Annotated in this window: 48 protein-coding genes; 27 read left to right on the forward strand and 21 right to left on the reverse strand. The window is 43.2% G+C overall.

The window, feature by feature from the left end:
* From WC615_RS05215 to WC615_RS05250, 8 genes are all read left to right on the forward strand, one after another.
* A partial coding sequence (locus WC615_RS05215; protein ID WP_372977076.1) for a phosphatase PAP2 family protein occupies nt 1–1,101 on the forward strand: 1,101 nt, incomplete at its 5' end.
* 9 nt (nt 1,102–1,110) lie between these two features.
* On the forward strand, nt 1,111–1,905 hold the full coding sequence (locus WC615_RS05220) for a hypothetical protein (protein ID WP_372977077.1): 795 nt from the start codon (nt 1,111–1,113) through the stop codon (nt 1,903–1,905).
* 97 nt (nt 1,906–2,002) lie between these two features.
* Entirely contained in the window at nt 2,003–3,103 is a 1,101-nt protein-coding gene (locus WC615_RS05225; protein WP_372977078.1) for a hypothetical protein, read from the forward strand.
* A 232-nt stretch (nt 3,104–3,335) separates the two neighbouring features.
* Nucleotides 3,336–3,800: a RidA family protein gene (locus tag WC615_RS05230; RefSeq protein WP_372977079.1), complete on the forward strand. Its 465-nt coding sequence runs from the start codon at nt 3,336–3,338 to the stop codon at nt 3,798–3,800.
* Between the two features lie 5 nt (nt 3,801–3,805).
* Complete coding sequence (locus WC615_RS05235) at nt 3,806–4,921, forward strand: D-TA family PLP-dependent enzyme (RefSeq protein WP_372977080.1); 1,116 nt, start codon at nt 3,806–3,808, stop codon at nt 4,919–4,921.
* Between the two features lie 19 nt (nt 4,922–4,940).
* The gene (locus WC615_RS05240; protein WP_372977081.1) at nt 4,941–6,011 is read left to right on the forward strand and encodes a dipeptidase; all 1,071 of its coding nucleotides are present in this window, start codon (nt 4,941–4,943) and stop codon (nt 6,009–6,011) included.
* 9 nt (nt 6,012–6,020) lie between these two features.
* Nucleotides 6,021–8,618 (forward strand): glucosidase, encoded by a 2,598-nt coding sequence (locus WC615_RS05245; RefSeq protein ID WP_372977082.1) that lies wholly within the window; start codon nt 6,021–6,023, stop codon nt 8,616–8,618.
* Between the two features lie 86 nt (nt 8,619–8,704).
* On the forward strand, nt 8,705–9,628 hold the full coding sequence (locus tag WC615_RS05250) for a sugar phosphate isomerase/epimerase family protein (RefSeq protein WP_372977083.1): 924 nt from the start codon (nt 8,705–8,707) through the stop codon (nt 9,626–9,628).
* A gap of 22 nt (nt 9,629–9,650) precedes the next feature.
* On the opposite strand, the gene WC615_RS05255 is transcribed toward WC615_RS05250, so the two are convergent.
* The 4 genes from WC615_RS05255 to prmC form a co-directional block, all read right to left on the reverse strand.
* Nucleotides 9,651–9,917: a hypothetical protein gene (locus tag WC615_RS05255; RefSeq protein ID WP_372977084.1), complete on the reverse strand. Its 267-nt coding sequence runs from the start codon at nt 9,915–9,917 to the stop codon at nt 9,651–9,653.
* A 30-nt stretch (nt 9,918–9,947) separates the two neighbouring features.
* On the reverse strand, nt 9,948–10,463 hold the full coding sequence (locus WC615_RS05260) for a DUF4251 domain-containing protein (protein WP_372977085.1): 516 nt from the start codon (nt 10,461–10,463) through the stop codon (nt 9,948–9,950).
* 388 nt (nt 10,464–10,851) lie between these two features.
* Nucleotides 10,852–12,735, reverse strand: a complete 1,884-nt coding sequence (gene htpG, locus WC615_RS05265) for a molecular chaperone HtpG (protein WP_372977086.1) — start codon at nt 12,733–12,735, stop codon at nt 10,852–10,854.
* A 118-nt stretch (nt 12,736–12,853) separates the two neighbouring features.
* Nucleotides 12,854–13,720: a peptide chain release factor N(5)-glutamine methyltransferase gene (prmC, locus tag WC615_RS05270; protein ID WP_372977087.1), complete on the reverse strand. Its 867-nt coding sequence runs from the start codon at nt 13,718–13,720 to the stop codon at nt 12,854–12,856.
* A 33-nt stretch (nt 13,721–13,753) separates the two neighbouring features.
* On the opposite strand from prmC, the gene ribD reads away from it, so the two are divergent.
* From ribD to WC615_RS05310, 8 genes are all read left to right on the forward strand, one after another.
* Nucleotides 13,754–14,806: a bifunctional diaminohydroxyphosphoribosylaminopyrimidine deaminase/5-amino-6-(5-phosphoribosylamino)uracil reductase RibD gene (gene ribD / locus WC615_RS05275; protein ID WP_372977088.1), complete on the forward strand. Its 1,053-nt coding sequence runs from the start codon at nt 13,754–13,756 to the stop codon at nt 14,804–14,806.
* A gap of 11 nt (nt 14,807–14,817) precedes the next feature.
* Nucleotides 14,818–15,687 carry an EamA family transporter gene (locus WC615_RS05280; protein ID WP_372977089.1) on the forward strand — a complete coding sequence of 290 codons (870 nt, stop codon included), beginning with the start codon at nt 14,818–14,820 and terminating at the stop codon, nt 15,685–15,687.
* A 3-nt stretch (nt 15,688–15,690) separates the two neighbouring features.
* Nucleotides 15,691–16,305, forward strand: coding sequence for a YigZ family protein (locus tag WC615_RS05285; RefSeq protein WP_372977090.1), 615 nt, complete (start codon nt 15,691–15,693; stop codon nt 16,303–16,305).
* 258 nt (nt 16,306–16,563) lie between these two features.
* On the forward strand, nt 16,564–17,913 hold the full coding sequence (gene mgtE / locus WC615_RS05290; RefSeq protein WP_372977091.1) for a magnesium transporter: 1,350 nt from the start codon (nt 16,564–16,566) through the stop codon (nt 17,911–17,913).
* Between the two features lie 116 nt (nt 17,914–18,029).
* Nucleotides 18,030–19,046 carry a biotin synthase BioB gene (gene bioB, locus WC615_RS05295; protein ID WP_191174637.1) on the forward strand — a complete coding sequence of 339 codons (1,017 nt, stop codon included), beginning with the start codon at nt 18,030–18,032 and terminating at the stop codon, nt 19,044–19,046.
* Nucleotides 19,047–19,066: 20 nt separating this feature from the next.
* Nucleotides 19,067–19,753, forward strand: a complete 687-nt coding sequence (locus WC615_RS05300; protein ID WP_372977092.1) for a DUF6624 domain-containing protein — start codon at nt 19,067–19,069, stop codon at nt 19,751–19,753.
* A 62-nt stretch (nt 19,754–19,815) separates the two neighbouring features.
* Entirely contained in the window at nt 19,816–20,130 is a 315-nt protein-coding gene (locus WC615_RS05305) for a hypothetical protein (protein WP_372977093.1), read from the forward strand.
* A gap of 51 nt (nt 20,131–20,181) precedes the next feature.
* A complete protein-coding gene (locus WC615_RS05310) occupies nt 20,182–21,084 on the forward strand; it encodes an S-adenosyl-l-methionine hydroxide adenosyltransferase family protein (protein ID WP_372977094.1) in 903 nt (300 codons plus the stop codon).
* Here the strand turns inward: WC615_RS05310 and WC615_RS05315 are convergent, their stop codons facing one another.
* A complete protein-coding gene (locus WC615_RS05315; RefSeq protein ID WP_372977095.1) occupies nt 21,085–21,363 on the reverse strand; it encodes a UBP-type zinc finger domain-containing protein in 279 nt (92 codons plus the stop codon).
* A 59-nt stretch (nt 21,364–21,422) separates the two neighbouring features.
* Nucleotides 21,423–22,043, reverse strand: a complete 621-nt coding sequence (locus WC615_RS05320) for a class I SAM-dependent methyltransferase (RefSeq protein ID WP_372977096.1) — start codon at nt 22,041–22,043, stop codon at nt 21,423–21,425.
* A 188-nt stretch (nt 22,044–22,231) separates the two neighbouring features.
* Here WC615_RS05320 and WC615_RS05325 point away from each other — a divergent pair, with 188 nt between their 5' ends.
* Nucleotides 22,232–23,488 carry a putative DNA modification/repair radical SAM protein gene (locus WC615_RS05325; protein WP_372977097.1) on the forward strand — a complete coding sequence of 419 codons (1,257 nt, stop codon included), beginning with the start codon at nt 22,232–22,234 and terminating at the stop codon, nt 23,486–23,488.
* The gene (locus WC615_RS05330; protein ID WP_372977098.1) at nt 23,488–24,249 is read left to right on the forward strand and encodes a TIGR03915 family putative DNA repair protein; all 762 of its coding nucleotides are present in this window, start codon (nt 23,488–23,490) and stop codon (nt 24,247–24,249) included. The genes WC615_RS05325 and WC615_RS05330 overlap by 1 nt, the downstream gene beginning before the upstream one ends.
* Before the next feature lie 876 nt (nt 24,250–25,125).
* On the opposite strand, the gene WC615_RS05335 is transcribed toward WC615_RS05330, so the two are convergent.
* Nucleotides 25,126–25,518, reverse strand: a complete 393-nt coding sequence (locus WC615_RS05335) for a DUF1801 domain-containing protein (protein ID WP_372977099.1) — start codon at nt 25,516–25,518, stop codon at nt 25,126–25,128.
* 153 nt (nt 25,519–25,671) lie between these two features.
* On the opposite strand from WC615_RS05335, the gene WC615_RS05340 reads away from it, so the two are divergent.
* Both WC615_RS05340 and arr read left to right on the forward strand, forming a co-directional pair.
* Nucleotides 25,672–27,306, forward strand: coding sequence for an ABC-F family ATP-binding cassette domain-containing protein (locus tag WC615_RS05340; RefSeq protein WP_372977100.1), 1,635 nt, complete (start codon nt 25,672–25,674; stop codon nt 27,304–27,306).
* Between the two features lie 178 nt (nt 27,307–27,484).
* Nucleotides 27,485–27,910: an NAD(+)--rifampin ADP-ribosyltransferase gene (gene arr, locus WC615_RS05345; protein ID WP_372977101.1), complete on the forward strand. Its 426-nt coding sequence runs from the start codon at nt 27,485–27,487 to the stop codon at nt 27,908–27,910.
* Between the two features lie 47 nt (nt 27,911–27,957).
* Here arr and WC615_RS05350 read toward each other — a convergent pair whose 3' ends face one another.
* Both WC615_RS05350 and WC615_RS05355 read right to left on the reverse strand, forming a co-directional pair.
* On the reverse strand, nt 27,958–29,076 hold the full coding sequence (locus WC615_RS05350; RefSeq protein ID WP_372977102.1) for an FAD-dependent monooxygenase: 1,119 nt from the start codon (nt 29,074–29,076) through the stop codon (nt 27,958–27,960).
* Between the two features lie 80 nt (nt 29,077–29,156).
* Entirely contained in the window at nt 29,157–29,993 is an 837-nt protein-coding gene (locus tag WC615_RS05355; RefSeq protein ID WP_372977103.1) for a helix-turn-helix domain-containing protein, read from the reverse strand.
* A 153-nt stretch (nt 29,994–30,146) separates the two neighbouring features.
* Between WC615_RS05355 and WC615_RS05360 the strand changes: the two genes are divergently transcribed.
* Nucleotides 30,147–31,496, forward strand: coding sequence for a PhoH family protein (locus WC615_RS05360; RefSeq protein WP_372977104.1), 1,350 nt, complete (start codon nt 30,147–30,149; stop codon nt 31,494–31,496).
* An 87-nt stretch (nt 31,497–31,583) separates the two neighbouring features.
* Here WC615_RS05360 and WC615_RS05365 read toward each other — a convergent pair whose 3' ends face one another.
* Complete coding sequence (locus WC615_RS05365) at nt 31,584–31,907, reverse strand: hypothetical protein (RefSeq protein ID WP_067053776.1); 324 nt, start codon at nt 31,905–31,907, stop codon at nt 31,584–31,586.
* 6 nt (nt 31,908–31,913) lie between these two features.
* The gene (locus WC615_RS05370) at nt 31,914–32,042 is read right to left on the reverse strand and encodes a hypothetical protein (RefSeq protein WP_372977105.1); all 129 of its coding nucleotides are present in this window, start codon (nt 32,040–32,042) and stop codon (nt 31,914–31,916) included.
* 323 nt (nt 32,043–32,365) lie between these two features.
* Between WC615_RS05370 and WC615_RS05375 the strand changes: the two genes are divergently transcribed.
* Both WC615_RS05375 and WC615_RS05380 read left to right on the forward strand, forming a co-directional pair.
* A complete protein-coding gene (locus tag WC615_RS05375) occupies nt 32,366–32,560 on the forward strand; it encodes a cold-shock protein (protein WP_372977106.1) in 195 nt (64 codons plus the stop codon).
* A 96-nt stretch (nt 32,561–32,656) separates the two neighbouring features.
* Complete coding sequence (locus WC615_RS05380) at nt 32,657–32,857, forward strand: hypothetical protein (protein WP_299465216.1); 201 nt, start codon at nt 32,657–32,659, stop codon at nt 32,855–32,857.
* A gap of 8 nt (nt 32,858–32,865) precedes the next feature.
* Here the strand turns inward: WC615_RS05380 and WC615_RS05385 are convergent, their stop codons facing one another.
* From WC615_RS05385 to argB, 3 genes are read right to left on the reverse strand one after another with little or no spacing between them, the layout of a single operon-like run.
* Nucleotides 32,866–33,063 carry a hypothetical protein gene (locus tag WC615_RS05385; protein ID WP_372977107.1) on the reverse strand — a complete coding sequence of 66 codons (198 nt, stop codon included), beginning with the start codon at nt 33,061–33,063 and terminating at the stop codon, nt 32,866–32,868.
* 20 nt (nt 33,064–33,083) lie between these two features.
* Nucleotides 33,084–33,899, reverse strand: a complete 816-nt coding sequence (proC, locus tag WC615_RS05390; protein ID WP_372977108.1) for a pyrroline-5-carboxylate reductase — start codon at nt 33,897–33,899, stop codon at nt 33,084–33,086.
* Nucleotides 33,900–33,902: 3 nt separating this feature from the next.
* Nucleotides 33,903–34,694 carry an acetylglutamate kinase gene (gene argB / locus WC615_RS05395; RefSeq protein ID WP_372977109.1) on the reverse strand — a complete coding sequence of 264 codons (792 nt, stop codon included), beginning with the start codon at nt 34,692–34,694 and terminating at the stop codon, nt 33,903–33,905.
* 268 nt (nt 34,695–34,962) lie between these two features.
* Here argB and WC615_RS05400 point away from each other — a divergent pair, with 268 nt between their 5' ends.
* From WC615_RS05400 to WC615_RS05410, 3 genes are all read left to right on the forward strand, one after another.
* A complete protein-coding gene (locus WC615_RS05400) occupies nt 34,963–35,331 on the forward strand; it encodes a BlaI/MecI/CopY family transcriptional regulator (protein ID WP_372977110.1) in 369 nt (122 codons plus the stop codon).
* Nucleotides 35,328–37,592 (forward strand): M56 family metallopeptidase, encoded by a 2,265-nt coding sequence (locus tag WC615_RS05405; RefSeq protein WP_372977111.1) that lies wholly within the window; start codon nt 35,328–35,330, stop codon nt 37,590–37,592. Before WC615_RS05400 ends, WC615_RS05405 begins: the two co-directional genes overlap by 4 nt.
* Nucleotides 37,593–37,802: 210 nt before the next feature.
* Entirely contained in the window at nt 37,803–39,047 is a 1,245-nt protein-coding gene (locus WC615_RS05410) for a cation:proton antiporter (RefSeq protein ID WP_372977112.1), read from the forward strand.
* 76 nt (nt 39,048–39,123) lie between these two features.
* Here WC615_RS05410 and WC615_RS05415 read toward each other — a convergent pair whose 3' ends face one another.
* The 7 genes from WC615_RS05415 to WC615_RS05445 form a co-directional block, all read right to left on the reverse strand.
* Nucleotides 39,124–39,741, reverse strand: coding sequence for an FMN-binding negative transcriptional regulator (locus WC615_RS05415; protein WP_372977113.1), 618 nt, complete (start codon nt 39,739–39,741; stop codon nt 39,124–39,126).
* A gap of 56 nt (nt 39,742–39,797) precedes the next feature.
* Nucleotides 39,798–40,748: an acetylornithine carbamoyltransferase gene (locus WC615_RS05420; protein ID WP_372977114.1), complete on the reverse strand. Its 951-nt coding sequence runs from the start codon at nt 40,746–40,748 to the stop codon at nt 39,798–39,800.
* 56 nt (nt 40,749–40,804) lie between these two features.
* Nucleotides 40,805–41,935: an aspartate aminotransferase family protein gene (locus WC615_RS05425; RefSeq protein ID WP_372977115.1), complete on the reverse strand. Its 1,131-nt coding sequence runs from the start codon at nt 41,933–41,935 to the stop codon at nt 40,805–40,807.
* A 57-nt stretch (nt 41,936–41,992) separates the two neighbouring features.
* Nucleotides 41,993–42,988, reverse strand: coding sequence for an N-acetyl-gamma-glutamyl-phosphate reductase (gene argC / locus WC615_RS05430; RefSeq protein WP_372977116.1), 996 nt, complete (start codon nt 42,986–42,988; stop codon nt 41,993–41,995).
* Nucleotides 42,969–43,319: a cupin domain-containing protein gene (locus tag WC615_RS05435; RefSeq protein WP_191174657.1), complete on the reverse strand. Its 351-nt coding sequence runs from the start codon at nt 43,317–43,319 to the stop codon at nt 42,969–42,971. Before WC615_RS05435 ends, argC begins: the two co-directional genes overlap by 20 nt.
* A gap of 5 nt (nt 43,320–43,324) precedes the next feature.
* Nucleotides 43,325–44,521 (reverse strand): argininosuccinate synthase, encoded by a 1,197-nt coding sequence (gene argG, locus WC615_RS05440; protein ID WP_372977117.1) that lies wholly within the window; start codon nt 44,519–44,521, stop codon nt 43,325–43,327.
* A gap of 90 nt (nt 44,522–44,611) precedes the next feature.
* Nucleotides 44,612–45,265, reverse strand: a complete 654-nt coding sequence (locus WC615_RS05445; RefSeq protein ID WP_372977118.1) for a GNAT family N-acetyltransferase — start codon at nt 45,263–45,265, stop codon at nt 44,612–44,614.
* An 837-nt stretch (nt 45,266–46,102) separates the two neighbouring features.
* Between WC615_RS05445 and WC615_RS05450 the strand changes: the two genes are divergently transcribed.
* Complete coding sequence (locus WC615_RS05450; RefSeq protein ID WP_372977119.1) at nt 46,103–46,972, forward strand: inositol oxygenase family protein; 870 nt, start codon at nt 46,103–46,105, stop codon at nt 46,970–46,972.
* The last annotated feature ends 635 nt before the right edge of the window (nt 46,973–47,607 follow it).

Raw genomic sequence — 47,607 nt, forward strand, 5'->3', positions numbered from 1 at the left:
CGTGCTTATGCTTATGTGAGTGCGGCGCAGTACGATGCATTGGTACAGGCCTGGAAATTTAAAAAACAGTTTAACCGCCCGGCACCATACAAAACAGATGCGGCAATACAGGCGCTTGTACCTAAATCAGAGTTGCCCGCATATCCGAGTGAAGATGCTGTTGTAGCAGGCGTTACCGCTAAAATGATGGAACTACTATTCCCCGGCGACCTGGATTACATCCGTCAAAAAGCTGCTGAAGAAAAACTGTACCGTATTATGGCAGGTGCCAATACCCGATCGGATATGGATGCAGGCGAATCATTAGGCAGGCAGGTAGCTGACGTGTTTTTAGCACGCGCCCGTGCCGATAAGGCAGGCGCAGCTATTGGCAAACCAGAAGACTGGAAAGCTTTAGAGGATAACACAGCAGCAGCAGGCAACACACCATGGATAAGCCTTGAATTACCAAAACGCCCGCCAATGTTGCCATTATTTACAAAGGTTAACCCATTTCTGTTCCCAACGGCAACCGTAGTGGCTTTACGCCCGGCACCGCCATACGGAACTAACACACCTGAATTTAAAAAAGAATCTGACGAGGTATTGGCAATGAGCAATGATCATAGCCGTGAGCATGAGCGTATTGTTGCGTTTTGGGCTGATGGCGTAGGTACAGTAACCCCTCCGGGACACTGGAATAATATTGCTGCCGACGAATTTGTTAAACACAACTACAGCGAAGTGCGCTGGGCACGTAACCTTGCGTTACTAAACATGGCCGAAATGGATGCCGCTATTGTATGCTGGGATGCCAAATATTTTTACTTTAACCCGCGCCCAACACAAATGGTAATGAATATAAAAACATTAACAGGCATACCTAATTTCCCGTCGTATACATCGGGCCACTCAAACTTTAGTGGTGCTGCGGCAACTGTTTTAGGGTACATAGTGCCCGAAAAAGCAAAAGCTTTTATGGACATGGCAAATGAAGCGGCTATGTCGCGCTTATATGGTGCTATCCACTACCGCAGCGATTGTGAAGTTGGTTTGCAAACAGGTATAAAAGTTGGCGAATATGCAGTTAATAGAGGCAAAGCAGACGGAGCCGGAAATTAGGGAGAGATAATGCTTAAGACTGAACAAAAAATACATTACGTATTGCGTATCGCAATAGCTATGTGCTTTATAGGGCATGGTACTTTTGGCATCATCACAAAACAAATATGGTGCAATTACTTCGCCGTGTTTGGAATTGATACCGATACGGCCTATAGTTTAATGCCATGGGTTGGTGTGGCTGATATTTTGCTGGGCATTATAATGCTTGCTTACCCTATGCGCGCCATTGCTTTATGGCTGGTTATGTGGGGTGCCGTTACAGCATTTTTGCGCCCGGCATCGGGCGAGCCCTTTGCTGAGTTTATTGAGCGTGCGGGTAACTTTGGTGCCCCGCTGGCCATGCTTATCCTTTCAGGCGGTATTAAAAACTTCTGGCAGTTGTTTGCGCGGATTGATCCTAATGCAGCAGTCGACTCCAAAACCATGAAAAATCTATTTACTTGTTTAAAGGTTGTAGGCTTTTTGCTACTGATGGGCCATGGCTGGTTAAACCTTATCCAGAAGAAAGGTTTGCTTGGTCAGTATACATCTATCGGGTTTTCAAACCCTGGCAGGGTTGCCCAATTTGTTGGTGTTTTTGAAATTGCATCAGCTTTGGTTGTATTGATCAAACCTATCCGTAGCGTACTGCTCATATTCATCATCTGGAAAATTGCAAGCGAGTTACTGTATCCGCATTATGAGGTGTTTGAATTTATAGAGCGTGGTGGTAGCTACGGCACCCTTATAGCGTTATGGTTCGCAATTAAGCAAGTATCCTCAAATCTCACTATAAACTCGTTACAAAAAACACATAATTAGAAGAGGCTTTCAACCAATTATAAACCCTGTTTTACAGGTTACAGATAACCGAAAGGTTAGCTGTATTAAATACTTACTTATAATATATTACACAAACATGAAATTTACTTACAAATTCCTTATCAGTATTGCTATATACCTGCTTTTTAATAATACAACAGTTAACGCACAAGGCTGCGTGGCTATTCGCAGTACCGGTGGCCTATGCGCTATGGACGAACACCCTGATAGCACTACATCAGGCGGTGCATGGCTTTTTAATGCCAATAGCAGATATTACCGTTCATATAAACACTTTGTTGGCAAGCAGGAGCAAAAACAACGTATTGCATTAGGTACCAATGTTATTAACCACTCCTTCGCGCAGGATTTTACCCTTACCCGTATATTCAATAACCGCTGGTCGTTTGCGGTAGATGTGCCTGTACTAAACAACACCCGTTCATCATTATACGAGCATGGTGGTAAAGAAAGGCACGAAACAAAATCTTTTGGCATTGGCGATGTGAGCGTTAAAGTATATGCATGGTTATTAAACCCCGAAAAAGCACGTAAAGGAAATATACAGGCGGGCTTAGGTTTAAAATTACCTACAGGCAGCTACAACTACCAGGATTATTTCCAGAATACCGGCCCGGGCGGTACAAAGCTATTAGGCCCTGTAGATCAGTCTATCCAATTGGGTGATGGCGGTACAGGTATTATTACCGAGTTGAATGGGTACTACAACTTTTCGCACAATTTTGGTCTTTATGGTACATTCTACTACATGATAAGCCCGCGCGAGCAAAACGGCGTATCATCTGCCCGTGGTGGTGTGGCAAGTGCTAAAGCTATTGCAAACGGCAGCGATATTATGAGCGTGCCCGATCAGTTTATGATAAGGGTTGGCGCTAATTATGGCGTGGGTAAATTTAACTTCTCGGCAGGTGTGCGCGAAGAGTGCCTGCCCGCGAAAGACCTTGTAGGCGGCAGCAATGGTTTCCGCAGGCCGGGTTATATCATCTCGGCCGAGCCGGGTGTAACTTACAGGTTAAAAAGGTTCTCGGTTTATACCTATGTGCCTATTGCCATGGTGCGCGACCGAATACAAAGTGTTCCTGATAAGATCAGCACACAGTTAACGGGCGTTTATACCCAAGGCGATGCTGCATTTGCAGATTATGCCGTAAACGTAGGTGTATCGTTTAAGCTTTAATATATAATGGTTATGTAAGTGAAGGTCGGGGTGGGTCCCGGCCTTTTTTGTTTTTATCATTTAATAACCACAGAGGCAGCGGAGTTTTTCACAGAGAGCCGCAGAGACTTTTTAGTCATTAAATTTAAATTAAGAATCATAATTTTACTTTGTGTTCTCTGTGCATTTTTTCTCTGTGTCCTCTGTGGTTAAAAAAATACTACTTTTTATTTTTAAATAATAGATTTACAAAATGAACTCAGCCGAACAAAACTTTAAAGACCTGGGCTTAAACCTGCCCCCGGCACCAAAACCGCTTGGTGTTTACAAACCCTGTTTAATTGATGGTAAATACCTTTACCTATCCGGCCACGGTACCGTGCAGGATGACGGCAGCCTTATCATCGGTCGCATTGGCGATACCATTAATATGGAAGATGGCAAACTTGCCGCAAGGCAGGTTGGTTTAGCTATGCTGGCCACCATAAAAGCCAATTTAGGTAGCCTGGACAGGGTTAAGCGTGTTATAAAAGTATTGGGCATGGTAAACTGCACGCCCGATTTTGAAAGGCACCCGTACGTCATTAACGGCGCCAGCGAACTGTTTGCCAAAGTTTGGGGCGAAGAGAACGGCATTGGCGTACGCAGTGCGGTAGGGATGGGCTCATTGCCCGATAATATCCCGGTAGAGATAGAAGCTTTATTTGAACTGGTATAAGCAATATGGGAACACCTGAGTGGTACACCATCAATAACGTTGATGAACTGGATACGCCTGCGTTGGTTGTATATCCCGACAGGGTAAAATACAACATTGGCTTGGTTAAAACCATGATTGATGATGTATTTCGCCTGCGCCCGCATGTAAAAACGCATAAAAGCCTTGATGTTTCCTTGCTGATGATACAGGCAGGCATCCAAAAATTCAAATGTGCCACTATTGCCGAAGCCGAAATGCTGGGCATGGCTGCAGCGCCCGATGTGCTTTTGGCGTATCAACCTGCAGGGCCAAAACTTAAACGTTTTGTACAAGTGATAAAAACGTATCCGCAAACAACATATTCTTGTTTGGTAGATAATGAAGATACCGCCAACGCAATATCTGCCGAAGCTGTTAAAAGCAATATCAAAATAACCGTTTACATCGATCTGAATGTGGGCATGAACCGTACCGGTATAGCACCGGGAGCAGATGCGTTGGATCTATACACCACCTGTTTGTCATTACCCGGATTGGTTTTAATGGGCTTACACGCTTATGACGGTCATATTCATGATAGCGATTATGCCGTACGCCAAAAACGTTCGGATGAAAGTATGGGGCCGGTTTTTAAGCTGATTGATGACATTGCAGCAAAGGGATATCCACAATCTGTACTTATTGCAGGTGGTTCGCCAACTTTCTCTATCGTATCAAAAATAAATGGCATTGAATGCAGCCCCGGCACATTTGTTTACTGGGATAAGGGTTATGAAACCGCATATCCTGAACAACCATTTCAAACAGCGGCGCTTATTGTTGCCAGGGTAATTTCCTTACCCGAAGAGGGCAGGATCTGCATCGATCTGGGCCATAAATCGGTATCGGCAGAGAATGAGCTTGCTAAAAGGGTGTACTTTTTAAACGCCCCCGAATTGAAGTTTATAGGTCACAGCGAAGAACATTTAGTGGCCGGTGCAGGTAAAGATCATCAATATAAAGTAGGTGATATTTTATACGGCTTACCATATCATGTTTGCCCATCAGTTGCTTTATATGAGCGTGCTATAACCATTGAAAATAAGATGGTTACCAGCGAATGGAAAACCACCGCAAGAGATAGAAAAATAACAATATAGCAATTTAACAACATAAAGGATGTTCATTATAGACGCCCATTTAGACCTCAGCATGAACGCGCTGGAATGGAACCGCGACCTAACCCGCCCTGTTGCCGAAATTAACCAGCGCGAAGAAGGTTTAACTGATAAACCCGACCGTGCAAAGGCCGTGGTATCCCTGCCCGAATTGCGCAAGGGAAATATCGGACTGGTGGTAGCAACGCAAATTGGCAGGTATGTAGCGCCCGGTAATTCGTTGCCCGGCTGGCATTCGCCGCAACAGGCATGGGCGCAAACGCAGGGGCAACTTGCCTGGTACAAAGCCATGGAAAATGCCGGTGAAATGGTACAGGTAAATAACCTGCAAGGTTTAGAAAAACATCTTGCCTTATGGAGCGATGGCGCGGATAACGCAGATAAGCCTGTTGGATATATCCTAAGCCTTGAAGGCGCTGATTCCATTATAGATGTAGGGTATTTAGAAAGTGCGTATCAAAACGGTCTGCGCGCTGTTGGCCCTGCGCATTACGGCCCGGGCAGGTATGCCAACGGTACTGATGCTACCGGTAAGATGGGACAGAATGGCTTAGAGCTACTGAAAGAAATGGAGCGCCTCAACATCATCCTTGATGCCACACATCTTTGTGATGATGCTTTTTGGCAGGCGCTCGATAACTTTAACGGGCATGTTTGGGCAAGTCATAACAACTGCCGTGCCCTAGTGAACCACAATCGCCAGTATAGCGATGAGATGATAAAAGCCCTTATTGACCGTGGCGCGGTAATAGGCGCAGCCCTTGATGCCTGGATGATGGTACCAAATTGGGTGAGGGGACAGTCAACCCCGCGTCAAATGAATTGCAACCTTGAGGTAATGGTAGATCATATTGACCATATTTGCCAGATAGCGGGCAACGCCCTGCATGTAGGAATGGGTACCGACCTTGATGGTGCGTTTGGGCGCGAACAATGCCCGTACGATCTGGAAACCATTGCCGATATGCAGAAAGTGCCTGCTTTATTACAAAAGCGCGGTTATACCGATGCCGACATTGATAATATGATGCACGGCAACTGGCTGCGTTTTTTACGGAACGCGTGGAAATAAAACATAAACATGGGTGCAGAGCAGGAAAGGTTAAAGAATACAGGTTGGAAAAAATGGGGGCCTTACGTAAGTGACCGCCAATGGGGTACGGTACGCGAGGATTATAGCGCCGATGGCGATGCCTGGAATTATATAACCCATGATATTGCCCGCAGCAAAGCCTACCGTTGGGGCGAGGAAGGCATTGCCGGTATTTGCGATCACGAACAGCTACTCTGTTTTTCTGTAGCGCTATGGAACAAGAAGGATTCTATTCTGAAAGAGCGTTTTTTTGGCCTTAGTAATGCTGAAGGTAACCACGGCGAGGATGTAAAGGAGCTATATTACTACCTGGATAATACGCCCACGCATTCCTACATGAAAATGCTGTACAAATATCCGCAGCAACCATTTCCGTATGATCACCTGGTGGCCGAAAGCAAAAAACGCGACCGCACACAAGCTGAATACGAATTGATAGATACCGGGATATTCAGCAACGATGAATATTTTGATGTATTTGTAGAATACGCCAAGCAGGCAACCGATGATATCCTCATAAAAATAACTGTACACAACAGGGGCAAGGCCGATGCAAGCTTAAATGTGTTGCCAACTGTTTGGTTCCGCAACACATGGGAATGGGGTTATGACGATTATAAGCCGCAATTATCCGCAGATAACAGTAAGATCAAAATTGAGCATAAACAGTTAGGCAGTCTTTGGTTAGCGGCCGAAGGCGATACCCAAATGCTGTTTTGTGATAACCAAACCAATAACAAACGTTTTAATATCGTTAATGATGGTAAATCCTTTTATAAGGATGGCATTAACGATTATATTGTAAACGGTGCTGCAACTGTTAATCCTGCCAATACAGGCACTAAAGCAGCCTTTAACCGCGATATTGCCATTGCGGCAGGTGAAAGTACTGTTATCCGTTTAAGATTGTCTGACAAGGCCGAAAATACATTTGATGATTTTGACGGGATATTTGCATCGCGCCAGCAGGAAGCCGACGAATTTTATAAAGCATTGCGCCCTGCTAAAGAAAGCGACGCCAAAGCGCAGATCCAGCGCCAGGCATTTGCAGGTATGCTTTGGAATAAGCAGTTTTATTATTACAATATCCACCAATGGCTAAACGGCGACCCGGCAGAATCTGCCCCGCCCGCCCAAAGGCAACATCAGCGTAATAGCAAATGGCAGCATTTTAACAGTCAGGATATTATCTCCATGCCCGATAAATGGGAGTACCCCTGGTTTGCCGCGTGGGATCTTGCTTTTCATTGCATACCACTGGCGTCTGTAGATATGGGCTTTGCCAAAAGGCAGCTTAACCTGCTGGTGCGCGATTGGTATATGCACCCTAACGGGCAATTACCTGCTTACGAGTGGGATTTTAGCGATGCCAACCCGCCCGTACTGGCCATGGCCACATGGAAAATTTACCAGATGGATAAACAAGCCAACGGCGGCGAGGGCGATGAATTTTTCCTGGAGCGTATTTTCCATAAACTGATGCTCAACTTTACCTGGTGGGTTAACCGTAAGGACGAAGCCGGTAATAATATATTTGAGGGAGGCTTTTTAGGGCTCGATAACATTGGTGTGTTTGACCGTAACACCCGCTTTGCCAACGGTGCGCACCTGGAGCAGGTTGATGGCACCAGCTGGATGGCCACGTATTCGCTTAATTTACTACGTATAGCTGCAGAGCTGGCCATAACCAACAAAGCCTATGCTGATATTGCATCAAAGTTTTTTGAGCACTTCATTTATATTTCGGCCGCTATGTCAAACCTGGGCGAAGGGGGGAGTAGTGGGTTGTGGGACGAGGCCGACGACTTTTTTTACGACCAACTACGTATGCCCGATGGCTCGGCCGAGAAGATGAAGGTACGCAGTATTGTTGGCCTGATACCCTTATTTGCCACCGAGGTGCTTGACGATTCCGACATCGATAACAATCCCATCTTTCGCGACAGGATGGACTGGTTTAAAGCCAACCGGCCCGACCTGGTTGCGCTTGTATCTCACTGGGATGAGAGAAGTGCATCGGGCAAACATTTGATAAGCTTGCTGCGCGGGCACCGGATGAAGGGCATCCTGAAATATATGCTGGATGAGAACGAGTTTTTAAGTCCGTACGGTATCAGGTCGCTTTCCAAATACCACCTCGATAATCCATTCAGTGCCAATATTAATGGCACACAGTTCAGCATAAAATATACCCCAGCCGAAAGTGATAGCAATATGTTTGGCGGCAACAGTAACTGGCGCGGCCCGGTATGGATGCCTATTAATTACCTGATCATAGAAAGCCTGAACCATTTTTACCAGTATTACGGCTATGAGCTGACTGTAGAATGCCCAACGGGGTCTGGCAATATGATGAACCTTAAAGAGGTGGCCAACGAAATTTACAGGCGTATCTCTAACCTTTTTATGCCGGACGAGAACGGCCGCCGCCCTATAAACGGCACTAATGAAAAAGCGCAGACCGATCCCAACTTTAAAGATCACATCCTCTACTACGAATACTTTAATGGTGATACCGGTGAGGGGTTAGGCGCCGCACATCAAACCGGTTGGACTGGATTGATTGCTAATTGCCTTTATCATTAATGTGTTAATTGGACACAATAAAATTTCTTTGTTCGAATTATTTGATTTAGATTTACTTACCAAGTAAATCTAAATTACCAATCAGTATGAATTTTAACAGGCGCAAGTTTTTGCAAAGCACGGGCACGTTGGTGCTTAGCAGTGCGGTTTTATCAGGTAAAGCGGCATCGTACATCATTAAGCATCCGGTAGGAGTGCAATTGTTTACCTTTTTTAATATTATAGATGATGACGTGAAGGGCACTTTAACCAAGGTGGCTGCTGCGGGATATAGCGAAATAGAATCGGCATTTAGCAAAAAGGGCGGGTATTATGGCATGAAGCCCAAGGAGTTTAAAGCCCTGGCCAGTGATCTGCATTTATCATGGAAATCGCACCATGTGCTTGGCGCGCCGTTTAAACTGCCTCCGGGCGCTAAAATGCCAACTATGCCCGATGGTAAACCCATGGTTATACCACCTATGTTAAACCTGCAGGATAATATGCAGCAACTGGTTGATGAAGCTGCCGAGGGTGGCGTTAAGTACCTGGTATGCGCCAATACACCAACCAGTACTCCAGAGGAATTAAAAGCCTCGATAGCGGTATTAAATAAAACAGCAGAAGCTGCTACAAAAGCCGGCTTAACCTTTGCTTACCATAACCACGATGCTGAGTTTAAGATATTGAGCGACGGAACTATCCCTTACGATCTGTTGCTATCAGAAACAGACCCCAAACACCTTAAAATGGAGCTTGACCTGGCATGGGCGGTTAAAGCAGGTAAAAACCCGGTTGACCTGTTTAAACAAAACCCGGGCCGTTTCCCGCTGTGGCACTTAAAAGACCTGGATGCCAGCCGGGAAAACATTATGCCGGTAGGTAGCGGCACTATTGATTTTAAACCCATATTTGCGGCGGCAGAAACAGCCGGGATGCGCAGCTTTTTTGTAGAACACGATATGCCGAAAGACGCCTTTGCAAGCATAAATAGCAGCATAAAATATATCAATAAGAACCTAAATGTGTAGGTTTAAAAGAATTTGTACAGGCTTATTGTAGGTAGGCCTGTACAAATTCATCATTGTTTATAGCCATAACCAATGCGTTCAGGAAAGCCTTTTCCGGCGAATTATCATCCACTTTTGTAGCGTGATCTTCTAATAAATCAAGATAAGCTACCGCTTCCTGTTCGTCTTCAAACAGCAATATTAAACTGCCGTTTACTTCGGTATCAAATCCACCAGTTGGAGCGGGTAAGTTATAGTTTTGAAGCACATTGCCTACAAACCCCGCTTGTGCTGTATCTATTTTAAGCATAATGTTAATGGTTTATAAGGTAACCATAAATTATACTTTCGGTTTGCTTCTTTCTTTTATATAACCATTAAAACGTATTTGTTGCCTGTTCATACTTATTACGGTAAGGTCGGCATTGCCATTAGTGTACACCTGCAAGGTCATTTGTGTGGCGTTGCGGGTATCGTTAGCTTTTATATTGATGGTGTAACTGCCATCCTTTTTTGTTTTGATGGCATAATCAAACTTAGTTGATTTAAATTTTATGCCGTTATCCTCGTTGCTGTTATAACCTGCGCCGGAATACGCCACACCAAAGTAGGGTAAATAAGCTTCAATCGTATCGGGGCTAACGGTAAGATCATACGGCGATGTGAGGTACCTGGACCCACCACCACTCGGGTACATATATGATGCCTGGAAAATGTAGTTTTTTGAATCGATAAGGCCTTTTATCTCGGCAGCCTTCTTTGCTTGTTTTATGGCTTTTTGGCTTTGCGCGCTAACCGGATTAATTACCGCAACTACTATAAAAAGCGCGAATAATGTTTTTATTAAAGTTTTCATTTTTAATTGCTTAAATAAATATAACGTAGTTTTTGTTAGACTTTGTATAGGATTAAAGGTTTAATTAATTATTGATAATGAGCGGTTTAAATACTACACGCGGCGGCGACTTACTGTTTGCTGAAATGGGGTATACTGCATCTGTTTTCATGATCTGTGTTTTTAATTACAGATGCAGCAGGGGGAGGTATTCCATAAAATATTGTAAATAAATTATCATCATGTCAAGCATCTACGCAGTACCGGTTGATCGTGAGCGTGGACGCTCACAATAGTTTAGTTTCAAGCGTGGACGCTTGAAACGGCGGTAATTGTAAAAAGAAAAGCCACTCATTGCTGAGTGGCTTTTAAATTCTATACCCCCTTCAGGGAGTTAGGGGGCTGCGTATTATATCAGGCTAACGCTGCGGTTAACAAACTCGGTTAATTCAGCACCGGTTAGTAAGCCTTGCGATAACAGGGCCAGATCAAAAGCTTGTTTAGCCAACTGTGCTTGTACACCTTCGTCTTCGCCATCTAAAATGCGGCTAATCAGTTTGTGGTTACCGTTCACAATAACTTTATAATTATCGGGCATGTTACCATAAAAGCCCATTCCGCCGCCCATAGCAGCCATATCTTTCATACGGCGCATAAACTCGTCCATGGTTACGGTTACTGGCAATTCATCAGGGTTAAGACTTTCCAGCTGTACTTTGTACGCTGGTTTGTTGATGGCCTTATCAAAGATCTCTTTAATTTTGGTTGATTGCTCTTCGGTCAATACATGCTCAGGGGCATCGTCTTTTTTGATCAGTTTATCGGCAACATCAGCATCCACACGTTTAAGCGATGTTTTTTCAAGCTTCTGCTCTAACTGGCTGATGAAGTGGTTATCGATAGGTGAGTTCATCAACAATACATCATAACCCTTTTTATTTGCCGATTGGATAAACGCATCCTGTCTTTCGGCATCGTTGGTATAAATATATATTAACTGGCCGTCTTTATCGGTTTGTGTACCTTCTACCTTGTCTTTGTATTCGGGCAGGGTAAAATTCTCTTTGGCGGTGTTGGTTACCAAAACAAAGTCTTTTGCCTTATCGTAAAATTTCTCTTCGCTCACCATGCCGTATTTTACAAACAGGCCAATGTCGTTCCATTTTTCTTCAAAACCTTTGCGGTCGGCCTTAAACAGGTCGGCCAGTTTATCGGCTACTTTTTTGGTGATGTAGCTGTTTATTTTTTTAACGTTGCTATCGGCTTGTAAAAAGCTACGCGATACGTTCAGCGGGATATCCGGTGAATCGATAACACCGTGCAGCAGCATTAAAAACTCTGGGACAATATCTTTCACCTCGTCGGTAATAAATACCTGGCGCGAGAATAATTTGATCTTGTTACGGGTTATTTCAAAGTCGTTCTTCAGCTTAGGGAAGTACAATACACCTGTTAAGTTGAAAGGATAATCAACATTCAGGTGGATCCAGAACAACGGGTCTTCGCTATACGGGTAAAGCTGTTTGTAAAAGTCAAGGTAATCCTCGTCTTTTAATTCACTTGGTGCTTTTGTCCAGATAGGGTTGGTATCGTTAATGATGTTATCAACCTCAACCGATTTGTATTTTGGCTTGCCTTCTTCGTCAACACCGTCCTCTTCCTCTTGTGTGGCTGTACCAAATTTAATTGGCACAGGCAGGAATTTGGCATATTTATCCAATATCTCCTGGATGCGTTGCTGGCTTAAAAACTCTTCAGATTCGGCATTAATGTGCAGGGTAATTTCGGTACCGCGCTCTTCCAGGTTACCATCGCTTATTTCAAACTCGGTGCTGCCGTCACAAACCCAATGGGCAGGGGTAGCGCCATCCTGGTATGATAAGGTTTCAATCTCCACCTTATCGGCTACCATAAATGCAGAGTAGAAGCCCAAACCAAAACGACCGATGATCTCATTGGCGTCTTTAGCTTCTTTAAACTTCTCCATAAACTCGGTAGCGCCCGAGAATGCAATCTGGTTGATATATTTTTTTATTTCTTCGGCCGTCATACCCAAACCGTTATCAGATATGGTAATGGTCTTTTTGTCGGCATCAAAAGCAACTTCAACGCGCAGGTCGCCAAGGTCGCCGTTGTATTGACCTAACGAAGCAAGGCGTTTTATTTTTTGTGTAGCGTCAACCGCGTTTGATACCAGTTCGCGCAGAAATATCTCGGTATCAGAGTATAAGAACTTTTTAATGATGGGAAAAATGTTTTCGGTGTGTATCGAAATTGTTCCTTTTTCTTGCATAGTAGTACTTTTTTTGAAAATTTGAATGATTTACGGATACACCTAATCAATGCCCGTTCCAAAGCAGAAGATTTGCCAAATTGGCAGAGAGGGGGGCGGATGCAGATGTGCAGAGCTGCTACCTCATCGCCTTAACCATCCTGTCCCTGCCGCTCATATCCTGACGTAACTCAATATTTATAAATCCTTTATCAGTTAATAATTCAACTGTTTCTTTGCCGAAATTTTCATTTATCTCGAAAAACAGGATGCCACCCGGGGAAAGATGTTCATTAGCATAATCAGCAATAGCCTTGTAAAATATCAGGGGGGCATTCTCGGGAACAAACAGTGCGGAGTGTGGTTCAAAACCGGTTACGTTTTGATGCATCATGAGCTTATCCTGCAAGGTAACATAGGGTGGGTTACTTACAATGATTTCGAAATTCGAATATTCAATTTCGAATTTGGTGTTCAGGATATCATCAAGTATAAACTCCACCTTAACTTCATTAATAACAGCGTTTTGCCTGGCGGTATGTAAAGCATCGGCAGATATATCAATGGCCGTAACATCAGTATCCGGCAGGTTCTTTTTAAGGCTGATAGCAATGCAGCCACTACCCGTACCAATATCAAGGATGCTAATCAGCTTTTGACTTTTGACTTTTAACTTTTGACTTTCAATGATCCATTCCACCAGTTCCTCTGTTTCAGGCCGGGGTATCAATGTGGCTGGGTTTACCAGGAAATTAAGGCCGTAAAATTCCGTACTGCCTAGAATGTATTGTACGGGCCTGCCGGTTTTAAGTTCTTCGAGGATGCCGGAAATCTTCTCTATAGCCTCTCCATTCACCTCGTCCTCGGGAAAAGCTTTAAGTTTAGCGCGGGACATACCTGTTATTTCTTCCAACACCAGCAGAGTAATGGCCTCAGTTTCACGGCTGTCATACACCCCGGTTAAACCTTGCTGAAATTCCAGGAATACATCCTTAATAGTTTTCATGCAACAAAGTAACATAAAACCTACTTTTGCACAATGGCAATACATGAAATATATATGCAGCGCTGCCTTGAACTGGCCGCTTTAGGTGGCGGCGGCGTTAGTCCGAACCCGATGGTTGGCGCTGTGATAGTTCATGATAGCAAGGTAATAGGCGAGGGCTATCACCAAAAATATGGCGAAGCCCATGCCGAGGTAAATGCCGTTAACACGGTAATTTCAAGTTACAGTAACCATGCCGACCTGCTGAAAAAAAGCACCATTTATGTTTCGCTTGAGCCTTGTGCGCATTACGGTAAAACCCCGCCCTGTGCCGATCTGATCATCAAACATCAAATACCTCACGTAGTAGTTGGCTGCCGCGACCCCTTCGCGCAGGTAGATGGTAAAGGAATAGAGAAATTACAGGCAGCAGGCATTGAGGTAAAGTTGGGTGTGTTAGAAAAAGAGTGCCAATGGCTAAACCGCCGCTTTTTTACCCGCGTGCAAAAACAACGGCCATACATCATATTAAAATGGGCGCAAACTGCTGATGGCTTTTTTGCCCCGGCAGATGGCAGCCAGCACTGGATAACCGGCACCGAAAGCCGTAAACTGGTACACCAGTGGCGCGCCGAAGAGGATGCTATACTGGTTGGCAAAAACACCGTACTGGCCGATAACCCCCAATTAAACGTACGATATGCAGAAGGGAAATCGCCGAAAAGGGTAGTTATTGACCGCCGTTTGGAGTTAAATGAACAGTTGAATGTGTTTGATCAATCGGTTGAAACATTGATATTTAACGAGATCAAGACAGATATAGACGGCAAGAATAAATACATAGCCCTTGAAGACTTTAACCGCTTTGTACCACAGTATATTTTGTTCCAGTTGTACCTGCAGGATATCCAGTCGGTAATTATTGAGGGCGGCGCTTATACATTAAAAGCGTTCATTGATGCAGGTTTATGGGATGAAGCACGTATTTTTACCGGTGCATCTGCACTGGTAAATGGAATTAAGGCACCTATTATAACCGGCACCACTATTAGTGAAAGCACGGTTGGGGCCGACAGTTTACAGATCATTACAAATCTATCTATATAACCAACAGAATAATGTTGTACGTTTTTTTAAGTATTTGTTGCAGTGTTATTGTTTCCATATTACTGAAACTGGCCAAACGCTACCAGATAGATGTTTTCCAGGCCATCACCTGGAATTACAGTATAGCCATACTGCTTACCTGGTTCTTTTTTAAACCTGTACTGCAGTTTGAAACCCTAAAACAAGCTCCCTTTGGCATATTGCTTCCTTTGGGTGTTTTGCTGCCGGTTATATTTTTTGCGCTGGCAGCTTCGGTAAGGGCTGCTGGTATTGTGCGTACTGATGTTGCACAAAGGTTATCGTTATTTGTATCATTAACTGCTGCATTTTTATTATTTAATGATCATTTAAACACGCTTAAGTTTATAGGGATTGCTGTGGGGATAGCAGCTATTTTATGCAGCATCCCCTGGCAAAAGAAAACAGCCAACCGTAAGGTGCTCAGTAACGCGTGGATATACCTGGTGCTGGTTTTCCTGGGCTTTGGCGTTATTGATATTTTATTTAAACAGGTGGCAGCTTTTAAACAGATGCCTTTTACAACCCTGCAATTTATAGCCTTTATAATTGCTTTTGCAGTATCGCTTATGATTCTTATAATCAGGAAGATAAATAAGTTATCTAAAATAACTTTTACGCATGTAGTATTCGGCTGGATATTGGGGATAGCCAATTTTGGTAATATCTTTTTTTACTTGAAAGCCCATACGGCACTGTCCAACAGCCCGTCGACCGTATTTACGGGAATGAATATTGGTGTGATAGCCCTTGGCACCATGGTAGGCCTTTTACTGTTTAACGAACGGCTTAGCGTACTTAACAAAATTGGTGTGGCACTTGCGGTTGTTGCCATCGTAATTATTACCATTTCAAATCACTAAAGCGTGCTGTTCGACGATACTTATAAAACCATTGCTCAACCTTCAGAAAGCATCTTCCGCGACCGCGGGAGTAAGTTCCTGGGTTATGCCTACCCGGTTACATCAGATAATGATATTAAAGCCATCGTAACCAACCTTAAAGCCGAACACCCAAAAGCCAACCATGCTTGCTGGGCAATCCGCCTGGGGATTGACCGCTCTGTTTTTAGGGTGAATGATGACGGCGAACCATCGGGCACGGCGGGCAGGCCTATCCTGAATACTTTATTATCCCGTAATATTACCAATGTACTGGTTGTGGTGGTGCGCTACTTTGGTGGCACCTTGTTAGGTGTTCCCGGCCTGATCAATGCTTACAAAACCGCCACCGAAATGGCGCTGGATGCTGCTCAGGTGATAGAAAAAACGGTGAACGATATTTACACCATTACCTTTGATTATGTGCAGATGAACGACGTAATGCGCATTATAAAAGACGAGCAGCTGCAGATACTTGAACAGGTGTCAGAATTAAACTGCCAGATCAAATTCTCTGTACGTAAAACACAGGTGGAGGCAGTGATGTATAAGCTGAATAAAGTAAGTGGGGTAAAAGCGGTTTATAATTATAGCGGGTAGGTTTATGATTATTATCTCACACAAAGACGCAAAGACGCAATTCAAAAAAAATTAGGCTTAGCATCTTTGCGTGACACACACTTTTATCACAATCCTATGTCTGTCTGAGCCTATCGAAGACCTGTAAAAGCAGTTAATCATTCGGCAAGCTCACCATGACAATTCTACTTTTTGCGTCTTAGCGTCTTTGCGAGAAACACTTTCTTTTATAAAATACACCCCTCCACCTTTCAGTAAAATTGCTTATTTTGCCTGCATATGCAATCTTTTGAAATAGATAAAACCGATCTGCTCCGCATTAAAACCGCCCTTGAGGGTGGGGATGCTGAACTACAGGCCGTTCTGAAAGACTATCACGCTTCGGAGATTGCCATCCTGTTCGAAAAACTCCCGCAGGAAGCCAAAGAACGCATCATCAATATCCTGTCGACCGAGATAGCCTCTGAGGTGATCTCAGAAATGACCGAGGAATCTCACCCGGAAGACCTGTTGATCAGTCTTCATCCCGAGAAACGCTCGGACATTGTGGAGGAGATGGATTATGACGTGGCTACGGATATTATTTCGCAGCTCGACGAACAGGATCAGCACGAGATATTACAGGATATTGACCAGGATGATGCTACCAGCATCCGCGCACTGTTAAACTACGATGAAGATACCGCCGGTGGTTTGATGAACTCGCAAGTGATCTGTGTAAACATTAACCTGGATAAAAAGGCCGCACTGGATGAGATCATCCGCCAATCGGAAGAAATGGAAGAGTTTTATACCATTTATGTGGTAGACGACCATAAAACCCTGCAAGGCATCGTATCTATAAAAGACATTATTAAAGCCCGAAGCGAGGCCAAGGTGCGCGACCTGGTACAGGATGATTTTGTTTATGTAAAAGCAGAGCTCGACCAGGAAGAGGTGGCCAAACTGATCTCGCAATATAACCTCACCACCATCCCCGTGGTTGATGACCATATGAAACTGCTGGGCCGTATTACCGTTGATGATATCATCGATGTAATGGAAGCCGAGAATACCGAGGATATACTAAAGATCTCGGGTGTATCCGAAGATGAGGAACTGAGCGGTAACTGGCAGGATGCGGTAAAAAGCCGTTTACCATGGCTTGTCATTAACCTGGGTACGGCATTTTTGGCTGCATCTATTATCCGTAATTTTGATTCGACGGTAAAAAACCTGGCTATCATATCGGCTTACATGACTATTATTGCGGGCATGGGGGGCAATACCGCTACGCAGGCCCTTGCGGTAACTGTTAGGCGTATCTCGCTAAGCGACCTTAGCGACAGGCAGGCTTATAATACTGTTTTGAAAGAACTTTTAGTAGGGCTGGTAAATGGTGCTGCAAACGGTCTCATCGTTTTTGCGGTGGCCTATTTTTACGATGCCAACCCTATGCTGGGCCTGGTGCTGTTTTTAGCCATGACAGGTAATTTAGTTGTAGCCGGATTAACAGGCGCATCTATCCCGCTGATTTTGAAAAGGGTAGGGATAGACCCGGCTGTGGCATCGTCCATTATCATTACCACATTTACAGATTGTATTGGATTTTTTCTGCCACTATGGTTGGCAAGCAAGCTTTTATTATAAAAATTAACGCTTTGCATTTTAGCACTTTCAATCAAAAAACAAATTGAAATAACAGAAATAAGTAAATAAACTTTGATATTTGCGTCTTAGCATAGCTAACAATTAAATTTGAACTAATGACCGAAGTAAGATACGACTGGACACAGGAAGAAATTTCAAAAATATACCACTCACCATTGCTTGACCTGATATTCCGCGCGGCTACCATTCACCGCGAGAATAAGGACTATGCAGAGGTACAGATAAGCTCGCTTATCTCCATAAAAACAGGCGGCTGCCCCGAAGATTGCGCTTATTGCCCGCAGGCAGCGCGTTACAATACCGGTGTGGATGTGCATGCCATTATGCCTAAGGAAGAAGTTATCGCGGTAGCGCAAAAAGCAAAAAACGGCGGCGCTTCAAGGCTTTGCATGGGCGCCGCATGGCGCGAGGTTAGGGATAACCGCGATTTTGATAAGGTAATTGACATGGTGAAAGCCGTGAACGAACTGGATATGGAAGTTTGCTGTACCCTGGGCATGCTTACCGAAAGCCAGGCGCAACGTTTAGCCGATGCAGGCCTGTACGCATACAACCACAATTTAGATACCTCTGAGGAGGATTACAAGCGTATCATTACCACCCGCACGTATGACGACCGTTTACAAACGCTTGACCATGTGCGTAAAGCAAAAATTTCTGTTTGCAGCGGCGGTATTATTGGCCTTGGCGAAACCGCTCAGGACCGTATCTCGATGCTGAAAACGTTATCAAATATGCCAAAGCACCCGGAATCTGTTCCGATCAATGCATTGGTACCGGTACAGGGCACGCCGCTTGCCGAGCAGCCACGTGTTTCTGTTTGGGATATGGTAAGGATGATAGCTACCACGCGCATCATTATGCCAAAAACTGTTGTAAGATTATCAGCAGGCCGAACCGAAATGAGTACTGTTGAGCAGGCCATGTGCTTTATGGCAGGCGCCAACTCTATCTTCGCGGGCGAAAAATTACTGACCACACCAAACCCATCTTTTGATGAGGATATGGCCATGTTCCAGCTTTTAGGCTTAACGCCGCGTAAAGCATTTAAGAACGGCAGACCAAACGTTTCCAAAGAAATTAAGGAAATGAGCATTAACGAGGTAATATAATCAAATCATATCGGGCACAAATGAAACGTATAGCCATCACCTTACTTTTTATTTGTGCCCTTGCTTTTGCCCACGCGCAAAGCAAAATCAACCTTCCCTTAAAACACGAGCTGGACAGCATGTACGTGCTCGACCAGAAATACCGTGAACTTTTATCTGTTAAGTTAGATAGTAATAAGGTTGACTCGTTAACCAAAATTTATGGTGTTAGTAAAGAGAACCTAACAGACCATATATGGAAACTGCAAACCCTTGCAGATTCATCAAACGTAAAAAGGGTAGAAGAGATAGTAAAACAATATGGCTATCCCGGTAAAGCCTTAGTGGGCGAGCCTGCCAACGAGGCTGTTTTTTACGTGATCCAGCATTCTACCGTAATTGATAAATACCTCCCGTTGATTGAAAAGGCCGCTAACAAAAAGCAGTTGCCATTTCATTTATATGCCATGATGAAAGACCGATCACTGATGTACAATAAAAAAGAGCAAATTTGGGGTACACAGGCAAAAGGGATGAACGTGGTAAATAAAGAAACCGGTAAAACTAAATGGGCGTTTTTTATATGGCCAATTACCGATGCTGCCAATGTAAACAAGCGCCGCAAAGAAGCTGGTTTCCCGCAAACAGTTGAAGAGAATGCCAAACGTATGGGCCTAACCTATAAAGTTTATACGATTGACCAGGCGCTTAAGGGGCAAATAGACTAAACAAACCAACTTACTGAAACAAAACCACCGCGATTTTTCTTTTATACGAAAAAGAAAACGCTATGGCATTTGACCAATACCACGAACCACCTGAGGAGTTATCACAGGAAACCCGCACTTTTGTACGCATGATCGTATCCCTGGGCGAAGAAGCTGAGGCCATAAACTGGTACGAGCAACGCATCTCGGTAGAGAAAGACAAGCAGGCAAAAGCAATTATGCAAAACGCCCAGCATGAAGAGTTTAAACACTTCGGTATGGACCTGGAGTTTTTGCTGCGCAAGAAACCAGTATGGCGCGAAACCCTGAAAGCCATCCTGTTTCAGGAAGGCGACATTGTAGAACTGGGTGAAAAAGGCGAAGAAGCTTCGGAATAATTTTTATATTCAGCCTTGTATTAGCCTCACTTAGGTTAATACAAGGCCGATATGAATAAGATCCTGAAAACCGTCATCTTTTCACTGATGCTATTTGGCATCAGTACAACCTTTGCGCAAAATAAGATCATCGTTTACCAGTCGGATTTTGGACTGAAAGACGGCGCTGTTTCTGAAATGAAAGGCGTTGCCATCGGTGTATCGCCCGACCTTAAACTGTACGACCTAACGCACGAAATCCCCAATTATAACATCTGGGAGGCATCATACCGCCTGTTCCAAACCATCAATTACTGGCCAAAGGGTACGGTGTTTGTTTCGGTGGTTGACCCGGGCGTGGGTACATCACGTAAATCGGTTGTATTAAAAACTAATACCGGGCAGTTTATTGTAACGCCCGATAATGGTACGTTAACGCTGGTTGCCCAAACCTATGGCATTGCCGGCATCCGCCAGATAGATGAAGTGAAAAACCGTCGCCCGGGCTCGGGCAAATCATATACCTTTCATGGGCGCGATGTTTATTCGTATACCGCTGCACGCCTTGCAGCAGGGGTGATTACCTTTGAGCAGGTTGGTCCCGAATTACCAAAGCAAGTGGTAAGCATCCCATATCAGAAGTCGATTTTTGAAGGTGGTAAATTAAAAGGAACGATAGATATCCACGATGTACAGTACGGTAACATCTGGACAGACATCAGCGAAGACTTGGTTAAACAGCTAAACCCCAAATATGGCGACTTGCTGCATTTAAAGATATTTAACAAAGGCAAACTGGTGCACGAAAGCGATGCGCCTTACAGCGAAACCTTTGGCAGTGTACCCGAAGGCAAACCACTGGTATACCTGAACAGCCTGATGCAATTATCATTCGCGCTCAACATGGGCAGCTTTGCCGATACCTATAAAATTGGCAGCGGGGCCGATTGGAGCGTAGAGGTGACTAAGAAGTAATTAATACTCCGCAAATTGCTCATCGGGGTAACACCAAAGCCAGCGCTCGCCGGGTTGAGCCGATGCTATTACCCGGTGATGCTGGGCATGGTAATGTTTGGTCATGTGCTGCTCATCGCTTTGGTCGCAGCATAGGGTAACGCCGCAGGTTTGGCAGGTACGCAAATGGAACCATTCGGTACCTTGTTTTATGCATTCTTCGCACACATGGTCGTCACTTAGTTTAACCTCTTTAATGGCTTGCAGGTGCTGGCAAAATGATGGATCTAAATCTGGCATAGGAGATAAATATGATATGCTAAATATAGCAAAGCAAATTTATTTATTCCCAACCGCATTTAATTTTCGCCTTTTTTGCACTTGATCAAAAAGAATGGATAAGTTTCATCTATTCCGGTGATCTCGAATAATCCGGCTTTCTTAAATTCTGTTGTGATCGACTCTCTATCATAAAAAAACATTTTAACGCCATCAAACACCTCATACCTGTCCTTGCTGATGAATTTGCCTTTACCATAGGTTTGGGCTTCTTTTGAAATGGCGGTGAAAACCATATACCTCCCCTCATGCAGCTGATCATAACAATCGCGGATCAGTTTCCGTCTTTCATTAGCGTTCAATAAATGGATTAAAGCATAACAAAATACACCATCGTAGCGGGCTTTATCAAATGGCATATCGGTTACAGAGCCATGATAGATCTTCATATCCGCGCCGTAATGCTTCCCGGCCATCTCAATCGCTGTTTTTGAGATCTCAATGCCGGTTACTGTAATCCCGCTGTCTTTAAAAATCTGCGCGTTACGCCCATAGCCAATTCCCGGTATCAGGATGTTCTTTACTGATTGTTCAACAAAATAATCTCTGGTTAAAACTGCCGACTTTGATGGCTCAAAACCCCACATTTCCTGGTGTTTAATAAAACTCGATTCCCAAAACTCAGGTTTTTTATTTGCCATAACACATTTTACTTTATCTATTGCAACAAAGTTGCAATATGTATTAATAATATGCAAGGATGATTTTTATTTCTCGTTTCGATTATGGAGAAAGAGGCGCCCTGTTAAAAACTAATACCCTTAAAAGGAGTAGAATAAAATAGCTGTAGCATGAAAAATGCTAATAATATTAGTATTTTTGAATTGATATGAATGTAGACAGGATTACAGAGAAGTTGAATATTTTGGCAGATGCTGCTAAATACGATGTATCATGCGCAAGCAGTGGCAGCAAGCGTAAAAACGAAAACAAAGGCCTGGGCAATGCCAGTAACGGGATCTGTCACTCATATACCGAGGATGGGCGCTGCGTGTCGCTGTTAAAAATTCTGTTAACTAACCATTGCATATTTGATTGCGCTTATTGTGTGTCGCGTAAAAGCAACGATATACAGCGGGCCGCCTTTACTGTGCAGGAGGTGGTTGATCTGACCATCAACTTTTATCGCCGTAATTATATAGAAGGTTTGTTTCTTAGTTCGGGCATATTTAAAGATGCTGATTATACGATGGAACGGCTGGTGCGGATTGCCAAAAAATTGCGTACCGAGCATAATTTTAACGGTTACATCCACCTTAAATCTATCCCCGGTGCCAGCGATGAACTGATGAATGAGGCTGGCCTGTATGCCGACCGCCTGAGCGTGAACCTGGAAATGCCTACCGAAGCAGGGCTGAAACTTTTAGCGCCTGATAAGAATCAGGCGGATATGATCAAGCCGATGGGCTATCTTAAAAATGCCATCATTCAGCGCACCGAAGAAAAAAAGCTGTTTAAAAAAGCGCCCATATTTGCCCCGGCAGGCCAAAGTACACAGGTTATTATTGGCGCCACGCCCGAGAATGACAGCGAGGTACTACAATCGGCCAATTACTTTTACAAGAATTTTAACCTGAAACGGGTTTATTATTCGGGCTATGTACCGGTGCTGGCCGATAGCCGCCTGCCTGCTTTAAATACCAGTGTACCCATGGTGCGCGAGAATCGCCTGTACCAGGCCGACTGGCTGATGCGCTTTTACGGCTTTAAGGTGAACGAAATAGTGAACGATAGCCAGCCACACCTCGATCTGGATATCGACCCGAAACTGGGTTGGGCTATCCGCAATATGCAGGCCTTCCCCGTTGATATTAATAAGGCCGACCTGCAAATGATATTACGCGTGCCAGGCATTGGGCTGCAATCGGCACAAAAAATTGTAAGCGCGCGTAAGTTTGCTAAACTGAACTGGGATCAGCTCAAAAAAATAGGAGTGGCCCTAAATCGCGCCAAATATTTCATCACCTGCAAAAGCAACCAATTTGAGCGGCGCGATCTTACCGGCAGCAACATTAAACAATTCATCCTGGCTACATCGCAAAGCAAATACTTAAAGAACACGCAGGTACAATTAAACCTCTTTTAATGATGACCACATTAATTTACGATGGTACTTTTGAAGGCCTGCTTACCGCTGTATTTGAAGTTTACGACCGCAGGCTGGATAGGGTAAACCTGCAAAAGACTGATTCTGGTACCAATGCTTTATTTAAGGATAAGCTGCAGGTAATTACGGATGATGCCCGGGCCAACCGTGTACTGAAAGGCCTAAAACAAAAGATCTCATCGATGGGGGTACAGCGTTTGTATGCCGCGCACCTGGCCGAAATGGATAGTGACGCCAATAGTTTGCTGGGCTACATCAGGTACGCTTTTGATTCGGTAGTGAATATTGAAGAGGATTATGGCAACAGGTTTGTGATGCGCGTATCAGAAATGGTGCGGATGGTTAGGCGCGAGAAGCATAGGATGGAGGCTTTTGTCCGTTTCCAGAAACTGAAGGATGATATCTTTTATGCCGGTATTGAGCCCGACTTTAATGTGCTGCCCTTGCTTATCCGCCATTTTAAAAGCCGGTATGCCGATCAGAAATGGATCATATACGATCTGCGACGCAAATATGGCCTTTATTACGACCTGCACGATACCCAGTACATCTCGCTTGATTTTGCAAACGTAGGCAAACCTGCGGATGTAATTGCCGCCTTTACCGAGGATGAAGGGATCTACCAGCACCTTTGGAAGAACTATTTTACCAGTGTAAATATCCCCTCGCGCAAAAATACGAAGCTGCATGTACGCCATATCCCCAAAAGATACTGGAAGCATTTGACAGAAAAAATTTAATTTTTACGATTTTACGCGTTTTTTAATTTGCCCGTATCAGCTGTTTTTGGGGCTGTTTGTGGATAAAGGGCGATGTTCATAACCCCGCTATATACAGCATAAAATACTATCATGCATCATTAAATGTATGTGGATAAATATCAAATTATTGTTAATAACATGTTAAAAAGAAAAGTAAAAAAGTGCTTGACAAAAGGCACTTAATCTCCCTATATTGTAATCATCAAGAACGACGTACTTTGACAGCCTTACAGGAATACAGCAACTTAATCGGGTGAACCTCAGGGCAAACTAAAGATAAGGGAAGTGCCTGAATCATATAAAGGGAATGAAATACGAAAGTAATTTACCCCGGAAATGATTAACGAGGTATTATGGGTTTTGCGAGAGCCTACGGGAAGCAGCAAACAAAATAATGACCTTGAAGCAATCGGCGTTAGCGTAACAAAGAGACATCGGCATTCAAACGAATAAAGAAGTATCAGCGTTGCACGGATAACGAAGGAGTCGACTTCCCCGAGGGAGAAGTGACAAGATCAACATTCGCAGACGAGATGACCCGTCAGCACTCGCAAGAGGAAAGAAGGACACATACGGAACGGATTTGAAGGCGTTGCCATCCGCAAGGAGACAGACAAGATCAGCATCAGTGTTAACAATTGAAACATCGGCATTCGCACAGAATAAAGAGACATGAGCGTTCGCATCATAACAAAGAGGAGAGCAGGTCGGTTAATTTTACACAAAACTTGGTGCTTCATGACGGCTACGGCATTCATGGGGGCAGGAAAAACGGGAGTCATTTCGAAAGAAGAGGCTTCCGTTTTCCTATTTTAAGAGGTATTTAAACTTGACATCAAGTCGATACCAAGTCAATTACTTTTTCTTGCGCTTTTCCAGCATATCAGCAATGTTGATGGCCGAACAATCGGCAACCAGGGCGGCTACCGTAGTAAGCGGCATGGCTGCCCCATCGGTAAAATTGATACAACCCTTCTGGAATTTGGCGTCTGGCAACAGGCCCACGTATTTGGCATGCAGCGCCGGGTTCATATACATGGGCAGGCAATGCAACGACATATGGTTCTTGGTACTGGCCAGCCCGTATTTCATGTAACAGCGCTCTTCATACAATATCATTTCCTTGCCCATCATCGGTTTTGTCACCGCTACAATGGTAGGGTCATTGGCCAGTATGGTTTCATGCAGTTCAGTTAAGGTAGCCTGCCTTTCAGCGGGCCAGCTTTTTATAAATTCTATGATAGTCATTTTGTTGATATTACAATCTAATCTACAAGATTATATTCATTTCTCTACCCGGTTAAGCGTCGACGCTTTAAACAGTCATTATTCAGGCCTGTAAGTTTTCGGTATTTGTACCAAATTCAATTATCTTTGCCGCTCAATTTAACACCCCCTTTTGTGATTAATGTAAATAATATCTCCGTTTCATTCGGAGGAACTGTCTTATTTAGTGATGTAACCTTTTCGATCAACGAAAATGATAAAATAGCCCTGATGGGTAAAAATGGTGCAGGAAAATCTACCATTTTAAAAATTATCGCCAATGCTGCGAAGCCTACTTCTGGTAACGTAACCGGCCCCAAAGATGCTGTAATTGCTTATTTACCACAGCATTTGCTAACGCATGATAATGTTACCGTTTTTGAAGAAACGATGAAAGCTTTTGCAGAGGCCAACCAAATGCAAAAAGAGCTGGAAGAGGTTAATGAGCAATTGAACACCCGTACTGATTACGAAAGTGATGAGTACATGAAGTTAATTGAGCGTGTATCAGAGCTGAGTGAGGCGTTTTACTCGGTAGAAGAAGTTAACTACGATGCTGAGGTAGAAAAAGTGTTAAAAGGCTTAGGCTTTGAACGCACGGACTTTAATCGCCAAACTTCAGAGTTTTCTGGCGGATGGCGCATGCGGATAGAGCTGGCCAAGATCTTATTAAAGAAGCCCGATCTGATTTTGCTGGATGAACCTACTAACCACATGGATATTGAGAGTATTCAATGGTTAGAAGACTTTTTGATCAACTCGGCAAAGGCAGTTATGGTGATTTCGCACGATCGTACCTTTGTAGATAACATCACTAATCGTACAATTGAGGTTACCATGGGCCGCATATACGACTATAAAGCCAAATACAGCCACTACCTGCAATTACGTGCCGACCGCCGTGTACACCAGCTAAAAGCCTACGAAGAACAGCAACGCTTTATTGCCGATAACCAGGAATTTATAGACCGCTTTAGGGGTACTTATTCAAAAACATTGCAAGTGCAGTCGCGGGTGAAAATGCTCGAAAAACTCGAAGTGATAGAGATCGATGAAGTGGATACATCGGCATTGCGCCTGAAGTTCCCACCATCGCCACGTTCAGGTCAATACCCGGTAATTGTAGAAGAGTTAACCAAAAAGTATGGCGATCATGTAGTGTTCGAAAAAGCATCCATGGTGATTGAGCGGGGAGAAAAGGTGGCTTTTGTAGGTAAAAATGGTGAAGGGAAGTCGACCATGATTAAAGCCATTATGAGCGAGATTGATTTTGAGGGAAGCTTAAAAGTTGGCCACAATGCCAAAATTGGCTATTTTGCTCAAAACCAGGCGTCATTATTAGATGAGGGTTTAACGGTATTTGAAACCATTGACCAGATCCCGTTGAGCGATGGAACGCTAAAGATAAAAGACCTTTTAGGTGCCTTTATGTTTAGCGGCGACGATACCACCAAAAAGGTTAAAGTGCTTTCGGGCGGTGAAAAAACCCGCTTAGCCATGATCAAATTGCTGTTAGAACCCGTAAACGTGTTAATATTGGATGAGCCAACCAACCATTTGGACATGAAAACTAAGGACATTATTAAAGACGCTCTTAAAGATTTTGACGGCACTTTGATCCTGGTATCGCATGACCGCGACTTTTTGGATGGGCTGGTAAAAAAAGTATTTGAATTTGGTAATAAGCGTGTTAGGGAGCATTTTGAGGACATCAAAGGATTCCTGGCTTACAAAAAAATGGATAGCTTAAAAGAAATCGAACAAAGCTAAAGGTTGGTGCAATCACTTTTTAAAGCCCAAAGGGTTGCATTGATACACACTTTTAATCGTCTGTTTGTTGTAAGGGTAACGCCTTTATAATTATCATATTGCACTCAAAAAAATATAGTTAAAAAGTGAATATTTAGCGCTTTGTATCTTATATTTTTGGTTTTAAAAATCAATAAATATGAGCAGATCAATTGAAAACAGCGAGCTGAACAACCCACCATTTTTCCATGGAACCAAAGCTGATTTAAAGCAAGGAGATTTAATTATACCCGGTTTTAGTTCAAATTACGGCAAGCAGAATGAGGCAAAATATGTATACTTCGCCGCAACTATGGAAGCTGCTATTTGGGGCGCCGAGCTTGCCCGTGGTGAGGGCCGTGGCCGGGTCTATATTGTACAACCGGCAGGCACTTTTAATGACGACCCTAATTTAACCGACAAGAAGTTTCCCGGAAACCCAACAAAATCATACCGAACCAAAGATTCGCTTCTGATAATTTGTGAAGTTATGGATTGGCAGGGGCATTCACCCGAGCAATTTAAGCAGATGCGCGATAATGTACAACGGCTAAAAAAGCTTGGTATAGAAGCGATAGAAGATTAAGATCAAAAGCCTATTACCCCGTTCAAGTATGGATGCTTGAACGGGTGTTAAAAGCCTTTCTTGTTTCTTTTTTGAATTGCCTCTTCCGTTCTTGGGATAAAATTCTCTCTTACATTAAATTGGGCTGTGGCTTGCACTTCTTCTATAAACGGGCGCAGGTCTTTATTGTAATCCGCAAAGGCTAATTCAAAATTTCCGTTATGCTTCTGCAATGCATCGGCTAATGCCGCAGCACCGATGACAGATAAAGATGCACCCCTTCCGGCAGCGGGCGAAGCGCAATAACCGGCGTCACCAACTAATGCAACCCGGCCTTTTGTCCACGACGGCATTTTTATCTGGCAGAATTTATCGAAGTAAAAATCTTCAGAAAGCTTTATTTCTTCCAATAGTTCCGGGGCCCGCCAGCCCATACCGTTAAACTGGTTTAAGATGATATTTCGTTGTTGTTCGTTGTTACGGTAATCGTAAGGGATTTCATCTTCTGAATAAAAACAAAAAATGATATCGGTTTTATTTTTATAAGTATTAAGCATAACGCCTTTATCGGGCACATTAAACATCTGCATGGTTTTTTGTTTTACCAAGAGTTTGTTGATGATGGTAATAGAAAAATATGCCTGTAAAAAATGAGCGTAATCCTGTTCGGGGCCAAACCAAATCTTCCGCACACCGGAGTGTGAACCGTCGCAGCCAAGCACTAGATCGAAGCTACGTTCCGGGCCATTTTTAAAGGCTACGGTTATGTCGGCTTCAGCTTCAGTTAAATTGGTAACATTGTTATTGAAAATAAACTCAACATCCTTTTTAAGGTCCTCGTACAATATGCCAATAAACTTATCCCGTTCAATTTCAATCTCATCATCGGGGAGTTCGGTGATTTCGCCTGGTATAACCATCGAGCCTTCCGTAATATTCTCGGCATTTTTAAACTCAATCAATTCTACGTTCAATCTGTTGGCTTTTAATTGCTCAAAAATCCCCATGCGCTTAGCAGCCTCAATTGCGTTACCCTCTATATTAACGGCCCCGCCGGCAACCCGTGGTTCGTTTGCAAGCTCAACCACAGTTACTTGATAACCTATTTTATTCATCCACCAGGCCGCAGAAAAACCTGCTATGCTTGCGCCGGATATAAGTACTTTTTTATCTTTTAATAATTCCATTTTTTTGCAGGTTGATTTAACCCTGCAAAGGAACATTGTACAAGAAAGGGAAAAAATGGCAATACGAAGTTTGTATTGGACTAACCGAGGTTTTTGTTACGAAAAATTAAAGCAGATACACCTGTAGCCTTGGTAAACAGGCGCGAAAAATAGGGGTAATCATCATAGCCCAATATCGCAGCAATTTCTTTAACCGATTGGCTTGAATGAACTAGCAGGCGTTTTGCTTCTAAAATTACACGCTGCTGTATGTGATAGGAAACGGGGTGTCCGGTTGCGTTTTTAACACATTCGTTAAGGTAAGGGGTAGAGATATTTAGTTTCGCGGCATACTCTACAGGGCGCTTCACCGTGGTGTAATTAGTTTCCAATAGTTCCCTGAAGGCCTTGGTAATTATTTCAAAGCGCAAAAGCTTATCTGTTGATTTAGCAAGTGCTAAATATTGAGAGATAACCAATGCAACTAATGCGTTACAGCTGTCTTTAAGTAAATGATGATAAAGCTTATCGTTATTACGCCCATATAGTTTTAAACAAAGCGTTGCGGCCTCCAGGAAAATGGAGAACGTATCATCATTTAACGGCAGCGGTTTGGCTGGGGTAATATTTGCCAATAGCTTAAGGTATTCCGGGTTTAGATTGTCGTCGCTGAGTGCCCAGCTTACAATAACTACATCATCCGAAGCCGAAGTTGAATGCACCTGGTCGGGATGAACATAAATAATAGCCGGGGCCTGGATGGTGTAATGCTCAAAATCAATTTCAAGTTTAACCTGCCCTGTTTCTACCAGGAAAAAGGAGTGCCCATCGTGCCGGTGTACCGATTTATCAACTTCAAAAGTTGCGGCGCTCAGCAAATGCAGGTCTTTCATGCAAAACTTTTCGATAGTGATGCCCGGGCCGAGATCATCTATCATTGTATTTACAGGAATGGGGTGCTTTTGATTACGCATCGCTTTAATTCTACCCTGCAAACATAACTCTTTAATTTTTGCTGTGTTCTTTCCCAACAATCACAACATTTTCAACATCTGCTGTAAGTCACCAATCAAAATGCCTATTTTGCATTGATGAAGGAATCTACAGGAAAAACAGACGGAAAGAAGAAGATATTTGTGCTGGATACCTCGGTCATACTTTATGACCACAACGCCTTTGAGAACTTCCAGGAGCACGATGTAGCCATACCCATACAGGTACTGGAAGAGCTGGATAACATGAAAAGCGGTAACGATACCCGCAATTTTGAAGCCCGCAGCTTTATCAGGCTGATGGACGACATGTCTAAAAGCAGGCTAATTAACCAGTGGGTGCCGCTGAACGGTAAAAGCAAAGGATGCTTTAAGGTGATCATGGATGCCAAGAACACCAGCGCAGATGCCGAGGTGGTGTTTGGATCTGATAAGATAGACCACCGCATCCTCAACGCCGCCCTGGGCGTACAGTTTGAACACCCCGACCGTAAGGTGATACTGGTATCAAAGGATATCTGCTTGCGTTTAAAGGCAAAATCGCTAAGCTTGTTTGCCGAGGATTATGAAACCGGAAAGGTAAAAAACCTGGAAGAACTGTACAGCGGCAAATCAACTCTGAATAAAATAACCGAGAAACTACTGGGCAAGCTGAATAAGAACGATAGCCTGCCGGTGGATGATTTAGATATCCCGGTTGAGGCCGGTAACCAGTTTTATATATTAAACAGCAAGAACGGTTCGGCCTCGGGTTTCTATAATTCGCAAAGCGGGCAATTGGAGAAAGTGACCGAGCAGCCCGTATTGAATATTTATCCCCGCAATATAGAGCAGGCCTTTGCCATACATGCGCTGCTGCACCCTGATATTAAGCTGGTGACTATACAGGGTAACGCCGGTACAGGTAAAACGTTGTTGGCCCTTGCCAGCGCGCTCGAGCAACGCAAATATTACCGCCAGATTTTTGTAACCCGCCCAATTGTGCCTTTAAGCAATAAGGATATCGGCTTTTTACCCGGCGATATCAAGTCAAAGATAGACCCATATATGGCGCCAATATGGGATAACCTGAAGTTTATAAAAGATCAGTTTGCCGAAGACGAAAAGATGCAGGCCAAGCTTGACGAGCTGGTGGCTAACGATAAGATCTCCATTACACCGCTGGCGTTCATCCGCGGGCGTACACTGAGTAAGATCTTCTTTATTGTAGATGAAGCGCAGAACCTTACTCCGCATGAGGTGAAAACCATCATATCGCGTGCAGGCGAAAACAGCAAATTTGTATTTACCGGCGATATATACCAAATAGATACCCCATACCTTGATGCAGAGAGTAACGGCTTATCGTATTTAATTGATAAAGCCAAAGGACATCCGCTTTACGCCCATATCACCCTGCAAAAGGGTGAAAGGAGCGAGCTGGCCAATTTAGCCACGGAGTTGTTGTAGAGTTTAATAATCAAATGTCAGTCTGAGCTTGTCGAAGACTTGTACATTGACTAATGGTCGACGGGCTCACCATGACAATTGTTGGTGTTACGTTCTTGGCCTTTTGGGGTTAAACGCAACCAGGTAATCCAGTTCATCGGCTATGATGGTACGTTTGTCAATCTGGCTGTCATCGCGTGTGTACGATTGTTTAAGCCCCGCTTTAACCGAGTTTAGTACCTGCAATAATATCTCAGGCCCCATTTTGGTTGCATTGGTAGGGAAGTAGTTCCTTTGGATCTTTATCCTGTCGGCATTACTTGCCATGCTGAATTCCCAGTTATCATCTGCCTTAAAACCATGCTCTTTGGCAAGGTTGGTCAGATCATACAGGTACATTTTGGTTTGTGTTTCTATTGTTTGTTCGCTCATTTGGGGTTATTTTTTCTTACTGGTTAGATCGGCAGATACGGTGCCTTTACCTGATTGGTAGGCAGATTGTTTTTTGTTTACATTAAGGGTAGGTGCTTTTTTTACTTCCTTAACTGTTTTTTTGTCTTTGCTCATTGTAGTATGTTTTAAACTTTATTGTAATTATTATCCCACAGAATTAACGGCCGGCAATCATCAGCAAAAGCTAATGCTACCGTATAACGAAAATTGGCAATGCCTGTATAAATACTTTGTATATGGGAAGGAATTTCTTAAAGCTAACCTTTATTTATTGAATATCAGTAGCTTTTGAAAACTAAATTAACTACAACTTTAAGTTAGGCCCTATGTAACAGTGTTTTAACCCGCTGCTGCATTTAAAATAACGTTAAAGAATTTTATTTAAAAGAAAAGGCGGTTATTAATGACTATCTTGCAACCTTATTAAAAAAAGTATAATGCAAAAAGAAGGAACAGTAAAGTTTTTCAATGCCACTAAAGGTTTTGGATTTATTTCACAGAGTGACAGCAGAAGCGATGTTTTTGTACACTCAACTGGCCTAATCGACGAAATTCGTGAAAACGATAACGTTTCGTTTGATGTGGAAGAAGGCAAAAAAGGCCTTACAGCGGTAAATGTAAAAGTTATCTAACAAATTACTATAAAACTTAATCGTAAAGCATCTGCTTGAATTGGCAGGTGCTTTTTTGTTCTAAAAAACTATTTATTCACAAACCCCAATAAAAATATGGCTAAATCGCAAGCAACATTCATGAAAAAACAACTGGAAAAGAACCGCCAGAAAAAGAAAGAGGACAAAGCACAACGTAAACAAGAACGCAAAGATAACCCCAACGGGAGCGATCTTGATAATATGATGGCTTACGTAAATGAGTTTGGCGAGATCGTATCAACCCCACCCGAGAAAAAAGCCAACGAAGAGGATTAACCCACTCGTTACTTATACAACACCTTGTAGATGGCCTTGCCCCAAAGCTCTCCTAAACGGGCAGCGCCTTTCTGATTAGGGTGCAGGTAGAAAAAATATACCTTGCCGCCCTTGTTCGTGCTGTAAAGCATCTGTATAGTTATTCTTAAAGTAATTAAAAGCCTTTGTATCGCCCACAAATACGTGGCCCGGGTTTGATGTGCCATGATTTTTGGTCAGCGCAACTCTATTCAGTTTTATAAAGCGCACCGGCTTTCTCTGCCGAAACTTTGATACCCTTTATCATTGCCGAGCTAAAGCCATTGTGCTCCATTTCGTTTAAGCCGGCAATCGTGCAGCCTTTTGGCGATGTAACCTTGTCAATTTCCTGTTCGGGATGTGATGCCAGCTGAAGGAGCAGGTCGGCAGCGCCTTTGGCGGTTTGTGCAGCCATTCTAAGGGCATCATGCGCGTGGAAACCAATTTCTGTACCACCTTGTGATGCCGCGCGGATAGAGCGTAAAAAGAATGCGATACCGCAGGCACATAACGCCGTGGCCGATGTCATCAGTTCCTCGTTTATCTGGATACTCACCCCAACCGTATCAAATAATGATAATACCAGGCTTGTATTAGCGGCCGATGCGTTATCGGTAGCAATACAGGTCATACTGTGGCCGATGGAAATAGCTGTGTTAGGCATCGCGCGGATCACCTGCACATCTAACCCCAGCTGCGTACGGATGTCCTGGCAACTAACGCCCGATACTACCGATATCAGCAGGTGTTTTGTTTGGTTGGCTGCGGGTTTTATCTCGTCAAGCAGTTTATTTAATTGCTGTGGAAGGATGGCCAGCACAACAATATCAGCTTTGGTAACAGCTCCCGCATTGTCGGCAGTTACATTATAACCTTCATCTGCAAGGGCAGACAAAGCAGCCACATTGCGGCGTGTAAGTGTAATTTGCTGCGGGGTAAATATCCCGGCTTTTTCTAATCCTTTAGCCAGTGCAAGGCCAATATTTCCGCTGCCTAAAATGGCAATATGTTGTTGTGTTTCCATTTGTTATTTACTTAAACGTGTACCAAAACCCTGTTTGTTCTTTAATTGGCCCAAATCATCAGAATGCCCGATGATAACCGCTTTAACCCCACATGATATTGCGGTGAAGGCATTATCCAATTTCGGCAGCATCCCGCTGTGGATGATCTGTTCCTGCTTTAGTTTCTCGTACCGCGCGGGGTTTATCTCTCTTATCAGCGAATCATCATCATTAATATCCTGCAAAACACCTTTCTTCTCAAAGCAATATACCAGCGTCGTTTCATACAGTTTTGATAAAGCCACCGCCAGTGCCGAGGCTATGGTATCGGCATTGGTATTCAGCATCTGGCCTTCGCCATCGTGCGTTAAAGCGCAAAAAACAGGGGTGAAGCCGCCATCCAATAGCTTGCTGATATTTTCGGGATTGATAGAGCCATCAAACAGGTCGCCGGCAAAACCATAATCGATAGTTTTTACCGGGCGTTTTTTAGCACGGATAAAATCGCCGTCGGCACCGGTAAGGCCAATAGCATTATTGCCGTAGCGCTGTAGCTGCGCCACAATGTTTTTATTGATCAACCCGGCGTAAACCATGGTCACTATCCGCAGGGTGTCGATATCGGTGATTCGGCGGCCGTCCACCAGTTTAGCCTCGATGCCCATGGTTTCGGATATCTGAGTGGCTACTTTGCCGCCGCCGTGTACCAGTATCTTGTAACCCTCCAGCGCGGTAAAATCTTTCAGAAAACGGTGCAGGTTTTCGGAGTTATCAATTACGTTACCGCCAATTTTTATGATGTGCAGGGCTTGCATATTGTATTATATATAAGTTCGATGGCAATTATAGTTATTTTTTGGGAGGAAGAGTTTATTAATTAACCACAAAGGGCACAGAGGTTTCACAGAGAGGCACAGATAATTTCATAAAAGAATCTCTGTGACCCTCTGTTTTTTCTCTTTGTGACTTCTGTTGTAAAAATAATCAATTGATATTCATACGATTGTAATTTAAAACTGACAAATAAGTTATATAACTTAAAATATAGTTGTATAACTGAAAAATAAGTTATAGGTTTGGTTTATGGAAGAGTTAACAAAAACAGAAGAGCGGGTAATGCAGGTTTTATGGAACCTGAAAAAAGCTTTTGTGAAAGATATTATAGAGGCAATGCCCGATGAACCGAAGCCACCGTACAATACTATATCATCAGTAGTGCGCCTGCTGGAGAAAAAAGGGTATGTTGATTATACGGCATACGGCAAAACTTACGAATACTTCCCCGTCATAACCAAAGCGGAGTACCGTAAAGCATCTTTCAAAAAAATGTTTACGGGATATTTTGATAACTCGGTAGAGAACCTTTTATCTTTTATGGTAAAAGAGCAAAAACTGGGCGAGGACGATATCAAAAAAATCCAGGAAATGATCGACAAAAACTCAAAAAAATGAAGGCAATCATCTATCTGCTGCAGGTATCGGCATGTACCGGTATCTTTTACGGGTTCTATTTCCTGCTGCTACGCAGGTTAACATTCTTCACACTAAACCGCTGGTACCTGCTTGCTACGTTGTTGTTAAGCTTTGTTATACCTAGTATAAATTTGCCGGTAGATACCGCGCAGCCACCTGCTATTATGCAGCCTGTTATGTATGTAAACCGCATACAGATAATAGATGAGCCGATAAAAGCAATTACGCAGGCCCCGCAACAAGTGGTTAAATCTTTTGATTGGGCAACGCCGGTTAAAACGGTTTACATAGCAATGGCAGCTATTTCGGTACTGCATTTAGCATTTACGCTACTTGTATTTTTCCGCAGGAGCAGGGCCGAAAGATTAATGCAGATAGGTAATGTAAAAGTATTAAAGGGAAATAGTAAGCAGGGGAATAGTTCGTTCCTGAATGTGATTTTTGTGAACGATGATGAACTGGAACCCGCCGAGGTAAAACAGATTATAGCGCACGAGATGCTGCACGTAAAAATGCTGCACTCGGCCGATAGGATTATTGCCCGCCTGGTGCAAATAATACTTTGGTTTAACCCGTTTGCCTATTGCTATATCCGCTCTATAGAAGAGAACCACGAGTTTGAGGTTGACCGTATTATCGCCGGTGATACTGATAAAAGCATGTATGCCACATTGCTTTTTAAACTATCAATAAGCAGCCAAAGTTACCTGATGCATAGTTTTAGTAAAGTGCCGCTTAAAAGCCGCATAGCCATGTTGTTTAATAAACCAACCTCAAATATGAAAAAAATCATCTACCTGCTTATAGCACCAGTGGTGTTGATAAGCTGCCTGGCCTTTGCCAATTTAAAAAGCAGCCAATACAAAAAAGTGAGTATTTTTTACGAACTTGATAAGTTAGGCCCACACCCGTTAGTACTTATAAATGGTAAGGAATATGGTGACGATATACTTTATAAAATAGGGGGTAAAACCATTAGCAGTAGCGGTACATGGGCACCGCCGGTTGATGGACGCTGGTTAAAAAAGTATGGTAACAAGGTTAAAGACGGGGTGATAAATATATCTGTAAAAGGCAAAATAGTATACATGACAGCTACAGAGCGCGAAAACCTTGTAGAAGAAAGTAAAGTGCCCAAAAAGCAGTTCTTCGCACGGGTTAAGCAGAAGTATGATGATGGCCGTATATATGAAAAATGTATTGTACAGTTCCCCAATGGCAGCAGAATGAGTTCGAATGAGCTGAAACCTACAGATAAGGTGGTATTTATTATAGAAGGTAAAGCCTACCCTGAAAGTGAACTGGATAAGGTAGAAGAGATCATCCGTTCACATAAAGTAGGCACTACCTCTGTTGGTTCTGTTAATCCTAATCAGCATTGGGGAGACGAGGATATTAGCCAATACAAGATCTATTTTAATTTCTTACTGGATAGAAACGCGAAGTTGGAGAAAACAAATCCAACAGGCGCTGTGAAATATGAAGTAAAGGGAGATACTATAAAATATCGCCAAAAAGTAAAACAAACACCAGAACAACGTATAGCCGAAGAAAAGGCAAAAGCCGAATATGAAGCGTATAAAAAAACGGATGAGTTTAAACAAAAAATGGCAGAAACCAATAGGGTAATGGGCCAAACCCTTACCTACAAAGTAACCGAATATAAAACAGCCGGCCCCCAATGGTATGTTAAGGAAGGCTTTGTAGTTTTAAATAATAACAGTGAATTCTTTATAGGAACTGCTTATGGGCAAACCAAGCAGTTAAAAGATGTGCTTAAAATAGGCGAAAAAATAGAAATAAAAGTGCTTGGGCCAGGTATGTGGGGCAAAGGTATACCTGTTTTAATTGAGCCGGCAGTGATTTCACGTAACGGTAAAGAAATATACCGTGCTGCAGAAGCAGCACCGATACCTAAAACAGCCTTTTTATTTGAGGCAAACCGCGTGCGTTTTACTGATGGGCAGGTAACCAACATTAAAAAATACCCCGATGGTAAATGGAAAAGCGCCGTGGTCGAGGTAGTGAATGGTTTTAAAATTAAATTCAATATCAAACCAGATGCGCCCGATTTTAAAAGTATTGAATGGGGCGATCATGTTACCTTCCGCTTTGTGCATGAAGTTAAAACCGGTGCTAAAGAATATACAGTTAACGATTGGATAGCAATCAGTACCGATGTTAAAGATTACGGCATAAAAAATCCCGATTACTTCTTCAAATTTTACGAAAAGATATAGTTTGACCGGTTAACCCCAAAGAACTCAAATACTTTTACAAAGAGCCTAGGGATACCAAACCTCTGTGCTCTTTGTGTTTAATTCTTTTTGTGTTCTTTGGGTTAAGATATCTTACCCGTCAAAAAAACATTGATTGTTAAAACACATAATTGCTTTATCATGTTAGGTACTACAATGTGGTATAGTACTGCTGTAGGTTAACAAAAGTATATGCACTTGTTTTTGATCATCGCGCTTCTGGTAATTGTTAGCGCAATCTATTCATACATCAACGCACGCTGGATAAAACTGCCCGGTACTATCGGTATTATGACGTTGGCTATCGCCGGCTCGGTGGTAACCCTTATTATCGACCGCCTTAACCCAAGCGTGGCCAAATACCTTACTGTGCTGGCCAAAAATATCAACTTTTCTACTACGGTACTTAATATTATGCTGGGCTTCCTGCTTTTTGCGAGCGCCTTTAACCTGGATACGCGCAAACTAAAAAAAGAAATGCGACCGGTATTTATATTAAGCACCCTGGGGGTAATTATATCCACGGCTATATTCGGCACCTTGCTTTATTATGTAGCACAGTTAATAGATATTAAAATACCTTATATCTATTGCCTGTTGTTTGGCGCGCTGGTATCACCTACAGATCCGGTGGCGGTAGGGGCTATTATTAAGGGCTCCAGGCTACCCGCGAGTTTAGAAACCATTATCTCCGGCGAATCATTATTTAATGACGGTATAGGTCTTGTATTGTTTATTACGCTGTTAGAGATAACCCAATCGGGCAATGATAATGTCGATTTTGCCAAAACAGCTATACTTTTTGCGCAGGAAGTTTTTGGCGGTATTATACTGGGCGGAGTTACAGGTTTCCTGGCGTTCCGGCTCATGAAATCTATTAACGATTTTCAAACCATTGTTCTGGTGTCGTTAGCATTGGTAATGATCAATTCACTTGCTGCATCGGCTTTGCATTTATCTATCCCATTAGCGGTGGTAACCGCCGGTTTATTTACAGGTGGCAGGTCGATAAACATAGATAACAAAGACCACTCGCACCAGGCGCTCGAAAGCTTCTGGACGCTAATTGATGAAATGCTGAACACCATGCTTTTTGTGATGATAGGGCTGCAGATGTTTAACGTGCCCTTTATCAGTAATTACTGGATAACCGGTTTTATCGGGATTGTTATTCTGCTGGCTGCAAGGTGGGCAAGCATTATGCTGCCGTTAACTTTTTTAAGGCGATCATTAAACGTAAATTACGGAAGTATCAATATTTTAACCTGGGCAGGGTTAAGGGGCGGTATTTCGATAGCCCTGGCGCTGGCATTGCCAGATTCGCCCTACCGGCATTTTATACTGGCGGGTACTTACTTTATCGTGATATTCTCCATTATTGTGCAGGGACTAACATTGAATAGAGTGATCAATGCATCATACAAGATAAAATCTTAATTAGGGAGGCGGCCGGAGGCCTTGTAATATTGGTCACTCGGCTGGAGCCGAGCGACTGCATTGCCAGGCGGCTGCATTAGCTATCCTTTTTCAGTGCCGACATATATGCGGCTATTTCCTGCTCATTTTTATCGGCAGATGAACTGAATGATGTGATGATATTCTCACGCTCAATTTCAGTCCGGTTTTGGCTGAGTTTCTTTTTGCCCTGCAGATGGGTAACCACAATTTCAAATGCGGTAATACCATTCATCATTTTGTGTTTGTAATCGTCAGGTAACTTGTCCCATTGCTCCCGGTAGGCGGCCTCGTAAAAACCTATCATCTTTTCAAGCAGTTGCGAAACCTGTGTTTTATCGTCAATTAAAGCGGCTTTGCCGTAGGCATGTACCGATAGATAGTTCCAGGTAGGTACGTTTTGCTCTTTTTCGTAATTTGACGGCGATATATAAGCATGCGGCTCGGTGAATATCATCAGCGATGTTTCATTGAATACAACCCCGGCCTGCGGGTTTGCTTTAGCAAAATGGGATACCAATACCAACTCTTCACCGCGTTGCTCTACCAAAAATGGCAGGTGCGTAGCTTCGGGCACACCATTCAATACTGTAACTATCGTAGCGAAGCTATATTTCTGCATAAAGCCGATGGCTTCCTGGTGATCGGATAGTTGAAAGTGTTTAGGAGTGTACATTTTTTGAGAGTCAAGATGTTAGAATCAAGAAATAAGATAGCTCAGAAAGCTGCTATTTACAGCGCTTCCAGCATTTGCTTTAACACTGCCTGCGCGGCCCAAACGCGGTTACCGGCCTCGTGTATCACTACAGACTTTGGCCCATCCAGTATCTCTGATGATAGTTCCAAATCGCGGCGTACCGGTAAGCAATGCATTACTTTGGCCTTTGGTGCTACCGCATCCAGTTTGGCATTGGTTAGCATCCAATCTTCGTTACCGCCGGTTACCGCGCCATAAGGCTCATAAGCCGACCAGTTTTTAACGTAGATGAAATCAGCGTCCTTTATTGCCTCATCCTGGTTATGGGCGATGGTTGCGCCATTGGTAAAATCGGTAGAAAGCTCGTATCCCGCCGGGTGGGCGATGGTGAAATCTACATCAGCCTTGCACATCCATTCGGCAAAAGAGTTTGGCACAGCCTGCGGCAGGGCCTTTATATGCGGTGCCCAGGTTAATACTACTTTGGGGCGGGCTTTGGTTTTTAATTCTTCAATAGTTACCAGGTCAGCAAGGCTTTGCAGTGGATGGCGCGTAGCCGATTCCAGACTAACCACGGGCACTTTGCAAAACTCCACAAACTTGTTAAAAATAGTTTCGCTGTAATCTTCCTCGCGGTCCTTTAAACCCGGGAAAGAACGTACCCCGATAATGTCTGAGTATTCGCCCATTACACCGGCAGCCTCGCGGATATGCTCCACAGTAGTGCCGTTCATGATCACGTTATCGCGCAGTTCAAGCGCCCATCCTTCTTTATCAATATTCAGCACAATTACGTTCATGCCCAAATTCGCACCTGCTTTTTGGGTGCTCATGCGGGTACGCAGACTTGGGTTCAGGAAAACAAGGCTCAGGGTTTTATTCTTACCCAGATGCTGGTGCGCGTATGGGTTTTGTTTCAATTGTAATGCTTCGGCAACCAGTGCCGGCACATCCTTAACATCATTTACCGAAGAGAATAATTTCATGAGCCTTGTTAGTCCTTATGCTTGTAAAAATATAATTAAATCCTGTAACCTGTTATTTAAGAGTTATTTAAAGTTGTGCTGAATGCTTCCAGGAACCTGTCGGCATAAGCTTTGGTCAGGTTAAGCGCAGGTAATAGCCTTACTACGTTTGGTTTGGCTTCGCCTGTAAATATATGGTGCTTAAACAACAGGTCTTTCTTCACGTTGGCCAGTTCTTCCGGCAGGTCGATGCCTATCATCAGGCCACGGCCACGTACTTCTTTTACCTTATCAAATTTCTTAAGCTCTTCAATCAAATAGCCACCTACTTCGGCAGCGTTTTGCATCAGGTTATCACGTTCAATAACTTCCAGTACGGCTAAACCTGCGGCGCAAGCCAAATGGTTACCGCCAAATGTTGTGCCCAGCATACCATAAGCAGGTGCTATTTTAGGCGATATGATGATACCACCAACAGGGAAACCGTTACCCATGCCTTTAGCCATGGAGTAGATATCGGCATTGATGCCCGCAAAATCATGCGAGAAGAATTTACCGGTACGGCCGTAACCGCATTGTACCGCATCGGCAATAAAAACGGTGTTATGCGTATCGCAAAGCGAACGGATCTTTTGCAGGAAACTAACAGGGGCAACCTGGATACCTCCAACACCTTGTATGCCTTCAATAATTACAGATGATACCTCATGGTCTTTAAAAGCCTGCTCTAATGCTGCTTCATCGTTCCATGGTAAAAACACCACGTTATCAGTTTCATTAACCGGGGCAACAATTTTTGGGTTATCGGTAGCGGCAACAGCTAATGAGGTACGTCCGTGGAATGCTTTTTTAAACGCGATGATCTTCTTTTTACCATTATAGAACGATGCAAGTTTCAGCGCGTTCTCGTTAGCCTCGGCACCCGAGTTGCAAAGGAATAGCTGGTAATCTTCTTTACCAGAAACATGGCCCAGCTTTTCGGCCAGTTGTGTTTGTAAAGGAATCTCGATAGAGTTAGAGTAAAAACCTATCTGGTGCAGCTGGTCTTCTAAACGTTTTACGTAATGCGGGTTGGTATGGCCAATGGAGATAACCGCGTGCCCGCCATAAAGATCAAGGTATTCGGTGCCTTTGTCGTCATAAACAAGGCTGCCTACGCCTTTAACTATATTGATTGGATTGATTGGGTATACGTCGAATAATTTCATTTTAATAAAGTGATAATTTAATACTTAATGGATAAACGCATGGGTGGCGAGCACGACTTAAAAGCCGGTCGCCTTAAGTCGTAATCCTGCGCGTTCGTCCAAACCAAACATGATGTTCATGTTTTGTACGGCCTGGCCGCTTGCACCTTTAAGTAAATTATCCATTATGCTGACAATGAATATTTTATTACCATGTTTTTTAACCTGTAAAAAGCATTTGTTGGTATTCACAATTTGTTTCAGGTCGATATCCTTGCTGGTTACATGCGTAAACGGATGGCCGGCATAATATTCCTGATACAGTTTTAATGCTTCTGCTTCGCTCAAATCACTTTCGGTATAAATAGAAGCAATAATGCCACGGGTAAAACCGCCACGATAGGGTACAAAGTTGATATCCTTATCAAAACCGCCCTGCAATTGCCTTAAGGATTGACCTATCTCGTTTAAATGCTGGTGGTTAAATACTTTGTAAACAGATAGGTTGTCGTTCCTCCAGGTAAAGTGCGAAGTAGGAGAAAGGCTTTGCCCGGCCCCGGTAGAACCGGTGGTAGCGGTTACATGCACATCGTTGTTTAACAAACCTTTACTTGCAAGTGGTAACAAGCCCAGTTGCAAACAAGTGGCAAAACAGCCCGGGTTAGCAATATTATCTGCCGACTTTATTGCTTCGCGGTTTAATTCGGGTAAACCATAAACAAAGCTTTTATTGCCGATGGTCGCATTTTGACTTAACCTGAAATCCTGGCTTAAATCGATAATAAGGATATGATCAGGGATGTCATTAGCCTCTAAAAATTTACGTGCATCGCCGTGGCCAACGCAAAGAAACAATACATCAATATTGAAAGCTAATTCCGCTGCAAAGGTTAGGTCGGTATCGCCAAAAAGGTCGGTGTGTACGTCATAAACATGGTTACCCGCATTGCTTTTGCTGTGAACGAATATGATCTCCACATTAGGGTGGTTGATCAGTATCCGCAGCATTTCGCCGCCGGTGTAACCCGCGCCGCCAACAATGCCTGCTTTTATTTTAGAGGTTGATTCTGTCATTTTTTGTAGATGGTGATGAGTACAGGATAAATTCGAGGTCGCTGCTCTCTTTGTTGCTGATAAAGTGCTTTTGACCCGGTTTAATTTCTATCCCTTGCTCTGGTTTTAACACGCTTATCTCTCCGTCGATGGTAAATGTTGCCCTGCCTTTTAATATAAAGAAGAACTGCGAAGATTTTTCGTGATAATGTAATTGCTCGGCAGTATCCGGCGGCATTAATTCCTGTTTTATTGATAATGCGTCGGTGTCAACATAGTTCCAGCCGTAGCAATCATCGCCCCACTTATAGGTGCTTAAGCATTCGCTTCTCGAAAAGATGGGGTTCTCCATAATAATTAATCCTGTCCGTTTACTTTGTGGTATATCATTACCTGGTTACCAAATATTTTTGAGAAACCTTTAACATCTTCACCGCTCCATGAATTGTTCATTTCGCCGTAGCTGCCAAATTTGTTGCTCATCAGGTCGTGCTCCGACTCGATACCAATTACCTGGAAACGGTACGGGTGCAGCTCAACAAATACTTTACCACTTACGTTCTTCTGCGTATCTGTAAGGAAAGCCTCCATATTACGCATAATAGGGTCGTGGAATTGCCCTTCGTGCAGCCAGTTGCCGTAGAAAGCCGATAACTGGTCTTTCCATGAAAGTTGCCACTTGGTTAAAACGTGTTTCTCTAAGGTATGGTGTGCTTTGATGATCACCATTGGTGCGGCAGCTTCAAAACCTACACGGCCTTTTATACCAATGATGGTATCGCCCACGTGGATATCACGGCCAATGCCGTAAGGCTGTGCAATAGCTTGCAATGCCTGTATCGCTTTGGTTGGGTGATCGTATTTTTCGTTATCGATGCCAACCAGTTCGCCTTGCTCAAATACCAGCTCTAATGTTCTTGGTTCAGATTCTGTTACCTGTGTAGGCCATGCTTCTTCGGGTAAACCAAGGTTTGAGGTAAGGGTTTCTTTACCACCCACAGATGTTCCCCAGATACCTTTGTTGATAGAGTACTTTGCTTTTTCAAAGTTCATTTCAACGCCGTGTTTCTTCAGGTATTCAATCTCTGCTTCGCGGCTTAATTTCAAATCGCGGATAGGGGTGATGATCTGTACTTCGGGTACCAGGATATTGAAGATCATATCAAACCTCACCTGGTCGTTACCGGCGCCGGTGCTGCCATGGGCAACAAATTCGGCACCAATTTCTTTGGCGTAATTGGCAATGGCGGTAGCCTGGCTAACACGTTCGGCACTTACCGATAATGGGTAGGTGTTGTTTTTTAACACATTACCGTATATCAAAAAGCGTACGCAGGTGTTATAAAAGTTAGTGGTCTCGTCAACCACGTGGTGTGATGTTACGCCCATCTGGTAAGCGCGTTCTTCAACGCCTTTAAGCTCTTCGTCACTAAAACCACCTGTATTTACAATTACCGAGTGAACCTCGTAACCCAGATCGCGTGTTAAATAAATACAGCAAAATGAGGTGTCTAATCCGCCGCTGTATGCCAGTACTACTTTCTTTTTATCCATGTTTGTATTTACCGTAGAGACGCGATACCTCGCATCTGTATTATTATGTTATTCAAGTCGCGAAGTATCGCGACTCTACAATTCATTCTTTTAACTGAACGCAACGAATTTCTCCATGCGTTTTTTGATGGCTTTCTCAATACGCTCAAGCAGGGTAGCCTTATGCGTTATCTTCTTCATTTTCTCTTCGTATTGTTTCTGAATAACTTCCGGGTCGAAAAGCATGGCGGTGCACATGCAGTTCTTGCGGTCTTTACTCATCAATATATCGTAATTAACGCAGCTGCGGCAGCCTTTCCAGAAATCTTCATCCTGGGTAAGTTCAGAATAGGTTACCGGTTCGTAGCCGATCTCTGAATTTATCTTCATTACCGCCAAACCCGTAGTTAAGCCAAATAGCTTGGCTTTTGGATATTTGCTGCGCGATAGCTCAAATATTTTATGCTTAATAGCTTTTGCCAGTCCTGCTTTACGATAGATAGGGTTTACAATAAGGCCCGAGTTGGCCACGAAATCGCCATGGCTCCAGGTTTCTATATAGCAAAAGCCCGCCCAGGTACCATCTTTATGCAATGCTATCACAGCTTTGCCTTCCAGCATCTTATTGGCAACGTACTCCGGCGAACGCTGGGCAATACCTGTGCCCCGTGCTTTGGCCGACTCTGCCATTTCATCACATATAATAGCCGCAAAGTCTGCATGTTGTGCAGTTGCTACGGTTATGTCAAAATCTTGTATGGTCATTAGTATAGAAAAATTACCGTTAAATTATTGGCGTTTAAGCCATAATAATTAGAGGGACATTGTTTAAAGAAGTTTAAAAAACAACTTCTTTATTTGGGTGGAGATTAAAACCTAATTCAAACCCGTGGGATGAACACCCGTCGTCGGCTGGGAGAGAATAATAAAACAAAAGAAACTAAAGCAGCGGCAACCGGGGCGAAGATCGTCCTGATATCCATTCTGTTTATGTTTTGTTTAATCATTTTAGTAAAGTATGTGGTACTTTTAAATTTTGTGCAAATTATTGCATTAAATTTTACTTATGCAAGAAAAAACTATTATAATTTGCCTGCACGCACAAAACATTACAATTGAGAAATATTGAGATAATAGATATAGCTTAAAAACAATCAAAAATGTGTTTAAATTATTTAAACGCATTTTTTCGTTGTCGTTAGTGTCACAGTACTTGGAAGATCCGCTCGCCAATCAACTCACCCCGACTACGCTACGCTGGTCGACCCTCTCTGCTTCGCAAAGAGGGTGAGAAGAAAAGCAAATCCCTCTTTCCGCGCAGCGAAGAGAGGGCGGTCGAGCGCAGCAAATACCGGGTGAGTAAATTGCACGGTGGTATTTCGAATCTTCCGAAAACTTATGGTTTTGTTACCAACAATACCCGGGCAGGCACTTAACAAGCCCTCCTAATAATGCCTTTTACGTAAACGATTACGTAAATATATATAGCCCCCACTGCCGACATAACCATCAATTTTATTGAACTTTATATACCAATTATAAAACATCGAGGCATCAAACAGGTGTTTTTTATCCGAAGGTTCAATCAAAAAATAACCGATTATGGAAAGTTTAAGTGAAAATGAAACAGCACCGCTAAGTAGTTTGGATGTATGGGAGGATGATGTTTTAAAAAGATACCCGGAAGCCGGGCCAACAAAAAGCAAAGAGGAGTTCAGAAATTACGACAGCCCTGAAAATGACTCGGTGCGTGAATTTTACAGGCTGAACCATAAATATCAAACCTATGATAATGTATTGGCAAAAAAGGCTACCTTTTTAAAATTTGATAAAAAGGAAATGCCCTGGTGGGATGCCCTGGATTACTTAAATACTTTGGTTGATGATTCGGACCCCGACACATCCCTGGATCAGCTGCAACATTTATTGCAAACAGCCGAAGCCATCAGGGCCGACGGGCACCCCGATTGGTTTGTATTAACCGGGTTTATACATGATTTGGGTAAGGTATTATGTTTGTTTGGCGAACCACAATGGAACGTTGTAGGCGATACCTTCCCGGTAGGCTGCAAGTTTTCGGACAAAATTGTGTATCCCGATTTTTTTGCTGCCAACCCGGATAATGATGATGAGCGTTATAATACCAAATATGGCGTTTACACGCACCAGTGTGGGTTAGATAACATCCACATGTCATGGGGGCATGATGAATATTTGTATCATATCACTAAAGACCATCTTCCCGAACCTGCTTTATATATGATCCGGTATCATTCATTTTATTCGCAGCACCGCGAAAACGCTTATGACCACCTGTTAAATGCACATGATAAAGAAATGTTTAAATGGGTTGACAAATTTAACCCGTACGACCTGTATTCTAAAAGCCCTAAGCCACCCGTAGTGGCCGAGTTGAAACCCTATTATGAAGATTTAATTGCTAAGTACTTGCCCGAAACGGTTAAACTTTAAGGTGCTTTTTCAGCGGCAAACATTTCAAATTTTTGAATAAATCAATTCGTTTAGAGATTTAGTTAAACAGTATTTGTAGCTTATACTGTCCCATTTTAAAAATGGGACAAGTGGGACAAACGGAACATTTTGACAATCAATGAGTTGATATTTCTATATCATCCATATATCTAAAGTTTAACTTTGCCATTTTTATATTAATTTGCTGCAAATCAAGCAATTGTAAAATTAATGTTTTGTCTCACTTTTCGCAAAAATGGAGACTAAACATTAACGCCAACAGCATAACTTTTTTAGCTTTTTTTCGACCTTGATTCGACCTGATTCGGCCTTTTAGGGTTTATAATGTTAATTAAAAGCAATTAACAGATATTAATTAAGTTGCTTATTTATAGGTGATTAACAATTTAAGGCATGTTCCATTTCGTTCCGTTTTGTTCCATTTCGGAACGGGTATATCTCATATGCATAAATGCTTCTGGAGACGATCTGCGTTATGGGTCAACCCTTGCCAGTATTATTTTAACGCGTCTGCCCGGGTGTTTTTTAAACTGCCGTAGACCCTCTTTTGATAAGCGCAGATTTTAACACTACATCTTCGCCTGTATCAACTTGCTTGTTGTTCAATAACTTTA

Source organism: Mucilaginibacter sp., assembly GCF_041663085.1.
Classification (GTDB): domain Bacteria; phylum Bacteroidota; class Bacteroidia; order Sphingobacteriales; family Sphingobacteriaceae; genus Mucilaginibacter.

Coding starts and splice junctions, on each gene's coding strand:
- argB (WP_372977109.1), bottom strand. CDS start 34,694: ATGCAAGCCCTGCACATCATAAAAATTGGCGGTAACGTAATTGATAAC.
- WC615_RS05360 (WP_372977104.1), top strand. CDS start 30,147: ATGAAGGAATCTACAGGAAAAACAGACGGAAAGAAGAAGATATTTGTG.
- WC615_RS05415 (WP_372977113.1), bottom strand. CDS start 39,741: ATGTACACTCCTAAACACTTTCAACTATCCGATCACCAGGAAGCCATC.
- WC615_RS05350 (WP_372977102.1), bottom strand. CDS start 29,076: ATGGAATTATTAAAAGATAAAAAAGTACTTATATCCGGCGCAAGCATA.
- WC615_RS05380 (WP_299465216.1), top strand. CDS start 32,657: ATGGCTAAATCGCAAGCAACATTCATGAAAAAACAACTGGAAAAGAAC.
- WC615_RS05375 (WP_372977106.1), top strand. CDS start 32,366: ATGCAAAAAGAAGGAACAGTAAAGTTTTTCAATGCCACTAAAGGTTTT.
- WC615_RS05255 (WP_372977084.1), bottom strand. CDS start 9,917: ATGCTTAAAATAGATACAGCACAAGCGGGGTTTGTAGGCAATGTGCTT.
- WC615_RS05240 (WP_372977081.1), top strand. CDS start 4,941: ATGTTCATTATAGACGCCCATTTAGACCTCAGCATGAACGCGCTGGAA.
- WC615_RS05280 (WP_372977089.1), top strand. CDS start 14,818: ATGTTGTACGTTTTTTTAAGTATTTGTTGCAGTGTTATTGTTTCCATA.
- ribD (WP_372977088.1), top strand. CDS start 13,754: ATGGCAATACATGAAATATATATGCAGCGCTGCCTTGAACTGGCCGCT.
- WC615_RS05420 (WP_372977114.1), bottom strand. CDS start 40,748: ATGAAATTATTCTCTTCGGTAAATGATGTTAAGGATGTGCCGGCACTG.
- WC615_RS05320 (WP_372977096.1), bottom strand. CDS start 22,043: ATGGCAAATAAAAAACCTGAGTTTTGGGAATCGAGTTTTATTAAACAC.
- WC615_RS05400 (WP_372977110.1), top strand. CDS start 34,963: ATGGAAGAGTTAACAAAAACAGAAGAGCGGGTAATGCAGGTTTTATGG.
- WC615_RS05405 (WP_372977111.1), top strand. CDS start 35,328: ATGAAGGCAATCATCTATCTGCTGCAGGTATCGGCATGTACCGGTATC.
- WC615_RS05355 (WP_372977103.1), bottom strand. CDS start 29,993: ATGATAGATGATCTCGGCCCGGGCATCACTATCGAAAAGTTTTGCATG.
- WC615_RS05365 (WP_067053776.1), bottom strand. CDS start 31,907: ATGAGCGAACAAACAATAGAAACACAAACCAAAATGTACCTGTATGAT.
- WC615_RS05385 (WP_372977107.1), bottom strand. CDS start 33,063: ATGGCACATCAAACCCGGGCCACGTATTTGTGGGCGATACAAAGGCTT.
- WC615_RS05450 (WP_372977119.1), top strand. CDS start 46,103: ATGGAAAGTTTAAGTGAAAATGAAACAGCACCGCTAAGTAGTTTGGAT.
- WC615_RS05335 (WP_372977099.1), bottom strand. CDS start 25,518: ATGACTATCATAGAATTTATAAAAAGCTGGCCCGCTGAAAGGCAGGCT.
- proC (WP_372977108.1), bottom strand. CDS start 33,899: ATGGAAACACAACAACATATTGCCATTTTAGGCAGCGGAAATATTGGC.
- argG (WP_372977117.1), bottom strand. CDS start 44,521: ATGGATAAAAAGAAAGTAGTACTGGCATACAGCGGCGGATTAGACACC.
- mgtE (WP_372977091.1), top strand. CDS start 16,564: ATGCAATCTTTTGAAATAGATAAAACCGATCTGCTCCGCATTAAAACC.
- WC615_RS05225 (WP_372977078.1), top strand. CDS start 2,003: ATGAAATTTACTTACAAATTCCTTATCAGTATTGCTATATACCTGCTT.
- WC615_RS05325 (WP_372977097.1), top strand. CDS start 22,232: ATGAATGTAGACAGGATTACAGAGAAGTTGAATATTTTGGCAGATGCT.
- WC615_RS05310 (WP_372977094.1), top strand. CDS start 20,182: ATGAATAAGATCCTGAAAACCGTCATCTTTTCACTGATGCTATTTGGC.
- WC615_RS05245 (WP_372977082.1), top strand. CDS start 6,021: ATGGGTGCAGAGCAGGAAAGGTTAAAGAATACAGGTTGGAAAAAATGG.
- WC615_RS05410 (WP_372977112.1), top strand. CDS start 37,803: ATGCACTTGTTTTTGATCATCGCGCTTCTGGTAATTGTTAGCGCAATC.
- WC615_RS05220 (WP_372977077.1), top strand. CDS start 1,111: ATGCTTAAGACTGAACAAAAAATACATTACGTATTGCGTATCGCAATA.
- htpG (WP_372977086.1), bottom strand. CDS start 12,735: ATGCAAGAAAAAGGAACAATTTCGATACACACCGAAAACATTTTTCCC.
- argC (WP_372977116.1), bottom strand. CDS start 42,988: ATGACAGAATCAACCTCTAAAATAAAAGCAGGCATTGTTGGCGGCGCG.
- WC615_RS05425 (WP_372977115.1), bottom strand. CDS start 41,935: ATGAAATTATTCGACGTATACCCAATCAATCCAATCAATATAGTTAAA.
- arr (WP_372977101.1), top strand. CDS start 27,485: ATGAGCAGATCAATTGAAAACAGCGAGCTGAACAACCCACCATTTTTC.
- WC615_RS05235 (WP_372977080.1), top strand. CDS start 3,806: ATGGGAACACCTGAGTGGTACACCATCAATAACGTTGATGAACTGGAT.
- WC615_RS05300 (WP_372977092.1), top strand. CDS start 19,067: ATGAAACGTATAGCCATCACCTTACTTTTTATTTGTGCCCTTGCTTTT.
- WC615_RS05370 (WP_372977105.1), bottom strand. CDS start 32,042: ATGAGCAAAGACAAAAAAACAGTTAAGGAAGTAAAAAAAGCACCTACC.
- WC615_RS05435 (WP_191174657.1), bottom strand. CDS start 43,319: ATGGAGAACCCCATCTTTTCGAGAAGCGAATGCTTAAGCACCTATAAG.
- WC615_RS05315 (WP_372977095.1), bottom strand. CDS start 21,363: ATGCCAGATTTAGATCCATCATTTTGCCAGCACCTGCAAGCCATTAAA.
- WC615_RS05230 (WP_372977079.1), top strand. CDS start 3,336: ATGAACTCAGCCGAACAAAACTTTAAAGACCTGGGCTTAAACCTGCCC.
- prmC (WP_372977087.1), bottom strand. CDS start 13,720: ATGAAAACTATTAAGGATGTATTCCTGGAATTTCAGCAAGGTTTAACC.
- WC615_RS05250 (WP_372977083.1), top strand. CDS start 8,705: ATGAATTTTAACAGGCGCAAGTTTTTGCAAAGCACGGGCACGTTGGTG.
- WC615_RS05305 (WP_372977093.1), top strand. CDS start 19,816: ATGGCATTTGACCAATACCACGAACCACCTGAGGAGTTATCACAGGAA.
- WC615_RS05260 (WP_372977085.1), bottom strand. CDS start 10,463: ATGAAAACTTTAATAAAAACATTATTCGCGCTTTTTATAGTAGTTGCG.
- WC615_RS05445 (WP_372977118.1), bottom strand. CDS start 45,265: ATGACCATACAAGATTTTGACATAACCGTAGCAACTGCACAACATGCA.
- bioB (WP_191174637.1), top strand. CDS start 18,030: ATGACCGAAGTAAGATACGACTGGACACAGGAAGAAATTTCAAAAATA.
- WC615_RS05330 (WP_372977098.1), top strand. CDS start 23,488: ATGATGACCACATTAATTTACGATGGTACTTTTGAAGGCCTGCTTACC.